This window comes from Streptomyces sp. NBC_00691, from assembly GCF_036226665.1.
Classification (GTDB): Bacteria; Actinomycetota; Actinomycetes; order Streptomycetales; family Streptomycetaceae; genus Streptomyces.
In genome coordinates, this window is sequence record NZ_CP109007.1 from 6,466,716 (window position 1) to 6,522,994 (window position 56,279).

At 72.6% G+C, this 56,279-nt stretch carries 52 protein-coding genes and 1 pseudogene (2 of these 53 cut by a window edge); 31 read left to right on the top strand and 22 right to left on the bottom strand.

Annotated elements, in window-relative coordinates; all coding sequences use genetic code 11:
* Both OG392_RS29185 and OG392_RS29190 read left to right on the top strand, forming a co-directional pair.
* A protein-coding gene (locus tag OG392_RS29185; protein WP_329284280.1) for a pyruvate dehydrogenase crosses the window boundary here: on the top strand, window positions 1-1,093 show its 3' portion. 650 nt of this gene lie to the left of the window's left edge; the window shows 1,093 of its 1,743 coding nt (coding positions 651-1,743); the start codon falls outside the window, past its left edge; the stop codon is at window positions 1,091-1,093.
* Window positions 1,094-1,164: 71 nt separating this feature from the next.
* Window positions 1,165-1,569 (top strand): ATP-binding protein, encoded by a 405-nt coding sequence (locus OG392_RS29190; RefSeq protein ID WP_329284283.1) that lies wholly within the window; start codon window positions 1,165-1,167, stop codon window positions 1,567-1,569.
* Between the two features lie 38 nt (window positions 1,570-1,607).
* On the opposite strand, the gene OG392_RS29195 is transcribed toward OG392_RS29190, so the two are convergent.
* Both OG392_RS29195 and OG392_RS29200 read right to left on the bottom strand, forming a co-directional pair.
* Window positions 1,608-2,732 carry a DUF2637 domain-containing protein gene (locus OG392_RS29195; protein WP_329284286.1) on the bottom strand — a complete coding sequence of 375 codons (1,125 nt, stop codon included), beginning with the start codon at window positions 2,730-2,732 and terminating at the stop codon, window positions 1,608-1,610.
* Between the two features lie 204 nt (window positions 2,733-2,936).
* Window positions 2,937-3,803, bottom strand: a complete 867-nt coding sequence (locus tag OG392_RS29200; protein WP_329284287.1) for a (2Fe-2S)-binding protein — start codon at window positions 3,801-3,803, stop codon at window positions 2,937-2,939.
* Window positions 3,804-3,997: 194 nt separating this feature from the next.
* On the opposite strand from OG392_RS29200, the gene OG392_RS29205 reads away from it, so the two are divergent.
* The 3 genes from OG392_RS29205 to OG392_RS29215 all read left to right on the top strand — a co-directional run bounded on the left by OG392_RS29205 (window position 3,998) and on the right by OG392_RS29215 (window position 7,477).
* Window positions 3,998-4,957, top strand: a complete 960-nt coding sequence (locus tag OG392_RS29205; protein ID WP_329284291.1) for a GntR family transcriptional regulator — start codon at window positions 3,998-4,000, stop codon at window positions 4,955-4,957.
* A gap of 59 nt (window positions 4,958-5,016) precedes the next feature.
* On the top strand, window positions 5,017-5,676 hold the full coding sequence (locus OG392_RS29210) for a hypothetical protein (RefSeq protein WP_329284294.1): 660 nt from the start codon (window positions 5,017-5,019) through the stop codon (window positions 5,674-5,676).
* A gap of 124 nt (window positions 5,677-5,800) precedes the next feature.
* Entirely contained in the window at window positions 5,801-7,477 is a 1,677-nt protein-coding gene (locus OG392_RS29215; RefSeq protein WP_329284296.1) for a hypothetical protein, read from the top strand.
* 33 nt (window positions 7,478-7,510) lie between these two features.
* On the opposite strand, the gene OG392_RS29220 is transcribed toward OG392_RS29215, so the two are convergent.
* Window positions 7,511-8,299 (bottom strand): hypothetical protein, encoded by a 789-nt coding sequence (locus tag OG392_RS29220; RefSeq protein WP_329284298.1) that lies wholly within the window; start codon window positions 8,297-8,299, stop codon window positions 7,511-7,513.
* A 306-nt stretch (window positions 8,300-8,605) separates the two neighbouring features.
* Window positions 8,606-10,303, bottom strand: a complete 1,698-nt coding sequence (locus OG392_RS29225; RefSeq protein WP_329284300.1) for a PucR family transcriptional regulator — start codon at window positions 10,301-10,303, stop codon at window positions 8,606-8,608.
* 308 nt (window positions 10,304-10,611) lie between these two features.
* Here OG392_RS29225 and OG392_RS29230 point away from each other — a divergent pair, with 308 nt between their 5' ends.
* The 5 genes from OG392_RS29230 to OG392_RS29250 all read left to right on the top strand — a co-directional run bounded on the left by OG392_RS29230 (window position 10,612) and on the right by OG392_RS29250 (window position 17,448).
* Window positions 10,612-11,502: an FAD binding domain-containing protein gene (locus OG392_RS29230; protein WP_329284302.1), complete on the top strand. Its 891-nt coding sequence runs from the start codon at window positions 10,612-10,614 to the stop codon at window positions 11,500-11,502.
* Window positions 11,503-11,504: 2 nt separating this feature from the next.
* Window positions 11,505-12,101, top strand: a complete 597-nt coding sequence (locus OG392_RS29235) for a (2Fe-2S)-binding protein (protein ID WP_329284305.1) — start codon at window positions 11,505-11,507, stop codon at window positions 12,099-12,101.
* 2 nt (window positions 12,102-12,103) lie between these two features.
* Entirely contained in the window at window positions 12,104-14,503 is a 2,400-nt protein-coding gene (locus OG392_RS29240) for a xanthine dehydrogenase family protein molybdopterin-binding subunit (RefSeq protein WP_329284308.1), read from the top strand.
* Window positions 14,504-14,801: 298 nt separating this feature from the next.
* The gene (locus tag OG392_RS29245) at window positions 14,802-16,268 is read left to right on the top strand and encodes an NCS2 family permease (RefSeq protein WP_329284310.1); all 1,467 of its coding nucleotides are present in this window, start codon (window positions 14,802-14,804) and stop codon (window positions 16,266-16,268) included.
* Window positions 16,269-16,311: 43 nt separating this feature from the next.
* Window positions 16,312-17,448 carry an XdhC/CoxI family protein gene (locus OG392_RS29250; protein ID WP_329284312.1) on the top strand — a complete coding sequence of 379 codons (1,137 nt, stop codon included), beginning with the start codon at window positions 16,312-16,314 and terminating at the stop codon, window positions 17,446-17,448.
* A gap of 79 nt (window positions 17,449-17,527) precedes the next feature.
* On the opposite strand, the gene OG392_RS29255 is transcribed toward OG392_RS29250, so the two are convergent.
* Entirely contained in the window at window positions 17,528-18,844 is a 1,317-nt protein-coding gene (locus tag OG392_RS29255; RefSeq protein WP_329284314.1) for an ROK family transcriptional regulator, read from the bottom strand.
* Window positions 18,845-18,983: 139 nt separating this feature from the next.
* Entirely contained in the window at window positions 18,984-19,589 is a 606-nt protein-coding gene (locus tag OG392_RS29260; protein WP_189806881.1) for a TetR/AcrR family transcriptional regulator, read from the bottom strand.
* A gap of 118 nt (window positions 19,590-19,707) precedes the next feature.
* Here OG392_RS29260 and OG392_RS29265 point away from each other — a divergent pair, with 118 nt between their 5' ends.
* On the top strand, window positions 19,708-20,856 hold the full coding sequence (locus OG392_RS29265) for an acyl-CoA dehydrogenase family protein (protein ID WP_329284316.1): 1,149 nt from the start codon (window positions 19,708-19,710) through the stop codon (window positions 20,854-20,856).
* A gap of 82 nt (window positions 20,857-20,938) precedes the next feature.
* On the opposite strand, the pseudogene OG392_RS29270 reads toward OG392_RS29265, so the two are convergent.
* Window positions 20,939-21,106: pseudogene (locus OG392_RS29270) on the bottom strand (ankyrin repeat domain-containing protein); the annotation flags it as partial.
* A gap of 35 nt (window positions 21,107-21,141) precedes the next feature.
* A complete protein-coding gene (locus OG392_RS29275; RefSeq protein WP_329287519.1) occupies window positions 21,142-21,705 on the bottom strand; it encodes a GlcG/HbpS family heme-binding protein in 564 nt (187 codons plus the stop codon).
* A gap of 442 nt (window positions 21,706-22,147) precedes the next feature.
* On the opposite strand from OG392_RS29275, the gene OG392_RS29280 reads away from it, so the two are divergent.
* The 3 genes from OG392_RS29280 (at window position 22,148) to OG392_RS29290 (ending at window position 24,249) form a co-directional block, all read left to right on the top strand.
* Complete coding sequence (locus tag OG392_RS29280) at window positions 22,148-22,909, top strand: SDR family NAD(P)-dependent oxidoreductase (protein WP_329284319.1); 762 nt, start codon at window positions 22,148-22,150, stop codon at window positions 22,907-22,909.
* Window positions 22,910-23,020: 111 nt separating this feature from the next.
* The gene (locus OG392_RS29285; RefSeq protein ID WP_030327028.1) at window positions 23,021-23,737 is read left to right on the top strand and encodes a TetR family transcriptional regulator; all 717 of its coding nucleotides are present in this window, start codon (window positions 23,021-23,023) and stop codon (window positions 23,735-23,737) included.
* A gap of 122 nt (window positions 23,738-23,859) precedes the next feature.
* On the top strand, window positions 23,860-24,249 hold the full coding sequence (locus OG392_RS29290) for a zinc ribbon domain-containing protein (protein WP_329284324.1): 390 nt from the start codon (window positions 23,860-23,862) through the stop codon (window positions 24,247-24,249).
* A 93-nt stretch (window positions 24,250-24,342) separates the two neighbouring features.
* Here the strand turns inward: OG392_RS29290 and OG392_RS29295 are convergent, their stop codons facing one another.
* The 4 genes from OG392_RS29295 to OG392_RS29310 form a co-directional block, all read right to left on the bottom strand.
* Window positions 24,343-25,299, bottom strand: coding sequence for an electron transfer flavoprotein subunit alpha/FixB family protein (locus OG392_RS29295; protein ID WP_329284327.1), 957 nt, complete (start codon window positions 25,297-25,299; stop codon window positions 24,343-24,345).
* 37 nt (window positions 25,300-25,336) lie between these two features.
* Window positions 25,337-26,122 (bottom strand): electron transfer flavoprotein subunit beta/FixA family protein, encoded by a 786-nt coding sequence (locus OG392_RS29300; protein WP_329284329.1) that lies wholly within the window; start codon window positions 26,120-26,122, stop codon window positions 25,337-25,339.
* A 28-nt stretch (window positions 26,123-26,150) separates the two neighbouring features.
* On the bottom strand, window positions 26,151-27,317 hold the full coding sequence (locus OG392_RS29305) for an acyl-CoA dehydrogenase family protein (RefSeq protein ID WP_329284331.1): 1,167 nt from the start codon (window positions 27,315-27,317) through the stop codon (window positions 26,151-26,153).
* A 127-nt stretch (window positions 27,318-27,444) separates the two neighbouring features.
* Entirely contained in the window at window positions 27,445-28,158 is a 714-nt protein-coding gene (locus tag OG392_RS29310) for a ScbR family autoregulator-binding transcription factor (protein ID WP_329284333.1), read from the bottom strand.
* 95 nt (window positions 28,159-28,253) lie between these two features.
* Here OG392_RS29310 and OG392_RS29315 point away from each other — a divergent pair, with 95 nt between their 5' ends.
* Together OG392_RS29315 and OG392_RS29320 are read left to right on the top strand one after the other, a co-directional pair.
* On the top strand, window positions 28,254-29,204 hold the full coding sequence (locus tag OG392_RS29315) for a ScbA/BarX family gamma-butyrolactone biosynthesis protein (RefSeq protein ID WP_329284335.1): 951 nt from the start codon (window positions 28,254-28,256) through the stop codon (window positions 29,202-29,204).
* A 23-nt stretch (window positions 29,205-29,227) separates the two neighbouring features.
* Window positions 29,228-30,190: an NAD-dependent epimerase/dehydratase family protein gene (locus OG392_RS29320; RefSeq protein WP_329284337.1), complete on the top strand. Its 963-nt coding sequence runs from the start codon at window positions 29,228-29,230 to the stop codon at window positions 30,188-30,190.
* An 84-nt stretch (window positions 30,191-30,274) separates the two neighbouring features.
* On the opposite strand, the gene OG392_RS29325 is transcribed toward OG392_RS29320, so the two are convergent.
* Window positions 30,275-30,922 carry a ScbR family autoregulator-binding transcription factor gene (locus tag OG392_RS29325; protein WP_329284338.1) on the bottom strand — a complete coding sequence of 216 codons (648 nt, stop codon included), beginning with the start codon at window positions 30,920-30,922 and terminating at the stop codon, window positions 30,275-30,277.
* Window positions 30,923-31,263: 341 nt separating this feature from the next.
* A complete protein-coding gene (locus OG392_RS29330) occupies window positions 31,264-31,767 on the bottom strand; it encodes a hypothetical protein (protein WP_329284340.1) in 504 nt (167 codons plus the stop codon).
* A 330-nt stretch (window positions 31,768-32,097) separates the two neighbouring features.
* Between OG392_RS29330 and OG392_RS29335 the strand changes: the two genes are divergently transcribed.
* The 7 genes from OG392_RS29335 to OG392_RS29365 all read left to right on the top strand — a co-directional run bounded on the left by OG392_RS29335 (window position 32,098) and on the right by OG392_RS29365 (window position 41,890).
* A complete protein-coding gene (locus OG392_RS29335; protein WP_329284342.1) occupies window positions 32,098-33,648 on the top strand; it encodes a vanadium-dependent haloperoxidase in 1,551 nt (516 codons plus the stop codon).
* Window positions 33,649-33,779: 131 nt separating this feature from the next.
* Window positions 33,780-34,319, top strand: coding sequence for an HPP family protein (locus OG392_RS29340; RefSeq protein WP_329284343.1), 540 nt, complete (start codon window positions 33,780-33,782; stop codon window positions 34,317-34,319).
* A 178-nt stretch (window positions 34,320-34,497) separates the two neighbouring features.
* Complete coding sequence (locus tag OG392_RS29345; RefSeq protein WP_329284346.1) at window positions 34,498-35,409, top strand: sulfurtransferase; 912 nt, start codon at window positions 34,498-34,500, stop codon at window positions 35,407-35,409.
* Window positions 35,402-35,827: a cupin domain-containing protein gene (locus tag OG392_RS29350; protein WP_329284348.1), complete on the top strand. Its 426-nt coding sequence runs from the start codon at window positions 35,402-35,404 to the stop codon at window positions 35,825-35,827. The genes OG392_RS29345 and OG392_RS29350 overlap by 8 nt, the downstream gene beginning before the upstream one ends.
* 584 nt (window positions 35,828-36,411) lie before the next feature.
* Window positions 36,412-36,888 (top strand): cobalamin B12-binding domain-containing protein, encoded by a 477-nt coding sequence (locus tag OG392_RS29355; RefSeq protein WP_329284350.1) that lies wholly within the window; start codon window positions 36,412-36,414, stop codon window positions 36,886-36,888.
* On the top strand, window positions 36,885-40,184 hold the full coding sequence (locus tag OG392_RS29360; RefSeq protein ID WP_329284352.1) for an FAD/NAD(P)-binding protein: 3,300 nt from the start codon (window positions 36,885-36,887) through the stop codon (window positions 40,182-40,184). Before OG392_RS29355 ends, OG392_RS29360 begins: the two co-directional genes overlap by 4 nt.
* Complete coding sequence (locus tag OG392_RS29365) at window positions 40,181-41,890, top strand: acyl-CoA synthetase (protein ID WP_329284355.1); 1,710 nt, start codon at window positions 40,181-40,183, stop codon at window positions 41,888-41,890. Before OG392_RS29360 ends, OG392_RS29365 begins: the two co-directional genes overlap by 4 nt.
* Window positions 41,891-42,032: 142 nt before the next feature.
* Here OG392_RS29365 and OG392_RS29370 read toward each other — a convergent pair whose 3' ends face one another.
* Window positions 42,033-42,611, bottom strand: a complete 579-nt coding sequence (locus OG392_RS29370) for a TetR/AcrR family transcriptional regulator (RefSeq protein ID WP_329284357.1) — start codon at window positions 42,609-42,611, stop codon at window positions 42,033-42,035.
* 144 nt (window positions 42,612-42,755) lie between these two features.
* Here OG392_RS29370 and OG392_RS29375 point away from each other — a divergent pair, with 144 nt between their 5' ends.
* Together OG392_RS29375 and OG392_RS29380 are read left to right on the top strand one after the other, a co-directional pair.
* Complete coding sequence (locus OG392_RS29375; protein WP_329284360.1) at window positions 42,756-43,304, top strand: carboxymuconolactone decarboxylase family protein; 549 nt, start codon at window positions 42,756-42,758, stop codon at window positions 43,302-43,304.
* A 151-nt stretch (window positions 43,305-43,455) separates the two neighbouring features.
* On the top strand, window positions 43,456-44,469 hold the full coding sequence (locus tag OG392_RS29380) for a LysR family transcriptional regulator (protein WP_329284363.1): 1,014 nt from the start codon (window positions 43,456-43,458) through the stop codon (window positions 44,467-44,469).
* Window positions 44,470-44,652: 183 nt separating this feature from the next.
* Here OG392_RS29380 and OG392_RS29385 read toward each other — a convergent pair whose 3' ends face one another.
* A complete protein-coding gene (locus OG392_RS29385) occupies window positions 44,653-46,161 on the bottom strand; it encodes a right-handed parallel beta-helix repeat-containing protein (protein ID WP_329284366.1) in 1,509 nt (502 codons plus the stop codon).
* Between the two features lie 307 nt (window positions 46,162-46,468).
* Between OG392_RS29385 and OG392_RS29390 the strand changes: the two genes are divergently transcribed.
* The 5 genes from OG392_RS29390 (at window position 46,469) to OG392_RS29410 (ending at window position 49,465) form a co-directional block, all read left to right on the top strand.
* Window positions 46,469-47,065 (top strand): TetR/AcrR family transcriptional regulator, encoded by a 597-nt coding sequence (locus tag OG392_RS29390; protein WP_329284369.1) that lies wholly within the window; start codon window positions 46,469-46,471, stop codon window positions 47,063-47,065.
* A gap of 112 nt (window positions 47,066-47,177) precedes the next feature.
* Window positions 47,178-47,375 (top strand): hypothetical protein, encoded by a 198-nt coding sequence (locus OG392_RS29395; protein WP_329284371.1) that lies wholly within the window; start codon window positions 47,178-47,180, stop codon window positions 47,373-47,375.
* A 69-nt stretch (window positions 47,376-47,444) separates the two neighbouring features.
* Window positions 47,445-47,651 carry a cold-shock protein gene (locus OG392_RS29400; RefSeq protein ID WP_329284373.1) on the top strand — a complete coding sequence of 69 codons (207 nt, stop codon included), beginning with the start codon at window positions 47,445-47,447 and terminating at the stop codon, window positions 47,649-47,651.
* 31 nt (window positions 47,652-47,682) lie between these two features.
* Complete coding sequence (locus tag OG392_RS29405; protein ID WP_329284375.1) at window positions 47,683-48,045, top strand: ArsR/SmtB family transcription factor; 363 nt, start codon at window positions 47,683-47,685, stop codon at window positions 48,043-48,045.
* 133 nt (window positions 48,046-48,178) lie between these two features.
* The gene (locus OG392_RS29410) at window positions 48,179-49,465 is read left to right on the top strand and encodes an MFS transporter (protein ID WP_329287521.1); all 1,287 of its coding nucleotides are present in this window, start codon (window positions 48,179-48,181) and stop codon (window positions 49,463-49,465) included.
* Here the strand turns inward: OG392_RS29410 and OG392_RS29415 are convergent.
* The 5 genes from OG392_RS29415 to OG392_RS29435 form a co-directional block, all read right to left on the bottom strand.
* Window positions 49,414-49,578, bottom strand: coding sequence for a hypothetical protein (locus OG392_RS29415; protein ID WP_329284378.1), 165 nt, complete (start codon window positions 49,576-49,578; stop codon window positions 49,414-49,416). The two genes, OG392_RS29410 and OG392_RS29415, sit on opposite strands and share 52 nt — an antisense overlap.
* Before the next feature lie 236 nt (window positions 49,579-49,814).
* Window positions 49,815-51,095, bottom strand: coding sequence for a radical SAM protein (locus OG392_RS29420; protein WP_329287523.1), 1,281 nt, complete (start codon window positions 51,093-51,095; stop codon window positions 49,815-49,817).
* Between the two features lie 176 nt (window positions 51,096-51,271).
* Window positions 51,272-52,609, bottom strand: a complete 1,338-nt coding sequence (locus OG392_RS29425; protein ID WP_329284380.1) for an ABC transporter substrate-binding protein — start codon at window positions 52,607-52,609, stop codon at window positions 51,272-51,274.
* Between the two features lie 129 nt (window positions 52,610-52,738).
* Window positions 52,739-53,746, bottom strand: a complete 1,008-nt coding sequence (locus OG392_RS29430) for a carbohydrate ABC transporter permease (protein ID WP_329284383.1) — start codon at window positions 53,744-53,746, stop codon at window positions 52,739-52,741.
* Between the two features lie 4 nt (window positions 53,747-53,750).
* Entirely contained in the window at window positions 53,751-54,677 is a 927-nt protein-coding gene (locus OG392_RS29435; protein WP_329284386.1) for a carbohydrate ABC transporter permease, read from the bottom strand.
* Window positions 54,678-54,970: 293 nt separating this feature from the next.
* Between OG392_RS29435 and OG392_RS29440 the strand changes: the two genes are divergently transcribed.
* A complete protein-coding gene (locus OG392_RS29440) occupies window positions 54,971-55,954 on the top strand; it encodes a LacI family DNA-binding transcriptional regulator (RefSeq protein ID WP_329287525.1) in 984 nt (327 codons plus the stop codon).
* 200 nt (window positions 55,955-56,154) lie between these two features.
* Here the strand turns inward: OG392_RS29440 and OG392_RS29445 are convergent, their stop codons facing one another.
* A protein-coding gene (locus OG392_RS29445; protein ID WP_329284387.1) for a DUF4097 family beta strand repeat-containing protein crosses the window boundary here: on the bottom strand, window positions 56,155-56,279 show its end. Its footprint extends 541 nt past the window's final position; only the last 125 of its 666 coding nucleotides appear in the window; its start codon lies off the right edge, out of view; it ends in the stop codon at window positions 56,155-56,157.

Genomic DNA, 56,279 nt, shown 5'->3' on the forward strand with positions numbered 1-56,279 from the left:
CCCCGAGGTGATGCAGTTCGCCGAGCGGATCAAGTCACCGGTCGGCCACGCCCTGCGGGGCAAGGAGTGGATCCAGTACGACAACCCGTACGACGTCGGGATGAGCGGACTGCTCGGCTACGGCGCCGCGTACGAGGCCACGCACGAGTGCGATCTGCTGATCCTGCTCGGCACCGACTTCCCGTACAACGCCTTCCTGCCCGACGACGTCAAGATCGTGCAGGTGGACGTCCGGCCCGAGCACCTCGGCCGCCGCTCCCGGCTCGACCTCGCCGTCTGGGGCGATGTCCGCGAGACCCTGCGCTGTGTGACCCCCCGGGTCAGGGCGAAGACCGACCGGCGCTTCCTCGACAAGATGCTCAAGAAGCACGCCGACGCGCTCGAAGGCGTGGTCAAGGCCTACACCCGCAAGGTCGAGAAGCACGTCCCGATCCACCCCGAGTACGTGGCCTCCGTGATCGACGAACTCGCCGACGACGACGCCGTGTTCACCGTGGACACCGGGATGTGCAACGTCTGGGCGGCCCGCTACCTCACTCCCAACGGGCGGCGCAGGATCATCGGTTCGTTCAGTCACGGATCGATGGCGAACGCGCTGCCGCAGGCCATCGGCGCCCAGTTCACCGACCGGAACCGGCAGGTCGTCTCGCTCTCCGGCGACGGCGGATTCTCCATGCTGATGGGCGACTTCCTCACCCTCGTGCAGTACGACCTGCCCGTGAAGGTGATCGTCTTCAACAACTCCGCCCTCGGCATGGTCGAGCTTGAGATGCTGGTCTCCGGGCTTCCCTCGTACGGAACGACGAACAAGAACCCGGATTTCGCGGCCATCGCCCGCGCCGCCGGGGCCTACGGCGTGCGGGTCGAGAAGCCCAAGCACCTGGCGAGCGCCCTCAAGGACGCCTTCAAGCACAAGGGCCCGGCCCTGGTGGACGTCGTCACCGACCCCAACGCGCTCTCCATTCCCCCGAAGATCAGCGCCGACATGGTGACCGGCTTCGCCCTCTCCGCCAGCAAGATCGTCCTGGACGGGGGTGTGGGCCGGATGGTCCAGATGGCCCGCTCCAACCTGCGCAATGTGCCCCGACTCTGAGGGAATGCGGGCGTTTTGGCGGGGCATGCATCCCCGTGAGCCTGTTCGACGCGATCTGTGGGTGGGGGGATATGGCCGGGGAGGCACGACAGCCGACTCAACTGCTCAGAAAGGTGGGATGCGCGGATCTCACCGCGGTGCCGGAGGTGCGGCACGCCTTGCGGGAAATGCTGCGGAGATGGGGCCGACCGGGCGACTCCGACGTGGCGGAACTCCTCACCAGCGAGCTGGTGACCAACGCCCTGATCCACACCGAGCACGGGGCCGTCGTGACCGCGACGGTCGTGCCCGAGCAGCTGAGGGTCGAGGTCCGCGACTTCGTCCCCGGGCTCGCGCCACCGCACGTACCGCCCGCCGACGACGGTACGCACGGCAGGGGGCTGATCCTGGTGGAGGCCCTGGCCGACTCCTGGGGAGTCGAGAACCACGGGGTGGGCAAGGTGGTGTGGTTCGAACTGAACGGCGGGGCCGCCTGAGGGGCGGCCCCGCCGGTGTGTGGTGGGTGGACCGGTGCTCAGCCGAACTGCTGCTCCAGGTCCTTGAGCTTGCGCTCCAGGGAGTCGAGCCGGGGCAGTGCCTGGGTGTCGTCCTCCGCGGTGAGGTCCACCGTCCGGGAGTCGCCCGTGTGGCCGTCACGGCCTCTTACGGCTTGCAGGGAGGGCCGGGGTCGAAGCGGCAGTTGTCCGGGATCCGCTATGGCCGGTTCCGCGACGGCGGCCTGCACGGACGCCGTCGCGGAACCGGAACCCGAGCCGCTGCCCGGCCCCGAACCCGGGCCCGCGCCGGAGCCCGAGGTGGCGTTGAGCGCCGCCATCTCCACCTGACGGCCGCCGCCCCTGCCGAGCCCGAAGGCGCGGTGCTGGCGGTTGATCGCCTTCAGCCGTGCCCGGTCGAGCTTGACCTGGTCGCGTCGGCGGATCCGGTTCTGCTCCTTCTCCCGCCGGTCCTCGCGCACCTCGTCGACGGCCTCGTCCAGGGTCCGTACGCCCTCCAGGAGCATCAGCGACCAGGCGGCGAACGTCTCCCGTGGTGCTCTCATCCACCGCACGATCCTGATCTGCGGCAGCGGGCGGGGCACCAGGCCCTGCTCGCGGAGCGCGGCCCTGCGGGTCTGCTTGAGCGCCCGGTCGAAGAGGACCGCTGCCGAGAGGGACATGCCCGCGAAGAACTGCGGCGCACCGTCGTGACCCAGGCCGCGCGGGGCGTGCACCCAGTTGAACCAGGCCGCGGCGCCCGCGAACAGCCAGACGAGCAGCCGCGAGCCGAGGGCCGCGTCACCATGGCTGGCCTCGCGGACCGCGAGCACCGAGCAGAACATGGCGGCGCCGTCGAGGCCGAAGGGGACGAGGTACTCCCAGCCCCCGGTGAGGTTGAGGTTCTGCCGGCCGAAGCCGACGAGTCCGTGGAAGGAGAGGGCCGCGGCCACCGCGGCACAGCAGAAGAGGAGGACGTAGGAAGCGGTGCCGTACACGGCTTCCTTGCGTCTGCGGCGCTCCTCGCTGCGTTCCCAGGAGTCCTCGGCCGCGGCCTGGTCACCGGCGCGCTTCCCGCGCGCGAGCACCGCCACCGCCGTCAGGACTCCGGCCACCATGACGCCGCCCGGAAGCAGCCAGTCCAGCGATATGTCGGTCAGTCTCATGCGGTGTCCCTTGCATCGCAGTAGGGCGTTTGGCGGCCCATACTGGCCGACCCCGCGGGGCGCTCAAGGGGTTTCCGGGCAAGAGCACGCCATCGGGGCGCCAGGGCATACGAATAGGGGCGATCTGATCGAACGGCCATGCGGGGAAAGGGGTATGAGTTCGAATGACGCCACCCTCGCGGGTGGCGTCATCACTCAGCATCCTCAGGCGGTCGCCGCCAGCCGACGGACCCGGTCGGCATCGCACGTGCGCGGACAGGTGATGCAGGTGTCCTCGGGGCGCAGCGTGTAGAAGAAGCAGCAGGTCGCCCGGTCGCGCGTGGCGCGCGGGGTGCCGTCCGGCCCCTCGGTGCCGGGCAGTTCACGGAAGCCCGCCGCGCCCGCGTAGGGCTTGTACGGCTTGGCGGTGCCCGGCATCAGGAGGTCGAGCTCGGCCATCGCCCGCGGCTCCTCGCCGAAGAGGGCGCCGACGTACCAGAGGCCCTCGACGATCTCGTCCGTGGCCATCCCCCACAGGGCGCGGCGGCCGCGCCGCATCCGGGAGCCGAAGCCGTCGAGGATCGCCTCGAAGTGCTCGGCGAGCGAGGCGCGGACCTCGGCCCGCAGCGCCTCCTCGTCGGCGACGACCCGGGCGCCGGGGAGCGATGCCGCGGGGTCGCCGGGCAGGCAGGCGAACTCCTCCACCCGGACGGCCATGCGCCCGAGCGCCCGCTGGAACGACACGTTCCGTGCGGGCAGCCGGGGCACCCTGCGGTCCAGGAACCAGGGGACGGTGACGAGCAGACAGGCGGGCCAGGCATACCGGTGCAGTCCGAAGCTGGCGACGACGTCGGGGCGGGCCTGGGTGCCGTAGTCGCGCAGCACCTGGGCGTTGTCCCAGGCGAGGAAGGCGTCGAGGTCGGGACCGCCGGCCGCGAGCTCGTCCGCGCCGACCCAGCCCGCGCCGCGCGGCAGGCGTTCGCCGCTGACGTGTTCCTCTATCCGGAGATGGGGGAAGACCTCGGCGAGCCGGGCGTACGAGGCCGCGACGGGCGAGGTCGGAGAGGCGGGCAACAGGGCGGGGACGGTCATGCGGACCACCGAATCGCGAGCGTTGGCAGGTTAGCCTTACCTTACCCGATTCGGGGTCGCCTCTCACCACCGGCCGCGGGCCCCTCACCAGCGAGGCAGTCCTCACACTCCTGATGCCGGTCCGTTCGCCTATGGTGCACAGGGGACCCGCGCGACGCGAGCCGGGCCCGGCACGAGGCCGCAGGAGGACCCGGGTGGAGCAGGGCGCAGCGCGCGAGCGGGCGACGGAGAGGCCGTCCCCGCCCCTCGGCGACGCCGCCCGGGAACCGGAGGAGGCCGTCCGGGTGCCGGAGCAGGCGCGCGGCGCCGACCGGCCTCCGGGGGACACCGAGCAGCCCCTCGGCGCCAGCCGGCCCGGCGGTTCCGAGGTCGTGCGCGTCGACGGCACCTCTGCCGGGCCCGCCCGCGCCCCGGCCGTGCCTGCCGCGTCCGCCCGGGGGGAGCACACCCACGGTGAGCCGGATCCTTCCCGCCCCGCCCCCGAGCCCGGCGTCGCCCCGGCCGCCAGGCCCGCTCCCGTCCCCGCCCCCCGCGTCGTACGGCACTCCGTCCGCGGCCAGATCCTCGACGCGCTCCGCACCGCCCTCGTCGGCGGCGAGCTCGTCCCCGGCGAGGTGTACTCCGCCCCCGCCCTCGGCGAGAGGTTCGGCGTCTCGGCCACCCCGGTCCGCGAGGCCATGCAGCGCCTCGCCGTCGAGGGCGCCGTCGAGGTCGTGCCGAACCGCGGCTTCCGCGTCACCGAGCGGACCCCGCGCGAACTCGCCGAACTCGCCGAGGTCCGTGCGCTCATCGAGGTCCCCGTCATGCTGCGGCTCGCCCGTACCGTCCCGGCCGGGCGCTGGGCCGATCTCCGCCCGCTCGCCGAGGCGACCTCGACCGCGGCGGCCCGGGGCGACCGGGCCCACTACGCCGAGGCCGACCGGGCCTTCCACCGGGCCGTCCTCTCCCTCGCGGGGAACGAGCAGCTGCTCGCCGTCGCCGACGACCTCCACCGCCGCTCCCAATGGCCCCTGATCAGCGCGCCGGTCGTCCGCCACGGTGTGCTCGTCGCCGACGCCGCCGAGCACACCGCCCTGCTCGACGCCCTGATCGCCCAGGACCTCACGGTCGTCGAGTCCCTCGTCCGCGAACACTTCACCGGCTCGAACGCCTGACCCCACCGCCCGCTAGGGTTGACGATCATGTCGATCGTCAGCGGTGCGGGGGAGTCAGGATGAGGGCAGGCGCACGGGGGATCGCCGTGGCCGCGGCCATGGTGGCCGCGCTCACGGGATGCGGGGGCGGCGACGGAACAGGCGCGGGCGCCGGGGCCGACACCATCCCCGGGGTCACGGACGGCAAGGAGAAGGTGCGGCCGGCCACGCTGGACGCGACCGGGCTGATCAGCGCCCTGCCGGTGCCCTCGGAGTTCAGTGACGGCACGTACACCGAAGGAGACGCCGAGCTGGTCCCGGCGGGCGAGGCCGCGAAGTTCTGCGCCGACCGGCTGGAGGACGTGGACTGCGCCGGAGTGACCGCCGCGAGCATCAAGGACCTGGTCCTCGCCAACTCTCCCTCGGACCAGGGCGCCACGTTCACGCTCTACACCTTCGCCACGGAGGAGCAGGCCACCGCCGTGCTCAAGGCGGTGGAGAAGAAGAGGACTTCGTCGAGCGGCACGTCCGGCACCTTCGAGCCGGTGAAGGCCGAGACCGGCGCCGACGAGACGTACGCCTTCCAGCGGGACGACTTCGTCGGCGTCTACATGCGCATCGGCACCGTGGTGTCCTACGTGAGCACCCTGGAGTTCGGCCCCGAGAACGCGGAGCGCGCCGCCCAGGTCCAGGTCGGCCGGTTCAAGGTCGTCGCCGGCGGCGGCAACCCCGACCTCTGACCCGCACCGAGAACCCCGCGGAAGCTCCCGAAGACCGTCCCCGCGACGGGCGGTCCCCAGGGGCCCGCGCCCACTAAGGTCAAGGGCGACAGCCGCCCGTACCGCGTCGCCCGTGAGGTGCCCCATGCCGTCCGCGACCCCGTCCCCGGCGGACGGAGGCCGACCCGTCACCGGTACGGAGACCGAGGCCACCGCCCTGCTCGGCTGGCTCACCGATCCCGAGGCGCCCCGGCTCTGCCTCGTCACCGGTGCCCCCGGCAGCGGGAAGACGGCTCTGCTCGGCTGGTTCGCCAAACACGGCCCGCGGGCCGGCCGGCCGCGCCGCCGCACGGCCCGGGTGCTCGTCCCGCTCGCCGGACAGAGCGCCCTCGGCGCGACCTGGACGATCGCCGACCGTCTCGGTGTGGTGGCGCGGTCGCCCGGCGACCTCGTGCACGCCCTCGCCACCAGCGAGGCCCGGCCCGCCGGCCGCGCCGTCCTCCTCCTCACCGATCTGCACGCCGCCGCCGAACCCGCCGCGCTCACCGACCTGATCGCCGAACTCGCGGGCGTCGGCCGGGTCCGCCTCGTGGTCGAGGCCCGCAGCGGCACCCCGGCCCCCGCCGCCCTGCGCACCGACCGGCGGGTCGCCGTCGTGGACCTCGACGGCGACGCCGACACCGCCGGCCCCGGCGCCCCCGAGCGGGACCGGCCGCTGCCGGACCTCTCCGACCCGGTCGCCGTCTGCACGGCCGACCCCCTGCTCGTCACCACGGCGTACGTCACGGGGGCGGCGGCCGCCGGTCTCCCGGGCACGCTCGACGGGCCCGAGGTGCCCGCCCGGCCCGGCGAGAACGCCGCCGAGGACCACGGCGGGCTCCGGGCCGCCTGGATGCGGGCCGGCCAGTCCCTCTGCCGCGAACAGGCACCGGCCGAAAGGGCGTTGGTACTGCTCTCTGCGCTCGGAGACGGTGCCGACCCCCGGCTGCGCCCGGCACTCGCCGAACTCGCGGAGGGCTCGCCCTGGAGGCTCCGCTGGGCCCGGCACCGCGGCGATCTGACCCCGCCCTGGCCGGGTCCCGTCACCGTCCTCGGCGCGGCCGGCGGGCCGTTGGAGGGGACGCTGCTCGTCGGCGACCGCACCGGCGCCGTACGGCTGCTCCACGAGGCCGACGCGAGCCCGGCGGGCCGCCTCGCCCACACCGTGCCCGGCCGGGTCACGGCCCTCGCGCCCGCGCCCGACGGCACGGTGCTGCTCCTGGACGACCGGGGCCGGCTGCACACCGTACGGGGAACGACGCCGCGGGCCCCGTATCTGGAGCGCCTCACGGAGGCCGTCTCGGCGACCCTGGCCCGTCACCCGGGAACGGCCCTCGCGGCGATCGCCGGTTCGGTCGTGGTGGGGGACCGGCTCGGCTCGGTGCACGCCTTCGGTCTGCGGGGCCTGCACCAGGCGGCGTCGCACAGCGGGCGGGTCACGGCGGTCGCGGCGGTGGAGTCCGAGACCCCGTTCGTCTGCTCCGGCGGCGCCGACGGGACCGTCCGGCTCTGGACCCCGGGCCGCGATCCGCGCCCCGAACCCCTCGTCGAACGGCCCTCGCCGGTGGTCTCCCTGCACGCCACGGAGACCCCGCACGGTCCGCTGATCGCCGTCGCCTGGGGCGACGGCCTCGTCGAACTCCACCACCCGGAGGGCGGCCCGACGTTCTCGTTCCGCCCGGGCCCCCCGGTCCGCGCGGTTGCCGTCACCGGCGCCGGCTCGCTGCTCATCGGCACCGACGAGAGCCTGGTGTGCGTCGCGCCGCGACGTCCGGTCGCCTGAGGGGATGCCAAAAGCCCCTCGGTCAAAGCGACTTCAGGTCGCCGGCTGGGGTGTCAGCTGGCTCGCGAGCCAGGTCGGCACGCCGCCCAGGAGGCGGAACAGACGGCGGGCCTCGGCGCGCAGCCGACCCGCCTCCGGTTCCGTCTCCGTGGTGGCGAGGGCGGTGAGGGCCGGAGCCGTACCGACCAGATAGCCCAACTCCTCGCGGATGCGCAGCGATTCGGCGAAGCCGTGCCGCGCCTCCGCCAACTCGCCCTCGCGCAGCGCGAGTCCGGCGAGATGCCGCCAAGTGGAGGACAGCAGCAGTGAGTCGCCCTGCGCGGTGGCTCCGGCGTGTGCCCTGCGGTACGCGGCGCGGGCCGCCTGCGGCGAGTCGCCGAGGTTCTGCGCGATGAGCCCGCGCCGCAGATCGAGCAGCGGCCTGCCCTCGGCGGACGGGGCGATCAGGGCGGCCGCCCTGCCCAGAGCCATCCGTGCCTCGTCGGCCCGGTCGCGTACGCCCAGAAGTGTCGACGCGTAGGCCAGATAGCCGCGTTCGCAGGCGGCGGCCCCGCGTTCCTCGTCGGTGCCGGCCACCGCCTCGGCCGCCCGGAGCGCATCCTCCGCGTCGGCCCAGCCCTGTTCCGTGTAGAGGCAGCGCTCGATCAGCAACGCGGCCCGTTCGAGTGCGGCAGCCGGTTCGGTCGCGTGGGGCGCGAGCAGCGCGGCCGCGTCCGTCCAGCAACCCCGGGAGCGGAGACGCCATATGGCGGTCTCCACGGGAGTCTCCTTGCCGTAGGCGAGGGACGGATCTTCGCCGCCCCTTGATTCGGAACCAGACATGGCGGTATCCGCCACATTGCCCTCCCCGAGCGCGCCATTGAGCTGTTGAGTGAGACCCGCATCTCAGCACGAAGGGGAGTACCTGGCCAAGGGGTCAGGTGAAAGAATTCACAAGAGTCCGGCGGATCGGTGTACCACCGTCCGGGCCGCGGCCGGAACGGCCTCGAAGCCCCGCCGGGCCCGTGATCAAGGCCCGGAGGGGCCCGTCGGCCGACCCGGTCGACGGGCCCCCACCGGCCCGGATGTCACTCCGTCGGACTCGCCCGAAAGGGTGAATCCACCGGGGAGATCCCCGGGATCATCCGATCAGCTCATCCGCAGGGCGAGGAAGAAGTCGAGCTTGTCCTCGAGCCGGGACAGATCGCGGCCCGTGAGCTGCTCGATCCGGCCCACCCGGTACCGCAGCGTGTTCACGTGCAGGTGGAGCCGGGTCGCACAGCGTGTCCAGGAGCCGTCGCAGTCCAGGAAGGCCTCCAGGGTCGGGATCAGCTCCGCGCGGTGCCGGCGGTCGTAGTCGCGCAGCGGGTCGAGCAGGCGGGCCGTGAACGCGCGCCGGACGTCGTCCGGGACGAACGGCAGCAGCAGCACGTGCGAGGCCAGCTCGTGGTGGCCCGCGGCGCAGACCCGGCCCGGACGGGCCGCGGCGACCCGGCGGGCGTGCCGGGCCTCCTCCAGGGCCCCGCGCAGGCCCTCCGCCGAGTGCACGGCGGCGCTGACCCCGAGGGTGAGCCGCCCGTCGTCGGCCAGGCCGGCCGACAGCGGAGTGCGTACGGCCGCGAGCAGCGCGTCCGCGTGCAGGCCCAGGGCGGTGGCCGGGCCGTCGTCCTCGCTGTCCGGCAGCGGACCGGCGGCCAGCGGGACCAGTGCGATGGCCTCGTCGCCGCTGTGCGCCACGGCGATGCGGTCGGCGGACTCGGCCCCCACGGTCGCCGGGTCGACGAGGATCTCCTCCAGGAGCGCCTGGGCGACGGGCCCGGCGTCCACGGGGGAGCCCTGACCGGCCTCCTGCTCCCACTCGACGCGGGCGACGACCACCTGCCAGTGCGGTGCCGTGCCGAGCCCGGGCAGCAGCACCGGGGCGGCCACCCGCAGCCTGGCCGCGATCTCGGCCGGCGCGGCGCCCGACTGCACCAGCTCCAGGACCTCCTGGGCGAGCCTGCGCCGTACCGTACGGGCCGCGTCGCGCCGGTCCCGCTCCACGGCGATCAGCTGCGTGACGCCCTGGAGGAGGTCCAGCCGGGCCGCCGGCCAGTCCCCGGCGTCCGCCTCGACGGCGAGCAGCCAGTCCGAGAGGACCGTCTCGCGCACGTCTCGGGAGGCCGGGGCGGCACCCCGGCCGGTGTTGCGGATCGGAAAGAGGGAGTACGCCGTTCCGCCCGTGCTCAGCCGGTGCGGGCCGCGCCGACCGGTCCGGGTGGCGGCCAGGTGCTCACCGGCGAGCGTGGCCGCGAGGGGGGCCGGGAGGGGCTCGCCCGCGCCCGCGATCTGGCGGCCGGTGGGGGAGAGGACCCACGCCCGCAGGTCGAGGTCGGAGCCGAGGAGGTCGAGGACCACCTCGGGGCCGCCGCCCGCCGGTCCCGAGGTCATGAGCCGCCGGTGCCGGTCGACGACGGCCGCCAGGTCGCCCGCCCGCTCGCCGGAGACCTGTCGAACAACGTGTTCGGTGATCGTCGCGAACGCAACGGTCTCGTTCACGGCGAAAAGCGGCAGACGATGGCGTGAACACGCCTCTACGAGATCGTCGGGGATGTCGCCCAGCTCCGCCTCGCCCGCCGCCAGCGCGGCCACCCCGGCCGAGGCCAGGATCCGGGCGAAGGGCTCGGCGTCGGCCGGCTCCCGCAGCCACGCGAGGCCGGTCAGCACCAGCTCGCCGCCGGACAGGTAACGGCTGGGGTCCTTGAGGTCCGTCGTCATCACGCCGCGGACGGTGCGGTCCAGCTCGTCCTCGCCGCCGAGCAGGCGCAGCCCGAGCGCGTCGTTCTCCAGCAGTGCGCGCAGCCGCATCGTGTCGCCGCCGTTCCTTCGTCAGTGGGTGGTGGGGTTGTCGCGTTGTCGACGGTGGCGTGGGGCCACCGTTTCCAGGGGAAAACGGCGAGGTAACCGTTCCCCGCCTTTCGTTCGAATCTACAAGACGACGACGGGACCCAGCCAACTCCTTCATGTTTTCGGTGACTGCACCCGGGCGATCGTGGGCTTGTGTACTAGGCCACACACCGCGTGAACAGCACATGAACGTGAAGTCGAGGACCGGCCGTCCCCCCGGAACCCTGCGCACGACCCCCGATCACCAGAATCACTAGAAGAGAGCCACCATGGACTTCCTTCGCCCCGCCAGCTGGGAGGAGGCGCTCGCCGCCAAGGCAGAGCACCCCACGGCCGTGCCCCTTTCGGGTGGCACGGACGTCATGGTCGAGATCAATTTCGACCACCGGCGGCCCGAGTACCTCCTGGACCTGAACCGCATCGAGCTGCTGCGTGAGTGGGAGGTCGGCGAGGAGAACGTCCGCCTCGGCGCCGCCGTTCCGTACACCCAGATCATGGAGAACCTGCGGGCCGAACTGCCCGGCCTGGCGCTCGCCTCGCACACGGTCGCCTCCCCGCAGATCCGTAACCGCGGCGGCGTCGGGGGCAACCTCGGCACCGCCTCGCCCGCCGGTGACGCCCACCCGGCCCTGCTCGCCGCGGGTGCCGAGGTCGAGGTCGAGTCGGTGCGCGGCAGCCGGTTCATCCCGATCGACGAGTTCTACACGGGCGTGAAGCGCAACGCGCTGCAGCCCGACGAGCTCATCAAGACCGTCCACGTCAAGAAGGCGGACGGCCCCCAGCAGTACTCCAAGGTCGGCACCCGCAACGCGATGGTCATCGCGGTCTGCGCCTTCGGCCTGGCCCTGCACCCGGAGACCCGGACGGTGCGCACCGGCATCGGCTCGGCCGCGCCGACCCCGATCCGCGCCAAGGAGGCCGAGGCCTTCCTGAACGCGGCCCTCGAGGAGGGCGGCTTCTGGGACAACGGAAAGATCATCACCCCGTCGATCGCGAAGCAGTTCGCCGACCTCTGCTCGGGCGCCGCCAACCCGATCGACGATGTCCGAGGCACCGCCAAGTACCGCCGCCACGCCGTCGGCATCATGGCCCGCCGCCAGCTCGGCTGGACCTGGGAGCAGTACCGCGGCAGCGGCCGCACGCTTGAGGGAGCTGCATAACCATGCGCGTCAATTTCACGGTCAACGGTCGTCCGCAGGAAGCCGACGACGTCTGGGAGGGCGAGTCCCTCCTCTACGTCCTGCGTGAGCGGATGGGCCTTCCCGGCTCCAAGAACGCCTGCGAGCAGGGCGAGTGCGGCTCCTGCACGGTCCGCCTCGACGGAGTGCCGGTCTGTTCCTGTCTCGTCGCGGCCGGTCAGGTCGAGGGCCGCGAGGTCGTCACCGTCGAGGGCCTCGCCGAGTTCGCCAAGGATCGTACGGAGCACGCCGGTTGCGCCTCCGGCACCTGCGGCACCTCGCTCGACGCCGCCAAGCGGTGGGAAGCGAAGCCCGGTCAGGACTCGCAGACCGGCGAGGGCGTCGAACTGTCCCCGATCCAGCAGGCGTTCATCGACGCCGGCGCCGTCCAGTGCGGTTTCTGCACCCCCGGTCTGCTGGTCGCGGCCGACGAGATGCTGGAGCGCAACCCGTCCCCGACGGACGCGGACATCCGCGAGGCGCTCTCCGGCAACCTCTGCCGCTGCACCGGTTACGAGAAGATCCTCGACGCGGTCCGCCTCGCGGCCGCTCGCCAGGAGCGTCAGGGAGAGGCGGTCTGACGATGGCTCAGAACACCCGCACGACTCCGGTGGGCACGCCCACCGACGTCACGCAGAACCACGTCAAGGGCGGCATCGGCGAGTCCACGCTGCGCCCCGACGGCACCCTCAAGGTCACCGGCGAGTTCGCGTACTCCTCGGACATGTGGCACGAGGACATGCTGTGGGGCCAGATCCTGCGGTCCACCGTCGCGCACGCCGAGATCGTGTCCATCGACACGACGGAGGCCCTCGTGATGGACGGCGTCTACGCCGTACTGACCCACGAGGACCTGCCCGCCGCGAAGAACTACGGCATGGAGTTCCAGGACACCCCGGTCCTGGCCTACGGCAAGGTCCGTCACCACGGTGAGCCGGTCGCCCTCGTGGCCGCCGACCACCCGGAGACCGCCCGCCGCGCCGCCGCGAAGATCAAGATCGAGTACCGGGAGCTCCCGGTCATCACGGACGAGGCCTCGGCCACCGCTCCGGACGCGATCCTGGTCCACGAGGGCCGCGACGACCACCACTCCGGTCACGTCCCGCACCCCAACATCGTGCACCGTCAGCCGATCATCCGCGGCGACGCGACCGAGGCCGCCAAGCGGGCCGACGTGATCGTCACCGGCGAGTACACCTTCGGCATGCAGGACCAGGCCTTCCTCGGCCCGGAGTCCGGCCTCGCCGTGCCGTCCGAGGACGGCGGCGTCGACCTGTACGTCGCCACCCAGTGGCTGCACTCGGACCTCAAGCAGATCGCCCCCTGCCTCGGCCTGCCCGAGGAGAAGGTCCGCATGACGATGGCCGGTGTCGGCGGCGCCTTCGGCGGCCGCGAGGACATCTCCATGCAGATCCTCGCCTCGATCCTCGCCCTGCGCACCGGCAAGCCGGTCAAGATGGTCTACAACCGGTACGAGTCCTTCTTCGGGCACGTCCACCGGCACCCGGCGAAGCTCTGGTACGAGCACGGCGCCACCAAGGACGGCAAGCTCACGCACATGAAGTGCAAGATCGTGCTCGACGGCGGGGCCTACGCCTCGTCCACGGCGTCGGTCGTCGGCAACGCCTCGTCCCTCTCGGTCGGCCCGTACGTCATCGAGGACGTCGAGATCGAGGCGATCGGCCTCTACACCAACAACCCGCCCTGCGGCGCGATGCGCGGCTTCGGCGCGGTCCAGGCCTGCTTCGCCTACGAGGCCCAGATGGACAAGCTCGCGGCGAAGCTGGGCATGGACCCGGTGGAACTGCGCCAGCTCAACGCCATGGAGCAGGGCACGATCATGCCGACCGGCCAGGTCGTGGACTCGCCGGCCCCGGTCGCCGAGCTCCTGCGGATCGTCAAGGCCCGCCCGATGCCGCCGGAGCAGCAGTGGCTCGCGGCCGGTGAGGACGCGGACGTCCGCGCTCTTCCGGGTGGCCTCTCCAACACCACGCACGGTGAAGGTGTCGTCCGGGGCGTCGGCTACGCCGTGGGCATCAAGAACGTCGGCTTCTCCGAGGGCTTCGACGACTACTCGACCGCCAAGATCCGCATGGAGGTCATCAACGGCGAGGCCGTGGCCACCGTCCACACCGCGATGGCGGAGGTCGGCCAGGGCGGCGTCACCATCCACGCGCAGATCGCCCGTACCGAGCTCGGTGTCCAGCAGGTCACCATCCACCCCGCCGACACCCAGGTGGGCTCGGCCGGTTCGACCTCCGCGGGCCGCCAGACGTACATGACCGGCGGCGCCATCAAGAACTCCTGCGGGATCGTCCGCGAGAAGGTGCTGGAGATCGGCCGGCAGAAGTTCGGCTCGTACCACCCGGCGTGGGCCAACGCCGAACTCCTCCTGGAGGGCGGCAAGGTCGTCACCGACGGCGGCGACGTCCTCGCCACCATCGCGGACGTCCTCGAGGGCCAGGCCGTGGAGGTGGAGGAGGAGTGGCGGCACCGCCCCACCCAGGCCTTCGACCTCGTCACCGGCCAGGGCGACGGACACGTCCAGTACGCCTTCGCCGCGCACCGCGCGGTGGTGGAGGTCGACACCGAGCTGGGCCTGGTCAAGGTCATCGAACTGGCCTGCGCCCAGGACGTCGGCAAGGCGCTCAACCCGCTCTCCGTGATCGGCCAGATCCAGGGTGGCACCACCCAGGGCCTGGGCGTCGCGGTGATGGAGGAGATCATCGTCGACCCGAAGACCGCGAAGGTGCGCAACCCCTCCTTCACGGACTACCTGATCCCGACGATCCTCGACACGCCGACCATCCCGGTCGACTACCTCGAACTGGCCGATCCCAACGCGCCGTACGGCGTACGGGGCATCGGCGAGGCTCCGACCCTGTCGTCCACCCCGGCCGTCCTCGCGGCGATCCGGGCGGCGACGGGCCTGGAGCTCAACAAGACGCCGGTCCGCCCCGAGGCGCTCACCGGCACCCTGTAGGACTCTCCGGGCGGTACGTGCCTCCCAGGGAACGTCACACCTTCCCCAGCCCGTACCGCCCGGAGTAACCCCCCGCAGTACCAGCAGCACCCCGTGGTAACCGCAGTACCAGCAGCACCCGTAGTAACGGCAGTTCCGCAGTACCGCTTCATCACGCAGTACCGCTTCACCCCGTTCGTCTCGGGCCGTCCCCCGGGTCGTGCAGCCCACGCACCATCCCAAATCCCGCAACTTCAGCAGATCAGAAGTCCTTCGAGGTCTGACGCGGGTGCCCCTTTGAACCTTGGGAGTAGGCCCCATGACCCAGTCGTCTGTGGAGCCCAAGACCGCTTCGGAGGACGCGGGCTCCGGCTCGAACGTCCCCGCCGGCCGCTCTTGGCTCGACCGGTACTTTCACATCTCGGAGAGAGGATCCACCGTCGCGACGGAGATCCGCGGCGGCGTCACCACCTTCATGGCGATGGCGTACATTCTCCTGCTCAACCCCCTGATCCTCGGCGGCAAGGATGTGGACGGCAACGTCCTCAGCCAGCCCGCCCTCATCACCGCGACCGCGCTCGCCGCCGCCGTGACCACCCTGCTCATGGGCTTCTGGGGCAAGGTCCCCCTCGCCCTCGCAGCCGGTCTCAGCGTCTCCGGCGTGCTGTCCTCGCAGGTCATCGCCGTCATGACCTGGCCGCAGGCCATGGCCATGTGTGTGGCCTACGGTGTGGTGATCTGTCTCCTGGTGGTCACCGGCCTCCGCGAGATGATCATGAACGCCATCCCGCTGGCGATCAAGCACGCGATCACCATCGGCATCGGTCTCTTCATCGCACTGATCGGCTTCGTCAAGGCGGGCTTCGTCCACGAGAACCCCTCTCCCGGCGGTGGCCCCGTGGTCCTCGGCCCGACCGGTGAGCTGGCCGGGTGGCCGGTCCTCATCTTCGCCTTCACCCTGCTGCTGATCTTCGCGCTCCAGGCCCGCAACGTGCCCGGCGCCATCCTGATCGGCATCGTGGCGGGCACGGTCATCGCCGCCATCGTCAACGCCGTCGGCGACCTGCCGGCCAAGGCCTGGTTCTCCGGCCCGCCGGAGCTCAACGGCAGTGCGGTCTCCACGCCGGACTTCTCGCTCATCGGCGATGTGTCCTTCAGCGGCTGGGGCGACGTCGGCTACATCACGATCACCATGATCATCTTCACCCTGGTGCTCGCCGGCTTCTTCGACGCCATGGCCACGATCATCGGCGTCGGCTCCGAGGCCAAGCTCGCCGACTCCCAGGGCCGGATGCCCGGCCTCTCCAAGGCGCTGTTCATCGACGGCGCGGGCGGCGTCATCGGCGGCGTCGGCGGCGGCTCCGGCCAGACCGTCTTCGTCGAGTCGGCCACCGGCGTCGGCGAGGGTGCCCGTACGGGTCTGTCCTCCGTCATCACCGGCGCGTTCTTCGCGGCCTGCCTCTTCTTCACCCCGATCACCGCGATCGTGCCGGCCGAGGTGGCCTCCGCGGCCCTGGTCGTCATCGGCGCGATGATGATGCAGAACGCCAAGCACGTCGACTGGAGCGACCGCTCCGTCGCGATCCCGGTGTTCCTCACCGTGGTCCTGATGCCCTTCACGTACACCATCACCACGGGTGTCGCGGCCGGCGTCATCTCCTACACCGTCATCAAGACGGCGCAGGGCAAGGCACGCGAAGTGGGCGCCTTCATGTGGGGCCTGACCGCGATCTTCATCGTGTTCTTCGCGATCCATCCGATCGAGAGCTGGCTGGGCGTCAGCTGACGCCTGAACCGTCACCCTCCACACACATATCGAGGAGTTCGAGATGCTGGACATCGCCGAAGAGCTGCACCGGTGGGTCGAGCAGGGACGCACGTTCGCCGTCGCCACGGTCGTGGCGGTCGGCGGCAGCGCGCCCCGGCAGCCGGGCGCCGCGCTCGCCGTCGACAGCGACGGCACGGCGATCGGCTCGGTCTCCGGCGGGTGTGTGGAGGGCGCGGTCTATGAGCTGTGCCGGCAGGCCCTCGAGGACGGGAAGACCGTCGTCGAGCGCTTCGGCTACAGCGACGAGGACGCCTTCGCGGTCGGTCTGACCTGCGGCGGCATCATCGACATCCTCGTCACCCCGGTCCGCGGCGGGGTCGTCCCCGCCGCGCTGGCCGCCGCCGTCACGGGGGAGGCGGCCGCCCTGGCCCGGATCGTCTCCGGCCCCGAGGACCTCATGGGCCGGGCACTCCTGGTCCGTCCCGACGGCTCCCACGAGGGAAAGCTCGGCGGTCACCCGGAGCTGGACCGCACGGCGGCGGGCGAGGCCCGCGCGATGCTCGACGCGGGCCGCACCGGCACGGTGGAGATCGGCGAGGACGGCAGCCGCTGCGGACAGCCGCTGACCCTCCTGGTCGAGTCCTCGGTCCCGGCCCCCCGCATGATCGTCTTCGGCGCCATCGACTTCGCCGCCGCCCTGGTCCGGGTCGGCAAGTTCCTCGGCTACCACGTCACCGTGTGCGACGCGCGGCCCGTCTTCGCGACCCCGGCCCGCTTCCCCGAGGCCGACGACATCGTCGTCGAATGGCCCCACCGCTATCTGGAGTCCACGGAGGTGGACGGCCGTACGGTGCTCTGCGTCCTGACCCACGACGCCAAGTTCGACGTGCCGCTGCTCGAGGCGGCCCTCAGGCTTCCCGTCGCCTACGTCGGCGCGATGGGCTCCCGCCGTACCCACGAGGACCGCAACAAGCGCCTCCGCGAGGTCGGCGTCACCGAGATCGAACTCGCCCGGCTGCGCTCCCCGATCGGCCTCGACCTCGGCGCCCGTACGCCCGAGGAGACGGCCCTGTCGATCGGCGCGGAGATCGTCGCCAACCGCCGGGGCGGCACGGGCGCCTCGCTCACCGGCGCCCACACCCCGATCCACCACGACGGCCCCCGCGCGCCGACGGGCCGCATAGGTTCCGTCGCGTAGGGCCTGTCGATCAGGCCGGGCTCGCGGGGTCTGGCACGCACGCTCGCCGCGTCGTTGTCGGTCGGCAGGCGGCGCACGCTCAGTGCGCCGCCCGGTCCCGGACGGTCGACGCCCAGGCCGGCTGCTCCTCGGCCGTCTCGGGCTCCGCCTCGGCCCGACGGCCGCCCCGGCCGAAGAAGTCCGCGAGCGGCAGGATCGCCGCCCCGACCGTGACCGCGTCCGGACCGAGGGTGCCCATGCCGATGCCGACCCGGGCCGCCGGGTACGCGAGGGCGTACTGGCTCGCGTACCCCTTGACCGTCTCCAGGAAGCGGGCGCCGAGCTGGAGTCCGGCCCAGCCGCCGACCAGGATGCGCTCGGGCTGGAAGAGGTTGATGAGGTCGGCGAATCCGGCGCCCAGGTACTCGGCGGTCTCCTCCAGGACGGCGAGCGCGGTGGCGTCGGGCTCCGTCCCCGGCTCCGCCGGGTAGGCCGCCGCGAGCATCGCCGTCAGCGCCGTCTCCTCGTCCGCATCAGCCGGGGGCAGGCCCCCGGCCTCGCGCCACCGCTCCAGGAGCGCCTCGGCCCCGGCGTACGCCTCCAGGCAGCCCCGCGCTCCGCACCGGCAGCGGCGCCCGCGGACCCGTACCGTCAGATGACCCCACTCGATCGCCCGGCCCGGCCCCATCGGATCGGTCACCACGCAGGCGCCGACGCCCGAACCGAAGAGCACCACCACCGCACTGCGCGCCCCCCGCCCGGCACCGAACCACATCTCGGCCTGGCCCAGGGTCTTGGCACCGTTGTCGATCCAGTACGGCACCGAGGCCGGGAGCTCCACGCTCTCCCGCAGCAGCCGTTCCAGGGGGACGGCGTCCCAGCCGATGGTCTGGCCGTGCACGACCGCGCCGTCCTCGGCGGTGCGGGCGACGATGCCGGGGACCCCGACGCCGACGCCGAGGAGTCCTTCCGGGGGGACGTCCGCGAGGCGCAGCACCTCGGCGATGCCCTCCCGGACGTGCGCGACGACGACCCCGACCTCGTACCGGTCGTGGGAGTTCGGGCTGCCGACGGCCAACGGGCGTTCGGTGCGGGCGAGTTCGGTGAGGGTGAGGTCGAACAGCTCGATCCTGACCCGGGTCTCGCCGACGTCGACGCCGATCATGTAGCCGCTGGCGGGGGAGACGCGGAGCAGTGTGCGGGGGCGTCCGCCGGCCGAGTCGACGCTGCCGGCCTCCTCGACGAGGCCCTCCGCCACGAGTTCCGCGACCACGTTGCTGATGGAGCCCGAGCTGAGACCGGTCGCGGGGCCGAGCGAGAAGCGGCTCATCGGCCCGTCGAAGTAGAGGCGTTGAAGGACGGCGGTGCGGTTCTCGCGTCGCAGGTCCCGCACGGTCCGGCCGTTCCGCATGGTCACTTGGGCCCCCAGGTGGATTGTCTTAGGCGCAACATACCGCCGGCAGGAGGCTGGGCGCGTCTTCTCTTGAGGTTTAACTCACATCCTGAAATAAGCCGCCGAGGCCTTCAGGACCTGAACGCGCGCCGCCGGCGAGTGCTCATGCCCGGCGGAGACCGCTGAGGAGCAGCTCGGCCAGCTGCTCGTACGCCTCGGCGTCGGCGAGGCCGGTCGCCGCGGCAACCTGGCGGCGCTGGATGCGGACCATCACCGAGGAGATGACGTCGGCCGCGAAGGTCACGTGGACCTCGCGGAAGACGCCGGCCCGGACGCCCTCCTCGATGAGCTGCTGGACCCGGCCGGCCGCCGCGCGGGTGTTCCGCTCGTACACCTCCGCCGCCGGCTCGAACGCCGCCACGTCGTCGAAGAACTGCGGCGAGACCGGCGCCAGCTCGGCCGAAACCGCCCGCAGATAGGCGGCCAGCCGCTCGGCGGGGTCGGTCGCGGCGGCCAGGACCGCCTCGACCCGGGCCGTGGCCCGCCGGAAGAAGTGCACGACCGCGGCGCGGACCAGCTGCTCCTTGCTGCCGGCCAGGCCGTACAGGGTCCGCTTCGAGCAGCGGAGGCGTGCGGCGAGATCGTCGAGCGTCAGCCGGGCGAAACCCTCGCCGACGAGGAGGGCGACGAGTTCCTCGAAGAGGGCGGAGCGGCGCGCCGCACCGCGGCCCGTCAGCTTCGGGGCGTCGGCGGCTGAGGTCTCGATCACCCGGCCAGTATTCCAGGCCGGCGTTCCCGGGGGGTTACGGGGACACTCGCCTGCGCTACTCTAAGCGGTACTGCAGTACCTTCCCCAGTACCACTTTGCGCGCCGCTGGAGTCGCCATATGGATGTCGACCGCCTGCTTCCCACCCCCGAGGCAGCGGACCTCATCGCCCTCACCCGGGAGATCGCCGACAAGGAGCTCTCTCCGCGGGTGGACGAGCACGAGGCCGCCGAGAGGTACCCCGAAGGACTGTTCGCCACCCTCGGCGAAGCGGGGCTGCTCGGTCTGCCCTACCCCGAGGAGTACGGCGGTGGAGGCCAGCCGTACGAGGTCTACCTGCAGGTTCTCGAGGAGCTCGCCGCTCGCTGGGCGGCCGTCGCCGTCGCCACCAGCGTGCACACCCTCGCCTGCCACCCGCTCCACACCTTCGGCACCACCGAGCAGAAGGAGCGGTGGCTGCCCGAGATGCTGGAAGGCCGCACCATAGGCGGATACAGCCTCTCCGAGCCGCAGGCAGGCTCCGACGCGGCCGCCCTCGCCTGCAAGGCCGAGCGTCAGGACGACGGCGGCGGGTACCGGATCACCGGCACCAAGGCGTGGATCACCCACGGCGGCAAGGCCGACTTCTACGCGCTCTTCGCCCGGACCGCCCCCGGCAGCCACGGCATCTCCTGCTTCCTCGCCCCCGGCGCCACCGACGGCCTCAGCTTCGGCGCCCCCGAACGCAAGATGGGCCTCCAGGCCGTCCCGACCACCTCGGCCTACTGGGACGGCGCGCTCCTCGACGCCGACCGGCTCGTCGGGGACGAGGGCCAGGGACTCCAGATCGCCTTCAGCGCACTCGACAGCGGCCGCCTCGGCATCGCCGCCTGCGCCACGGGCCTCGCCCAGGCCGCCCTCGACGCGGCCGTGGAGTACGCCAACGAGCGCACGACCTTCGGCCGCCGGATCATCGACCACCAGGGCCTCGGCTTCCTCCTCGCCGACATGGCCGCCGCCGTCGACGCGGCCCGCGCCACCTACCTGGACGCGGCCCGCCGCCGCGACCTCGGCCGCCCCTTCAGCCGCCAGGCCAGCGCGGCCAAGCTCATCGCCACCGACACGGCCATGAAGGTCACGACGGACGCGGTCCAGGTCCTCGGCGGCTACGGCTACACGCGCGACTTCCCGGTCGAGCGCTACATGCGCGAAGCCAAGATCACCCAGATCTTCGAGGGCACCAACCAGATCCAGCGCCTTGTGATCAGCCGGGGGCTCGTCCAGCCGTGACGCCGGACCGCCCGACCGCCCGGGGGGCGCTCCCGGATCGGCTCCCGTAGCCGCCTCCGGTCGCGCTTCCGGCCGCCCGCCCCGCCACGTGGCCCCGCTCGGCCGCCGGGATCAGCGCCGTACCGCCGTAGCGGTCGGTGAGCCCCAGGTCCGGTCCCGCGGGGAGCAGGGCCCGCATCATGGCGACGCCACCCGTGACGCCGGTGATCAGCCAGGGGCTGTCGCACCGGTCGTCCTGCGCGTTCGGGTCCGGGCGCCGTCGCGGTCCTTGGGCCGTTGGTGCGGTTACTTGCCGAGGGTGGCGACTCCGGCCTGGGCGAACTTCTCGTCGAGGTCGCCCGAGGGGGCGCCCGCGACGCCGATGCCCGCGATGGGGGCGCCCTTGGCGGTGACGGGGGCGCCGCCGGCGAGGAAGAGGGTGCCGGGGATGTCCTTGAGGTTGGGGGCCTGGGCGAGGCGGCCGGCGAGGACGGAGGTCGGGGCGTTCCAGGAGACGGCGGTGTAGGCCTTCTTCTCGGCCGACTCGTAGGACTGCGGGCCCGCGCCGTCGCCGCGGAGGGTGACGATGGTGTTGCCGTTGCGGTCGACGACGGCGACGGAGACGCGCTGGTTCTCCTTCTCGGCGGCGTCGAGCGTGGCCTGCGCGGCCTTCGTCGCGGCCTCGATCGTCAGGTGGGTCGACCGCGTGGTGTTCTTGTTCTCGGCGTCCGCCTTCGCGGCCGCGGCGGCGGGGGCGGCCGCGGTGTTCTCACCGGTCGCGCTGGCCGAGTAGGCACCGAAGCCCCCGAGGGCGAGCGCGGCGACGATCGCACCACCGGTGACGGCACGGGTGCGCGAGGTCTTCTTCACGTGCTTCATGGGGTCTGCTCCAGTGAACTCGGTGGACTGCGGGGGCCGTCGGTGCTCCGGGGCCCGCTTCTCCTTCATCCTGGGGCCGCCCCCCGTCGTCGCCGGTCGGCGTCCCGGCTGCCTCCGACGCCCGCAACGGTGGACCCCGGGGTCATCCGATCGGCTGATCCCCGGCACCGTCGGGCACCGACGGCGTCACCGGTGCCGAGTACGCCGTCACCGTCCTCGGAATGCGGGACGTCATCGTCCGAGGGCCCTCCGCCCGAGGTGCCATGGCCGCGCTCGCCGAGGGCCGCCACCTCCCCTTCCGGGGGCGCGGCCTGCGGTTCTATGGTGGGCGGCGCAGATCGCGCGGACCGCGCGGTCCTCCGCGGGCACGCGCCCGATCCGGCGGCCAACCCGGCGGCAGGGTCGCACCCGCACGACACGAACGAGGAGTTCCATGGACATCGCCGGCTCCGCCGCTCTCGTCACCGGTGCCGCTTCCGGTCTCGGCGCCGCCACCGCCGCGGCGCTCGCCGCCCGGGGCGCCACGGTCTACGGTCTCGACCTGGACAAGGCCGTGGCCGCCGCCGGGGAGCTGCCCGAGGGCGTCCGGCTGCTCGCCGCGGACGTCACCGACGAGCAGCAGGTCCGCGAGGCCCTCGCCGCGATCGACGCCGACGGCGCCGAGCTGCGGCTCGCCGTGAACTGCGCCGGCATCGCGCCTTCGGCCCGCATCCTGGGCCGCAAGGGACCCCACGACCTCGCCCTGTTCCGGGCCGTCGTCGACGTCAACCTGATCGGTACGTTCAACGTGATGCGGCTCGCCGCCGAGGCCATCGCCCGGCACGAGCCCGACGAGCACGGGCAGCGCGGTCTCGTCGTCAACACCGCCTCGATCGCCGCCTTCGAGGGCCAGGTCGGCCAGATCGCCTACGCCGCCTCCAAGGCGGGTGTCGCCGGCATGACGGTCACCGCCGCCCGCGACCTCGCGCAGTTCGGCATCCGGGTGGTCACCGTCGCCCCCGGCATCGTCGACACCCCGATGATGGCCGGGTTCGGGGAGGACGTCAGGGCCGGTCTCGCCGCGAGCGTCACCTTCCCGCAGCGCCTCGCGCGCCCGGAGGAGTACGCCCGCCTCGTGACGATGATCGCCGAGCACGACTACCTCAACGGCGAGACGATCCGGATGGACGGCGCGCTCCGGATGACGGCCCGCTGACCCCTGGCGCAGCCCGCCTCAGGGCCTCCGTACCCTCGCGAGAGCACTCGGTGCCGGATCCTTCCGGCACCTAGTGCCGCAACAAGGGGATGCGAGTGTTAGGTTCGGCCCATGGGAACAGCCGGATCAGCGTCGACGAACTCCACGAAGCCCGCGATGCGGGACTCCCTCATCGCCGCGGCCTTCCAGCTCTTTCTCGAGCGGGGCTACGAGCAGACCACGGTCGACGACATCGTCACCCTCGCGGGCGTGGGCCGCCGGTCCTTCTTCCGGTACTTCCCGTCGAAGGAGGACGTGGTCTTCCCCGACCACGAGCAGTGCCTCGCCGACATGACCCGCTTCCTCGCGGCGAGCGCCGACTCCGACGACCCCATGGTGCGGGTCTGCGGCGCCGCCCGGCTCGTCATGCGGATGTACGCCGAGAACCCGACCTTCTCCGTGCAGCGCTACCGGCTCACCCGTGAGGTGACCGGGCTGCGCACGTACGAGCTGTCGGTGGTCTGGCGGTACGAGAAGACCCTCGGCGACTATCTGCGCACCCGGTGGGCCGACCGCAGGGACGGCACCCTGCGCGCCAATGTGGCCGCGGCGGCCGTGGTCGCCGCCCACAACCACGCCCTGCGGCACTGGCTGCGCTCGGGCGGCGAGGGCGACCCGCTGGCGGAGGTGGACAGCGCCCTGGAGTTCGTCCGGGGCACCTGGAGCCCGGACGCGGTCGTCGCCGCGCCGGCCGAGGAGGCCGAGGACGTCGTCGTGGTGATCACCAAGCGGTCCACTCCCATGTGGCGCGTGGTGCGCGAGGTGGAATCGAGCCTCGGCGAGAGCTGAGATCCGACCTCGGGGTTCGCGGTATCTCTAATTAAGGGAACTCAGGTCTTTATTTGATGGCACTCAGTGCCATATCTTTACTCCATGCACGGTCGAGCCGCCGAGTGCGAGGAGAAGGCATCGTGTTCCACACGGGACTGAGGAGCGGGGCCGCCGTCCAGGCCGCCGAGGAGGCGGGCCCCGACGCCGAGCTCTACTTCCAGCGCTGCCGCTGGTGCCACACCACGACGTTCCAGCGACTGCTCTGTCCGACCTGCGGGTCGACCGATCTCAACCCCGAACTCAGCGAGGGCGAGGGCGTGATCTCCGTACGGCGCGGGGTCGCCGCCGCCGACGCCGACCTCTGGCCGGTGTACATGTCGGAGGGCTTCACCGTCCGCTGCCGGGTCGACGGACCGCTGCACGCGGTGCGCCCCGGCGTCCGGGTCAAGGTCTCCTCGGGGGTCGGCGTGACCGGTCGCAGGCCGGTCGTCCGGCTCTGCGAGGAGGTCCCCCTCGACGGGTGGATCTGATCCGCCGGTTCGGCGCGAAGGACATACGGAAAGGGGCGGTGGTGGCACAGAGTGCCACCACCGCCCCTTTCCGCGTCATCCGACGGGGACGGGTCAGCGGGCGCCGATCTCGTCCGTCAGCTGCGGCAGCACCTCGAAGAGGTCGCCGACCACGCCGTAGTCCACCAGGTCGAAGATCGGGGCCTCGGCGTCCTTGTTGACCGCGACGATCGTCTTCGACGTCTGCATGCCGGCCCGGTGCTGGATCGCGCCGGAGATGCCCGCCGCGACGTACAGCTGGGGCGAGACCTGCTTGCCGGTCTGGCCGACCTGGTTGGAGTGCGGGTACCAGCCCGCGTCCACGGCGGCACGCGAGGCGCCGACGGCCGCGCCGAGCGAGTCGGCCAGCTTCTCGACGACCGCGAAGCCCTCGGCCGCGCCGACACCGCGGCCGCCGGAGACCACGATCGCGGACTCGGTCAGCTCGGGACGGCCGGTGGAGACGCGCGGGGTGCGCGAGACGACCTTGGCGGCGTTGCCGGTGAAGGAGACGGTGACGTTCTCGACCGTACCGGCGGCCGCGGAGGCCTCCGGGGCGGCGGAGTTCGGCTTGACGGTGATGACCGGCGCGCCGTGCGTGACCGTCGAGCGCACCTGGTACGAGGCGGCGAAGACGGACTGGGTGGCGACCGGGCCGTTCTCGCCGGCCTCCAGCTCCACGGCGTCGGTGATCAGACCGGAGCCGAGGCGGAGCGCGACGCGGGCCGCGATCTCCTTGCCCTCGCCGGAGGAGGTCACCAGGACGGCGGCCGCCCCCTTCTCCTGGGCGAGCTGGGTGAGCGCGTCGACCTTCGGCACGACCAGCTGCTCGGTGAACTCGGCGGCGTCCGCGACGTACACGGTCGCCGCGCCGTACTCGCCGGCGGTGGCGGCGATCGAGGCCGCGGCCTCGCCGGCGCCGAGCACGACCGCCGAGGGCTCGCCGATGCGGCGGGCCAGGGTCAGCAGTTCGAGGGCCGGCTTGCGGACCGCACCGTCGGCGTGGTCCACGAGAACCAGGATCTCAGCCATGATTCGTTGCTCCTGTGGGTGTCAGGCTGGCGGTGGGTCAGATGAACTTCTGGGTGGCGAGGAAGGCGGCGAGCTGCTTGCCGCCGTCGCCCTCGTCCGTGACGATCGTGCCCTTGGTGCGAGCCGGGCGCGCGGCCACGGCGTCGACCAGGGTCCACGCCCCGGCGAGACCCACCTCGTCGGCGTCGATGTCCAGGTCGTCCAGGTCCAGTTCCTGGACCGGCTTCTTCTTGGCGGCCATGATCCCCTTGAAGGAGGGGTAACGGGCCTCGCCGGACTGGTCGGTGACCGAGACGACCGCCGGCAGCGGGGCCTCCAGCAGCTCGGTGGCGGCGTCGCCGTCACGGCGGCCCTTCACGAGACCGTCCTCGACGGAGAGCTCCGACAGCAGGGTGACCTGCGGCAGGCTCAGCCGCTCGGCGAGCAGCGCGGGCAGCACGCCCATGGTGCCGTCGGTGGAGGCCATGCCGCAGACGACCAGGTCGAAGCCGGTCTTCTCCAGGGCCTTGGCGAGGATCGCCGAGGTGCCGATGACGTCGGAGCCGTGGATGTCCTCGTCGTTGACGTGGACGGCCTTGTCGGCGCCCATCGACAGCGCCTTGCGCAGCGCGTCCTTGGCGTCGTCCGGGCCGACCGTGACGACGGTGACCTCGGCGTCGTCGGACTCCTCGGAGATCCGCAGCGCCTGCTCGACGGCGTACTCGTCGAGCTCCGACAGCAGGCCGTCGACCTCGTCGCGGTCGACCGTCAGGTCGTCGGCGAAACCGCGGTCGCCGGTCGCGTCGGGTACGTACTTCACACAGACAGCGATCCTCAGGGTCACGGCCTGGCTCCTTTCAAGTGACAGACGATTACGGGAGGTTGCGGGCCATGACGATGCGCTGGACCTGGTTGGTGCCTTCGTAGATCTGGGTGATCTTGGCGTCGCGCATCATGCGTTCGACGGGGTAGTCGCGGGTGTAGCCGTAGCCGCCGAGGAGCTGGACGGCGTCGGTGGTGACCTCCATGGCGACGTCGGAGGCGAAGCACTTGGCGGCGGCGCCGAAGAAGGTGAGGTCCTCCTTGTCGCCGCCGGCGGAGACGCGCTCGGACCTGGCGGCGGCGGCGTAGGTGAGCTGGCGGGCGGCTTCGAGCTTCATGGCCATGTCGGCGAGCATGAACTGGACGCCCTGGAAGTCGGCGATGGGCTTGCCGAACTGCTTGCGCTCCTTGACGTAGCCCTTGGCGTAGTCGAGGGCGCCCTGGGCGATGCCGATGGCCTGGGCGGCGATGGTGACGCGGGTGTGGTCGAGGGTCTTCATCGCGGTGGCGAAGCCGGTGCCCTCGGCGCCGATCATGCGGTCGGCGGGGATGCGGACGTTGTCGAGGTAGACCTCGCGGGTCGGGGAGCCCTTGATGCCGAGCTTCTTCTCCGGGGCGCCGAAGGAGACGCCCTCGTCGGACTTCTCCACGACGAAGGCGGAGATGCCCTTGGAGCGCTTGTCGGGGTCGGTGACGGCCATCACGGTGTAGTACTCGGAGACACCGGCGTTGGTGATCCACCGCTTGACGCCGTTGAGGACCCAGAAGTCCCCGTCGCGCACCGCGCGGGTCTTCATGCCGGCCGCGTCCGAGCCCGCGTCGGGCTCGGAGAGGGCGTAGGAGAACATCGCGTCGCCCTTGGCCAGCGGGCCGAGGTAGCGGTGCTTGAGCTCCTCCGAGCCGGACAGGATCACCGGCAGCGAGCCCAGCTTGTTGACCGCCGGGATCAGCGAGGAGCTGCCGCACGCCCGGGCGACCTCCTCGATCACGATCACCGTCGCCAGCGCGTCCGCGCCCGCGCCGCCGTAGGTCTCCGGGACGTGCACGGCGTGCAGGTCGTTGGCGACCAGCGCGTCCAGGGCCTCCTGCGGGAACCGGCCCTCCTCGTCCACCGCCGCGGCGAACGGCACGATCTTCGCCTCCGCGAGCGCACGCACCGACTCCCGGAGCATGTCGTGCTCCTCGGAGGGCCGATACAGGTCGAAGTCCTTGCCCATGATGTGGAGCTCCCCTAGACGCTTGTGGCACTGAGTACCCTCAGCAAAACACACTCAGTGCCATGATGCCAGAGCGCCCCGACGCTGATCTGCGTCGGGGCGCTCTGGGACCGGCCGGTCGGTTTTGTTAACCAGGGGTGTCCGCGAGATGGACCTCGTCCCTCCGGAGCCGACTGGCGTCGTACTCGGCACCGAGGAGCACGGCGCGGCCCTCGGTCATGTCGAGACGGGGCAGCAGGGCCGGGGTGCAGATGCTCGGCAGGAAGTGCTGGAGCAGGACCGAGACCCGGTGGGCCAGGTCATTGCGGTCGCACAGGATCTGGGACATCGCCTGAATCCCCGAGAAGGCGCCGGAGAACAGCTCGGCGGTGTCCGTCACGTCCACATGGACGAGCAGTTCCCCCCGCGCCTTCGCGACCATCAGGATCTCCGACACCTGGTCGATCCACGCCCGGAAGGGAGCGGCGCGGTCGACCCCGGTGGCGCCGCTGTCCAGCGCCAGGGCGACACTCGCCCGCACCAGCGCGTCCCGCTGCAGCCGGTGGGTCAGCAGGAAGGCCTGGTCCGCGAGTTCCTGGAGCTTGACCTCCTGCGGAGCCAGCGGCACGTCGAGCATCTGGGCGTCGAGCACGCCGACCGCAAGATCTTCCTTGGAAGCAAAGTGGAAATACAGAGCTCCCTTGGTCACCCCGGCGCGCACCAGGATCTCGCCGATGGTCGTCCGCTCGTAGCCGCGCTCCGCGAAGACGGTGGCGGCCGATTCGAGGATCACCCGTCGGGTTCGGATTGCACGCGCTTGCTGCGCCAAGGCGCCTCCTGCTGTCTCGCTGTCTGTGCTCAACGTGTGACGTGAAGCATTGAAAAGAAAACCGCGCTGTACGTATTCTAATTCGGGCGGACACACCGCCCAGGGGTGCGGGGCTGCAAGGGGGATCCATGGATCGGAACGGACGAGGAACGGCTGCACACGTCCCCGGGGAGTTCGTTCACCGGGCGGATCCCGCGGACATCATCCCCACGGGGTGGACTCAATTGCGGGAGAATCGGTTCTCCGTCTCTGCCCGCTGGCCTGCCTCACATCCCTTCTTCGCTCCTGTGGCAGGGGACCGTCACGACCCCGTATTGGTGGCCGAGACGATACGCCAGACCACCATGCTGATCGCTCACGCCGAGTTCGGGGTACCCGTGGACGACCAGTTCGTCATGTGGGGCCTCTCCTACCGGGCCGATCCCGAGGCGCTCACCGTCGACGGACTCTCCTCCGACGTGACCGTCGACGTCATCTGCTCCGACCTCAGCAGCCGTGGCGGCCGCCTCCGTGACCTGCGCACCACCCTCGTGCTCACCCGCGACGGCCGGTTCCTCGGCACCGGCACGGCCCAGGCGCGCTGCACCTCCGCCCTCGCGTACCGCAGGATCAGGGGCGAGCGGATGGCGGCGCTCGGCCGGCCCGTCCCGCTGATCCCCGAGGTCGCTCCGCACCTGGTGGGCCGCGAGGACGCCAAGGACGTCGTCCTGAGCCCGGGCAACCGCCCCGACCAGTGGCAGCTGCGGATCAACACCGCCCACGCCACCCTCTTCCGGCGCCCCAACGACCACGTGCCCGGCATGGTGCTCCTCGAAGCGGCCCGGCAGGCTGCGACGGCGACGATCGGCAGCGGGACCTTCCTGCCCACCGTGATGGACGTCTCCTTCTCCCGCTACGCCGAACTCGACAGCCCCTGCTGGATCGAGACGGAGACCGTGCCCGGCGCCGACCCGTCGACGACCACCGTCCGGATCGCCGGCCGGCAGGACGGCCACTCCGTCTTCCAGTGCACCCTCACCTCCCCGTTCCGCGAACTGGCGGTGGCCGGGGCCGGCGCCGGCAGCCGGCTGGCGGGCTGAACCGGATCGACACGATCGGCACGATGAGCACGATGGCACCCCACCTCCTGATCACCGGCGCGACCGGCTTCATCGGCAGCCGGGTCAGCGCGGCCGCGGCGTCGGCCGAGGACCCCCCGCGCGTGCGTCTGCTGGCCCGCCGCCCGCAAGGCGCCCCGGGAGAGCCGCCGGCGGGACCGGAACCCGAGACCGTCCTGGGCGACCTCCGCGACCCCGGCTCGCTGCGCCACGCCTGCGAAGGGATCGACGTACTGATCCACTGCGCCTCGGCGATCGGCGGAGACGCGGAACTGGCCCGCGCGGTCAACGACGAGGGCACCCGCGCACTGGTCGACGCCGCCCTGGCCGCCGGGGTGACCCGGATCGTCTCCCTGAGCACCGCGTCCGTCCACGGCCGCGGCCCCTTCCGGGCCGCCGCCCCCGGCAGTCTGCCGCTCGCCCCCGTCTCGGAGACCAGCCGCACCAGGGCCGCCGGCGAGCGGTACGTCCTGGACGCGGGCGGGACCGTGCTGCGCCCGCACCTCGTGTACGGCACCGGCGACCGGCAGCTGATCCCCGGCGTGGTCCGGCTCCTCGCCGCCCTGCCGGCGCCGCTCGACGGGGGAGCGTCCCTGCACTCCCTGATCGACGTGGACAGTCTGGCGGGCGTCCTGCTCGGGGCCGCGCTCTCCTCCGCGACACGACCGGGTCCGTACTACGTCCAGCACCCCGAGCCGGTGCCGGTCCGCACGCTGCTCGCCGCCGCCGAGGACCTGCTCACCCACCGGACGGGGAGGAGCCGGGGACCGGCGGTCGACATCGCCGAGGCCCGCGCGCTGCTCGCCGGCGTCCCGTTCGCGCAGCACCACCTGGACATGCTCGCGACCGACCACTGGTTCGCCGACGACCGCCCCTGGCGGGAGCTCGGCCGCGACCCCGGGCCGGGCTTCGCCGCGGGCTTCGCCGACCATCTGCCCTGGTACCGGAGTCTCCTGGACGGTTCCTGAACCGGGTCCGCCGTGTGAGCCACGTGACGGTCGGCCGTCGAAGGGTCCGCCGTGTGGGCCCCGCGACGGCCGGCCGTCGAGCCGTCAGACGACCGGAGTGCGGGCGGCGGGCACGGCCGGGCTGCCCGCCGGATCCAGGGCGTCGAGCGCCCCGGGAGCGGCCAGCATCGGCAGGAGCGTCCGCCACAAGCCGGTGACGGTGTCGGGCGACAGCCACTCGCCGTTGTCACGGCACAGCGCCTCGAGTCCGACGGTGGCGGCCACCACCGTGCGGACGAGGTCCTGCTGGCCGCCGTGGCCGGTGGCGAGCAGGCCCTCGTCGGCCGCCTCGGCGAGCCGCTGCTGGACGCAGCTCTGCCACTCCTGGCGCAGATTCAGGTCGGTGCGGCAGCCCCGGGAGCAACTGAGCCGGTAGCCCGCGCGGACGACGACGTCCTCACGGAGCAGCCGGGCCAGGGCGTGCGTGGTGTCGGTGAGGTTCTGCAGGGCGTCGGACCCCTGCCGGTGGACGACGCGGGCCGCCCTGCGCAGGGCGGTGGACGCCTCGTGCTCGACGGCGGCGGCCACCGCGGGCTTGTTCTCGAAGTGGAAGTGGAGCGCGCCGGGGCTCACTCCCGCGCCCGTGCTGATCGCCGACAGCTTGGCCAGGGTGTAGCCGTGCCGGTCGAACTCCTCGGCCGCCGACCTGATCAACGCCTCGCGGGTCCGTGCGGCCCGTTCCTGTTTGGTCACCCGTGGCTCCAAGTAGCACCGTGCGTCGCGGTGACACGGGCGTGCGCCCCGCCGCGCCGTACCGCTCGACGCCTCCAAACCGACTGCTTGGTATTGTACGAGGTTTTCGTGCGGCCTTGAGCGCTTCGGTGCGGATCGGGAGTCCGGGCTCCTCCTGGTCGTGAACGGGCTGCGTACGCGGGTGGTGAGGGGGGTGGCGGGCAGGGCGGCGGACATGCTCCGGCGGGGCGCGGAGAACCTCAACGGGCAAACCGAGCCACAGGTTTGTTGTCCGCCGGCACGAGTGTCCTTCTCACGCACACGAGACCCGCTGAGCCGCATCGCGCGGAGGGAGCACGGACTCAGGGGCGGGGGTGCGTCGTCACCACGACCACGCCCGCGAGCAGCACCACGTTCTTGACGACGAACTCGCCGACCAGCGTGAGCAGCAGCGGGTTGGAGTGGGCGAAGGCCATCGACGGCGTGAGGACGAGCACCGCGAAGGTGCCGCAGAGATGGGCGGTCAGCACCGGCAGGGCCAGCGCGCGGGCGCGCCCCGACACCAGCCAGAGGCCGAGCGCCACCTCGGCCCAGCCCAGCGTGGGCACGAACCAGTCGCCCGCCGGGAACGGCAGCACGGCGACGACGAGCGCGGCCGCCGGGCTCAGCCCGATGACCTTGAGGACCCCGAACCACACGAACACGCCGCCCAGACCGGCCCTGAGCATGCCCAGTCCGTACCGGTGCAGGCGTGGCGCGAGCCGGTCGAAGCGGCCGAGCGGAGAGGAGGAAGCGGCGGGCGGCGGGGTGGCGCTCCCCGGGGCGGAAGAGGTGGCGGCAGGGATCACCTGGGAGGAAACGGTCATGCGCGGGCATCTCCATCACGAGTCGACGCGGGGGCCGGGCGGGGCCGTGCGGGCGGATCGAGGCCGGGTGGGGCGGAGCCGGGGCGGCGGACCGTTCGGATCACGCCGAAATCCCGGCAGGAGGATCGGACGCCGTGGGCCACGCTAACCACGTCCCGAGCACCCCCGCGACGCCCATCGCTTCCTTGCATGCCCGCTATGGAAGAAGTCGATCGGCCGTTGCCGCACGCGATCAAATCTCGCCAGCCTGAGCACTGTTCGAGTTTGCGGGTGATCCCTGGACTCGGACCGCGTCCATCCGCTCCCGGCAGCATGCGAAGGAATTCACGGATGTCCCACCGACCCGCCGCTCCCGCCTCCACCACGACCCCCGCGGCCCGTACCGCCCTCACCCGGCGCCGGGTGCTCACCACGTCGGCCGCCGCGGCGGGGGCGCTCGCCCTGCCCGGCACCGCCGCGTGGGCCGTGCCCACCAGCTTCGAGGCGGAGACGCGCACCGGCCGCCGCCGGCCCGGTGCCGTGGCCGACCCCAGCGTCGTCGTCCGCTGGAACCAGGCCGCGATGGACGCGATCCTCGGCCGCTACCAGGCCGCCGGCAACCGCTTCGGCCCCGCCACCGTGAACGCCCGGGCCCTCGCGATCATCCACAACGCCATCTACGACGCCTGGGCCTGCTACGACCACTGTGCCGTCGGCACCCGCTTCGGCGGCGCCCTGCGCCGGCCCCGCTCCGAGCGCACCCTCGACAACAAGAACGAGGCCATCAGCTACGCGGCCCACCTCGCCCTGCTCGACCTGTACCCCGAGTACAAGGTCGCCATCGACAACATGCTCCGCAGCCTCGGCCACGACCCCGAGATCACCGACCCCCGCCGCAACAGCCCCGCCTGGATCGGCCGCCGCACCGCGCAGGCCGTCCTCGAGTACCGCCACGCCGACGGCGCCAACCAGCTCGGCACCCCGGCCTACTCGGACACCACCGGCTACCAGCCGCGCAACACCCCGCAGATCGCCGGGGCCTTCGACCCGTCCACGGTCACGGACCCGGCCCACTGGACCCCGCTGATCGTCGGCGGCAAGACGCAGCGCTACCTCACCCCGCAGTTCGCGGTGATGCAGCCCTTCGCCCTGTCCCGCCCCGACCAGTTCACGGTCCCCGCGCCGCCCGCGTACCCCACCGTCCGGATGACGGCCGCGATCGAGGAACTCCTCGACATCAGCGCCAACCTGACGGACGAGCAGAAGGCCATCGCCGAGTTCTGGCTCAACGACGACGTCACCCCGCCCGGCGCGCAGCAGATGTGGGGCCGCTACGTCTCCGCCCGCGACGGCTACGGCGTCGACGAGGACGCGCAGATATTCTTCGGCCTCAACATGGCCGAGTGCGACGCCGCCATCGGCTCCTGGGCCGTCAAGGCCCAGTACGACTTCGCGCGCCCCTCGACCCTCATCCCGTACGACCGGCGCGGTCAGCAGATCCGCTCCTGGGGCGGCCCCGGCCAGGGCAGCGTCACCATGGACGGCGTCGACTGGCAGGCGTACGTGGCCGTTCCGCCCTTCCCGGCCACCGTCTCCGGGCACAGCACCTTCTCCGGCGCCGCCGCCGAGTTCCTGCGCCGGTTCACCGGCTCCGACTCCTTCGGCGACTCGTACCGCTTCAAGGCGGGCGCCTCCACCGTCGAGCCCGGCCTGACCCCGCGCACGGACGTCGTCCTGCACTGGCCCACCTTCAGCGAGGCAGCCCGGCAGGCCGGCATCTCCCGGGTCTACGGCGGCATGCACTGGAGCTTCGACAACGAGCCCGGCATCGAGATGGGCCACCGCATCGGCAAGGTCGTCCACCGGCAGGCGATGCGCTACTTCGGCGGCACCCACCGCTGACCCCGGCAGGCCCGTCCCGCGGTGGAAGCGGCACCCGCGGGACGGGCCGCCCGCCCCTCCTTCCCGAGGCCCCGCCCGTCCGGCCTCACGCCCCGCCCCGCCTCCGCCCGCCCCGCCAAGGAGAGAACACCGTGAGCAACCAGACCCAGACCCCCACGGGTGCGGCGACCCCGCCCGCCCGCGGCCGCTGGGCGGGCGGCGCCCCGCCCTTCCCCGGCAGCCGGCCCGCCGTCCTCGGCACCCTCGCCACCATCGTGTCCCTCGTGGTCCTGGTCGCCCTCGGCGAGGCCACCGACCAGCTCCTGATGATCGCCCCGCTGGCCGCCACCGCCATGATCATCTGCAGCACCCCCGTGCTGCCCCCGGCCCAGCCCCGGGGCGTCATGCTCGGGCAGGTCGGCTCCGGTGTCCTCGGCCTCGTCGCCGTCGCCCTGTTCGGGCACTCCCTCTGGGTGGCCGCCGTCGCCGCCGGACTCAGTGTCGGTCTGATGCTGCTGCTGCGGGCCGTCCACGCGCCCGCCGCCGCCACCGCCGTGCTCGCCGTCCTCCAGGACCCCGCGCCCCTGCGCTTCCTCGTCCTGCTCGCCGTCGGCAGCGCCCTGCTCGTCCTGGTGGGCCTGCTCGCCTCGCGCCTCGGCGTGATCGGCAAGTACCCGGCGTACTGGTGGTGACCGGCTCCCGCCGGCGGTGACTCCCCGCCGGCGGTGACTCCCCGCCGGGGGTGACCCCCGGCGGGGGCGCCTCCGCCGGCGGGACCTCCTCCGGTGATGTCCCGCCGGCGCTCACCCCGATGGTGAAACCCCCTCTCCTCGCCCGCACTTCCGCGTACTCACCCTCAACGGAGCGCTCGTGAACCGAGACAGACTGCTCGTCAGCTGTGAGCAGATCATGGAACAGCTGCGCAACCCCGAGGCCGGGGAAGAGAACACGGTCCTCGTCGAGATCACCGACGGCGGCAGCCAGCTGGGCCGGATCCCCGGCTCGGTCCGTCTGGACTGGACCGGTGACCTCCAGGACCCGGTCCGCCGGGACGTCATCGGCCCCGAGGCCTTCGCCGACCTCCTCGGCCGGCACGGCATCTCCGCCGACCACACCGTCGTCCTCCTCAGCGGCAACAACAACTGGTGGGCGGCCGCCGGATACTGGCAGTTCACCCTGTACGGCCACCGGGAGCTGCGGATCCTCGACGGCGGCCGGCTCCGCTGGGAGGCGCTCGGCGCCCCCCTGACCCAGGACGCACCGGAGCGAGAGCCGGTCCCGTACCCCGTACCGGCCGTCGACGAGACGATCCGCGCCCGCCGCGAGGACATGCTCGACCACATCGGACGCCACCAGATCCTCGACGTCCGCTCCATCGAGGAGTACCTCGGGCAGAGCAACACCCCGCCCGGCGTGCCGGAGGACCTCGGCGTGCGCTGCGGCCACGCCCTCTCCGCCGAACACATCCCCTGGCACACCGCCGTCCGCCCCGACGGCACCTTCCGTGACGACGTGGAGCTGGCCGCCGCCTACGCCGGGGTCCGCACCGACGCCCCGACCGTCGTCTACTGCCGGGTCGGCTGGCGCTCCGCGCACAGCTGGTTCGTGCTCAGCGAGCTCCTCGGTCTGCCCGACATCCGCAACTACGACGGCGCCTGGCGCGAGTTCGGCTCGCTCATCGGCGCCCCCATCGTCAACGGGCCCAAGCCGTGGGGTCCCGACGGCATCCCGTCCATCGTCGCCCAGCGCGACGCCGCCTCGGAGGTCCGCGCCCATGCCTGACGTGACCGTCTTCCGCAATGTGCTCCGCAACGGCTTCGACCAGACCGACCTGCCCTGGGTGCCGTGGACCGAACCCGGCCGCGTCGGCGTCGAGTTCGTCGTCCTCTGGGGTCCCGACCCGGACGAGGACGAGGACTCCGCCTCGCTGCTGCTGCGCTTCCCGCCCGGTGCGCACGGCGACTTCCACGAGCACCTCGGCCATGAGCTGATGCTCGTCCTCGACGGCACCCTCGACCACAGCGACGGGCGCCGCTTCCACCGCGGCGACCTCGTCGTCGAGGAGCCGGGCACCCGGCACCAGATGTCCAGCGCCGAAGGCTGCACCGTCCTCGCCGTCCGCGCCCGGCCGGCCGCCGCCCGCACCCCCGGGGCCGGCGAGATCACCACGGGCGTCGGCGCCGCGGCCGGCGGCGCCTGAGTCACCACCAGGCACCCCCCGGGCGCGCACGAACGCCCGGGCCCCGCAGGGTCACGAGGTCACCGGGTCCGCCCCCACGAGGGCCCGGCGGCCTCGGCCCCGCGCCGGGCCGGCACGCGTCGCACGCCCCGTTCGGCCGCCCGCGCGCCCGAGGCCCGACGCGTACGCGCCCGGGCCCCGACCCGCACGCGCGGCCCGACCCGTACCGGGCAAGGGTCCGCCCGTGCGCGGCCGGAGCCGCACACCGCCCCACCCGCGCCGCGCCCGTACGCCGCACCGACCGCGTCCGTACGGACACACGCCCGCTCCGTCCGTACGACGTCCCGCTCGCGTCGGCACGGGCCAGGGGGCCACGCCCCACCGCACGCACCCCGCGGCCGCCCCGAGGCGCGCGGCGCACCGAAGCGCGTCCGGCCGAGCCGCACCGCGCCCGGCCCGAGCACGCCCCGGCGGTTCACGGCCGCCCGAGCGGCCCGAGCCGCCCCGCAGTCCGCGTCACCCACGTACTCCGCGCCGTCCGCGTCGCACCCGCACCACGCCCGAACACCCGCCCGTCCGCCCGCACCCTTCCGGAGAGAGACGCCATGACCCCGTCCGCACGGCCCCAGCCCCTGCGCAGCAGTCCCGAGCCCTCCCGCCGGGTCCTGCTCACCACCGGTTCCTCCGACGCCCACACCTGGAACCTCGTCCACCTCCAGCTCTTCCTGGAGGAGCACGGGCACTCCGTGCTCAACCTGGGCCCCTGCGTCCCCGAGCAACTTCTCGTCGACACCGCCCGGATGACCAGCCCCGACCTCGTCGTCCTCTCCTCCGTCAACGGTCACGGCCACCAGGACGGACTGCGGGCCGCGCGCGCCCTGCGCGCCGACCGAAAGACCCGCGCCCTGCCCATGGTCATCGGCGGACTCCTCGGCATCTCCCCGGAGGGAGCCGCCACCCGCACCGCCGAACTCCTCGACGCCGGATACGACGAGGTGTACGCGGACGGCACCCCGCCCACCGCTCTGCTGCGCCGGCTGGCCGACCTCGGCGGCGCGTGTACCGGGCGGGCCGCGGCTTGACGACCAACGCCCCGCCCCCGCTCGCCCCCGGCGATCTCGGCGCCTTCGTCCAGGAGTCGGCCGCGGCCGGTGAACTGGTCGTCCAGCCCCGGATGGGGATGGTCGCGCCGGAGGTGATGGCCGGCGGAGTCGCCGCCGTCGCCGCGCTCCCCGAAAGGACCGTCGCCACCCTCACCATCGACAGCTACACCCGCGTCGGCGACCACGCCGCCGCCACCGCCGCCCTGCGCGCCGGCCGGCCCCTCAACGGGTTCCCGCTGGTCAGCCACGGCCCCAAGACCACCGCACGGGTCGCCGCGGCGGCCGGACGCGCCACCCCGGTCCAGGTCCGGCACGGCTCCGCCGACCCGCTGGCCATCTTCCGCACCATGGCCGCGGCCGGGCTCGCCGCCTCCGAGGGCGGCCCCGTCTCGTACTGCCTGCCCTACGGGCGTACCCCGCTCGCCGAATCCGTCGCCGCCTGGCGCGACTCCGTCCAGTTCCTCACCGAGGAGAGCCGCGCGCACGGCCGCCGGGCCCACCTCGAATCCTTCGGCGGCTGCCTCCTCGGCCAGCTCTGCCCGCCGTCGCTGCTCGTCGCCGTCTCGCTCCTGGAGTGCCTGTTCTTCGCGGCCAACGGCGCCACCAGCGTCTCCCTCAGCTACGCCCAGCAGACCCATCCCGCCCAGGACACCGGTGCGCTCACCGCGCTGCGGCTGCTCGCCGACGAGTTCCTGCCACCGTCCGTCGACCGCCACATCGTGCTCTACACGTACATGGGCGTCTATCCGAGGACCGTGCCCGGCGCGAGGCTGCTGCTCCGCCGCAGCGCCGAACTCGCCGTCAGGGGCGGGGCGCAGCGCCTGATCGTCAAGACCGAGACCGAGGCGCACCGCATCCCGACGGTCGAGGAGAACCTGACCGCCCTGCGGATCGCCGCCGACGCCGCCCGCTCCGCGCCCCGGCGCGGCACGCACCACGCCGCCAGGTCCGCCGCCGAGGCCGACGCCGAGGAGACCCTCGTCGAGGCGCGCGCCCTGGTCACCACCGTCCTCGGGCTCTCGGACGACCTGGGCGTCGCCCTGCTCAAGGCCTTCGACCGCGGCCTGCTCGACGTGCCGTTCTGCCTGCACCCCGACAACCGGGGAGCCGTCCGGTCCACCGTCGCACCGGACGGACGCCTGCAGTGGACGGACCTGGGCGCGCTGCCGCTGCTCACCACCAGCAGGAGGACCATTCCGATGACCTCACGCCAGCTCTCCGGCATGCTCGGCCGGGTCGCCCGTGAGCACGACCAGGCCGCGGCCGCCCATCCGCCGCCGGACCCGGTGCCGCGGGACACCCCGGTGCCGTCCGCGAAGCCCCTGCGGATCGCGTTCGTCGGCATGGGCCCGCGCGGCCTCTCCGTACTGGAGCGGCTCGCGGCCCGCTGCGCCGAGACGCCGCCCGCCCGGCCGGTCGAGGTCTTCGCGGTGGATCCGTACGAGGCGGGGGCCGGGCGGATCTGGCGGACGGACCAGTCGCCGTGGTTCCTGATGAACACCCCGGCGCAGGAGGTCACCATGTTCTCGGGGCCGGCCGACGACGGGCCGCACCGGCCCGGCGCCGGACCCTCCCTCGGCGAGTGGTGGGCCGCGGACGACCCGGCGGGAGCGGAGCCCGAGGGCTACGCGCCCCGTGCCGTCTACGGCCGCTACCTCGCCCATGTCATGCGGCGGATCGAGGAGAACCTGCCGCCGTCCCTCACCGTCCACCGGGTCCCCGCTCGGGTGATCTGCGCGGACCGGGGCCGCGGCGACGGAGGCACCGACGGGGCCACCCACCGGCTCAGGCTCGACCGCGGTGACGTCCTCACCGTCGACCGGGTGGTCCTCGCCACCGGCCACCCCGTCAACGAGCTCGACGCGGGCCAGCGCGACTGGACGCGGTTCGCCCGCGAACACAGCACACCCGCCCGTCCCGTCCGCTACATCGCGGGCGGCTCGGCGAGCGAGATGCCGCTCGCCGCGATCCCCGCGGGCGCGAGCGTCGGCATCCTCGGCATGGGGCTCACCTTCTACGACATCCTCACCGAGCTCACCCTGGGGCGCGGCGGCACCTTCACCGAGGGCTGCGACGGGCTGCTCTACCTGCCCAGCGGCAAGGAGCCCCGGATCCTGGCGGGCTCGCGAGGAGGAGTGCCCCTGCTCACCCGGGGAGCCAATCAGAAGAGCCCCGAACACCGCTACCACGCACGGCTGTTCACCGCCGAACGGATGGCCGCGGTCCGGGCGGAGGAGGCCCCGCTCGACTTCGAGGAGTCGGTCCTGCCGTGGCTGCTCGCCGAGGTCAATCTGGTCCTCCTCGCCACCCGGATCCGCCAGGTCCACGGCCCCGAGGCCGCCGACGAGTTCACCGAGCGCGGCGCGCAGGCCCTCGCCGACCGGCCCGACCCCCGGCCCGACCTCAGGGTCCTGGAACGCCTCGCCGCGGGCTACCGCGTCGACGCCCGGCCGATCGCCGGACTCGACGCCCTCGCCCGGCCCTTCGGCAGCCGGCGCTTCGGCTCCCCGGCCGAGTACCACAAGGTGCTCACCGAGTGGCTGCGCGCCGACCTCTTCGAGGCGCGCCAGGGCAATGCCGAGGGGCCCCTGAAGGCGGCCGCCGACGTCCTCCGGGACGTCCGGCAGACGATCCGTACCGTCGTCGACTTCGGTGGGCTCACCCCGGCCTCGCACCGCTGGTTCCTCGCCGAGTTCGGTCCGGTCGCGGCGATGGTCTCGACCGGACCGCCGCCGCTGCGCTCGGAGCAGTTCCTCGCGCTGCTCGCGGCCGGTGTCCTCGAACCGGTCGGCCCGGGCGCCCGGTTCGGGGCGGATCCGGTCGAGGGGCGGTTCGTGGTGGAGTCGACGCAGGTGGAGAACTCCTGGGTGCCGCTGGACGTGGTCGTGGACGCCCGGGTGCCGGGCACGGACCTGGCCGCGGACCGGGACCCGCTGATCCGGTGCCTCATGGCGGACGGGGAGATCCGTACCTTCACCAACGCGGCCGACGGGGCGGAGGAGTTCGCCACCGGCGGCCTGGACTGCACCGACTCCCCGTTCCACCCGGTGCGGGTCGACGGCTCGGTGGACACCAGCACCCATGTCCTCGGCATCCCGAGCGAGTTCACCCGCTGGTTCACACAGGTGGGCAGCGGCCGGCCCGGGCGGTGGGGCTCGTTCACGCGGGACGCCGACGCCATCGCGGAGGCACTGGTGGGGGCCGCGGGGGTCGCGGAGGGCGACCGGTCGGGCCGCCCGGTGACCGGCTCCGCGGTGCTCGGGGGTATCGGGTGAACGGCGTCTCCGGAACAGCCGCCCACGAGGAGTACCGGGCGGCGCGGGATCTGCTGCTGCGGCTCCGCGGCGACCGGGAGGCGGCCTGTGCCGCCTTCCGGTGGCCGCGTGCCGAGTACTTCAACTGGGCCCTCGACTGGTTCGACGTCATCGCCGAGGGCAACGACCGGCCGGCGCTGGAACTCCTGGGCCGGCCGGGCCCGGACGGCGACGTCCCCGTCGTCGACCGGGTCTCGTTCGCCGAACTCCGTTCCCGTTCCGATGTGTTGGCGACGGCACTGCGCGCGCACGGGGTCCGGCGCGGCGACCGCGTCCTGATTCTCCTCGGCACCCGCGCCGAGCTGTGGGAGACCCTGCTCGGCTGCGTCAAACTCGGCGCCATCGTCGTCCCCGGCTACCAGGACCTCACCGCCGCCGAGGCGGCCGACCGGATCGACCGGGGCGGCATCAGGCATGTGGTGAGCGCACCCGAACTCGTGCCTCTGCTCGACGAGTTGTCCGGAGCGGGCTCGGTGCCGGGGGTCCGGGTGGCCGTCGGCGGCACGGACCGGGCCGGCTGGGTCCCGTACCCCGACACCCGTCGTCCCGGAGGGCCCCGCTTCGTCCCGGCCGGGCCGACCCGCGCCGCAGACCCGTCGTTCTGCTACTTCACCTCCGGGACGACCTCGTTGCCCAAACTCGTCGAGCACAGCCACGCGGGATACGGCGTCGGGCACCTCTCCAGCCTGTACTGGAGCGGTCTGCGCCCCGGCGACCGGCACCTCAACCTCTCCGCCCCCGGCTGGGCCAAGCACTCCTGGTCCAGCTTCTTCGTGCCCTGGGCCGCGGAGGCGACCGTGCTCGCGCCCCCGGACGGCGGCCTCCCGCCGGCCGCGCTGCCGGGCGCCCTCGCCGCACATCGCGTCACCAGCTTCTGCGCGCCGCCCAGCGCCTGGCGGTCCCTGCTCCCGTACGTGAGCGGGGGCACGGCGGCACCGCGGCTGCGCGAGGCGACGGCGGCCGGAGAACCCCTGACCGACGAGACGGTGAGACGGATCGAGGCGGCGTGGGGCGTACGGGTCCGCGACGGCTATGGGCAGACGGAGGCGACCGCGCTCATCGGCCGCGCCCCCGGCGGCACGGAACCCCTCGCCCCGCTCGGGCACCCGCTCCCCGGCTACCGGATCGTGCTGCGCGACCCCGAGACGGGGGAGCGGGGGGCGTCGGGGGAGGTCTGCGTCGATCTGACGGAGCGTCCACCCGGGCTGATGCGCGGGTACGCGGGGCTGCCCGAGCGCACGGCGGAGGCGTTCGCCGACGGTCTGTACCGCACGGGCGACCGGGGCGAGCGGTGCGCGGACGGCTCGATCCGGCTGCTGGGACGGATGGACGAGGTCTTCAAGTCCCACGGCCACCGGGTGTCCCCGATGGAGATCGAGGCGGTGCTCCGCACCCACCCGGAGGTGGCCGACGCGGCGGTGGTGCCGTGCGCGGACCCGGAGGGCGGCCTCGCTCCGTACGCGGTCGTGGAACTCCGCCCGCAGAGGAGAGAGTTGATCACCGATGTGCACGGGCGCATCGGGGCGGAGCTGCTCGCGCTCGCCGCCGAGCGGCTCGCGCCGGTCTTCGTGCCGCGCGGGGTCGAGGTGGTCGCGCGGCTCCCGCGCACCCGCTCCGGCAAGGTGCGCCGGAACGCACTGCGCCCGGTGGCACCCACCCCGCACTGACCTGGACACCCGCCCCGCACCGAGGGCGGAGGACCCGGACGCCGCCGCACGGCGGCGCCCGGGTCCTCCGCCGCCGGCACTAGGGCCTGTCGTCACACTCCCGTCGTCGCCCCGAGGGCGGACGGGAGTGTGACGACAGGCCCTAGACCCGCGCCGTCTCCCGCTCCGCCGTCCTCAGCAGGACCTCCGCCACGCTCCTGGCCCGTACCGCCGCCTCCGGTGTGCCTTCGCGGAGGGCCGTCACGATGGCTCCGTCGCCGAGCAGGGCCAGCTGGCGGGCCAGGGCCTCGTGGTCGTGGTAGCCGCCCTCGGTGAGCAGCCGGTCGAGGACCGCGATGACCTTCTCCTTGTGCTCGGCCGCCACATGGTGGGCCGGGCTGTCCGGATCGGCCGTCTCGACCATCGTGTTGATGAAGGCGCAGCCCCGGAACGAGGCCGCGGCGAAGCGTTCCGCGAGGCCGTCGAAGAGCGCCAGCGGCAGCTCCTCGGGGGAGCGCCCGCTCGCCGCGATCCTGCCGTCGAGCCAGGCGCGCCACATGCCGTCCCGGCGCCGCAGGACCTCGACGACGACATCGTCCTTGCTGGGGAAATGGCGGTAGAAGGAGGCGCGGCCTACTCCGGACTCGGACAGGATCCGCTCGATGCCGACGGCCCGGATCCCCTCTTCGTAGAACAGACGCTCCGCCGCGCTGAGGAGCCGCTCTTTCGCGTTCGTGGCCATACCAGACGGTACCACTCGGTGCCGTATAGGTGATCCCGCAATCAAAAGGGGAGTGCCTGCCTCCCGTTGCGCCAGATGGAACCGATCGGTACCGTCTCGATGGTACCGATCAGTTCCATCTTGGTCCGGCTCAAGGAGAGCTCCATGCCCCGCCTGCCCCAACTGACCGTAGAGACCGCCAACGAGGAGCAGCGTGAGCTGCTCGAAGGCACCCTCAAGCAGCTCGGCAAGCTGCCCAACCTGTATGCCGCGCTGGCCAACGGCCCCGCCGCCCTCCGCGGTTACCTCGCCATGCGCGAGGCCCTCGTCGGCGGCAGCTTCAGCGCCCGGCAGCGCGAGCAGCTCGCGCTCTTCATCGCGCAGCACAACGACTGCACCTACTGCGTCTCCGCGCACACCCTGCGCGGCGGCAAGGTCGGCCTGAGCGAGCAGGAGCTGCTCGACACCCGCCACGGCAGCGACGCCGGCGACCCGCACATGGACCAGGTGCTCCGCTTCGCCGGTGCCGTCATGGCCACCGGCGGCCGTGTCACCGACGCCTCCCTCGCCGACGCCCGCGCCGCCGGCGTGACCGACGCCGAGATCGCGGAGATCGTCGGCCACGTCGCGCTCAACGTGCTGTCGAACTTCTTCAATCACGTTGCGCAGCCGGACTTGGACTTTCCGTTGGTCCCGGCGCAGCTCGCCGAGTAGAGTCTTCGCGGCCGAGCAGGGGTGCCGGGCGCGAAGGGGCGTCCGGCACCCCTGCGGCTTGTGCGACAACCGACTGGGGCGATCGAAGCGGGTGGACGACCAACCACCTGATGCGAGGAACTGCCGCCTGCGCGGCAGGGGGGAATTTCACGTGGACATCGACGCAAGAACCCTTCGGACCTTCCGCGAGGTGACCCTGACCGGGTCCTTCACCCAGGCGGCGCGACGCCTCGGGTACTCGCAGTCCAGCGTCACGGCACAGATGCGTGCCCTGGAGAGGCAGGTCGGCGAGCCCGTCTTCGAACGGCTCCCCAACGGCGTCCGGCTCACCCACGCCGGCACCGTCCTGTGCGACTACGCGCGCCAGATCCTCACCCTCGTCGGTGAGATGGAGACCGCCCTGCGCCGGCCCGCGGCCAACCCGCCCCGGCTGACTGTGGGCATCGTCCCCGCCCTCGCGTACGGGCAACAGCTCGCCCGGGTCACCCACATCGGGCGACGGCTCCTCTCCGGCGTCCAACTCGCCTTGCGCGTCATGGGAACCGCCGAGGTCCACGACGCCTTCCGGGCCGGCGCGATCGACGGCGCCCTCGTCCTCACCGTCGTCGACGCCGAGGACCCCGTGGTCCAGCTCGCCGACCAGCTGCACACCGAGCGCTCCGACGAACTGACCGAAGTACGCCTCCAGGAAGTCGAGTTCATCCCCGTCACCAGCGTCGGCCACCGACGCGGCAACCTCGGCCGCCAGGTCGTCATCGCCGACCCCGACTGTCCCTCCCAGCGTTGGCTCCCCGAGTTCCTCCGGCTGCGCTGCGACAGCCCGCCCGAGATACACGAACTCGGATCCATGGCGGGCGTCCGCGCCGCCACCCAGTCCGGCCTCGGCTGCGCGATGCTCCCCATGGCCCTCGCCGCCTCGCACCAGGAGGCCGGGGGACTGAGACCGCTCCCCGGTGTGCCCCGGATGCGCTGGAACGCCTCCCTCGTCCTCGGCCGCTCCGACACCCGGCCCGCCCTCGACTGGCAGAACCTGACCGAGACCCTCCGCCAGGCCACCGCCCTCTCCTGTGCGGTCCACCCCGGCGAGCCCGGCCCCGCGAGCCCGGTCGACGTCCTCGGCGACGCGGCCCCGGCCCTCGACCCGGACCCGAGCATCGCCTCGTAACCCCCACCCCACAGACCGGTGCCACGGCGCACCGCCGTCTCCCCCCGGCCCCACCCCCGACCGGGTCCAAACGGGAGCGACGGCGCGCCGTGGCACCTCCGTCCCACCGCCCCCTCGGTGCCCGGGCGGCCGTACTGCGCACCCCCGGCGCCTGACACCGGCCCGCCGGGGGTGCGCCGCGGGCTACATGCCGGGGCCGTTGTAGGCACCGCGGTGCGGCTTGGTGGTCGCCGACACCGGGTTCCCCCAGTAGTCGAGGCCCCCGCTGCCGCCGATCACGGATCCGTTGTTCAGCGCGGGCGACGTGGCGCGCAGTTTGTACCCGTCGGCGGAGCCGAGCGAGTCTCCGCCCGTGCCCGGGTTCACGAAGTGCGGGTCGCCCACGATGCCGTTGGCCGTGGGCCTCGGCACGCCCTGGAAGACGTTCCAGAGCCAGGAGATGCCCGCGGCCGTCGGCAGCCGGGAGTCGGTGGTGCCCACCCAGATGTTGTTCTCGACGACGCTCTCGTCGGGGAGGGTGATGCTGAACTTCTTGTCGGTGCAGTAGAGGACGTTGTTGTACATGCGCAGCGCGGACCGGCCCGCGCTGACGCTGCTCATCCGGCAGTCGTTCTCCGAGATGTTGTAGCGGATGACCTGCTGGGCGCCGCCGATGGTGCCGCACCCGTCGCAGTCGAGGAAGAAGCCGCCGATGTTGTCGCGGCTGAAGTTGTACTGGATCAGGCAGGTGCCGGTGTTGCCCCAGTCGCAGTCGAAGGCCTGGCTGTCGGCCACGGACATCCTGGTGATCCCGTACACCGCGTTCTTCTGGATGGTCGGGTTGTGGTCGCCGAGCACCCAGATGCCGGCGAAGTTGCCGCCGGAGAAGGGGTACGCGCCGTTGCCGACGCCGGAGGCGTTGTTGTACTGGATCATCGGAGCGTCGGCGTAGCTGGCGATGATGCCGTCGCCGCCGACGTCCTTGATGACGTTGTGCTCGATCAGGACCCCGGAGCCCTTGACCGCCATGGCGCCGACACGGATCTTGACGCCGCCGCCGCCGGTGTTGCTGATGTGGTTGTCGTGGACGTGGACGTCGTGAAGGGTGGAGCCGGTGCCGCTCGCCCCCGTGACGATGCCGGCGGACTGGACGAAGTCATCGGTGGTCGGGCTGTTCTTGTTCGTCTGGCCGGCGACCCGGTCGACGACCAGACCGCCGATGTCGAAGCCCCGGTGCGCCTGTCCGTCGGTCGCGGAGATCCGCAGTCCGGTACGACGGGCGAGGGAGGCGGCGGGGTTGGTCAGCTTCAGGCCGCTGATCCGCCAGTGGTCCTGATTGATCAGGGAGACGGCGTCCGGGGCGCCCCCGCCGTCGATCACGGGCAGTGCGCCGCTGCCGTAACTGGTCAGCGTGATGGGGGCGTTGGCGGTTCCGCTGCCCTTGGGGGCGAGAGTGCCGGTGCAGGTGGTGCCGGACGCGAAGGCGAGGGTGTCCCCGGCCGCGTACGTCCGCCCGTTGGCCTGGGCGATGCTGTTCAGCGGCGAGGCCTGACCGCCGTCGCCGGCGGCCGGGCGTGAGCAGTCCACGTAGGTGGTGCTCCCGGCGGCCGAGGCGGGCGCGGTGGGGAGGGCGACGCCGCCGGCGAGGGCGAGCGCGACGGCGGCGAGCCCACCGACCACCGCACGCCGCCCCGGGAATGCCTCCATGGTCATGACGCGACACCTTTCTCGAGGTCTGGTGCCGCCAGAAGCTAGGTGTGGCCGATGAGCGAGTCAATGCAAAAGTGTCGAATGATCGAATATCGATCAGGATGCGGTTGATTGGTCGACTCCGGGCCGGAGCCACCGCGCCGCGTACGGGCCGGAGACGCCGTGCCGCGTACGGGCCGGAGACGCCGTGCCGCGTACGGGCCGGAGACGCCGTGCCGCGTACGGGCCGGAGACGCCGTGCCGTACCGGGCCGCGAGAGGGCTCCGAGCGACGGTTCCGGGCGGGGCCCGATGGATAAAGTGGGGCCACGATGACACGTTTCCGCGAGAGCGTCCGGTCCCTGCTGCGCGAGCAGGTGCTCGACGCCGCCTACCGCCTCGTCGCCGCCGACGGGTGGGGTGGGCTGCGCATGACCTCGATCGCGCGCGCCGCCGGTATCAGCCGTCAGACCCTCTACAACGAGTTCGGATCCAAGGAGGCCATCGGCAAGGCCCTCGTCCAGCGCGAGCTGGAGGGCTTCCTGCTCGGGATCCAGGGTGAACTCGACGCACACCGGGGCGCATTGGAGGCCGCGGCGGCGGCCGGGGTCGGCTACACGCTGCAGCAGGCCGTGGACAACCCCCTCGTCAAGGGTGTCCTGCTCGCGGACCGCGGTGGCGAGGACGACCTCCTCGCCTATCTCACGACCCGCCCGGAACCGGTCTTCGGCACGGCGATGACGATGCTCGACGCGTACGCCGCCGAGGCCTGGCCCGATGTGGACGAGGAGTCCCGCGGGCTCGCGGTGGAGACGATCGTGCGGCTCACCGTCAGTCACATCGTGCAGCCGGTGGCGTCCCCGGAGGAGTCGGCGCGGCGCATCGCGGCGATCACGGCAAGGGTCGCGTACCCGGGTGGCAGGGCCTGAGGAAGGGCCGGCGAGAGGCCGGGGCGGACGGCCCGCGGGAACCCGGCGGGCGTCGGAAGGGCAAGAAGAGGCCCGGTGTCGGACACGGGGGATCTCCGGCACCGGGCCTCTGTTGAATATTCTACGAGACTCGGGGCAGTGGTCTGCACCACCCGCCGCCGCCACCGAGGACGGCCTCTTCGACGCCCGGTACGCCGAGGTGATCAAGGGCGGCGGCGTCGCCCCACGCGCTCCCCGGCAGCGGTGCGCGACGGCCGCGGAGCGGCTCACCACGGGCGAACAGCGGGCGCAGGGGGTAGTACTCGTCTGAGACGCGGTGCGGCCGAGCGCGGCGCCCTCGCCCCTCGGTCGCGTCGCCCGTGACGACGAGGAGGCCGCCGTGGAAGGCAGAAGCAAGGGGTTCGTCCATTCCTTCAACCGCGCCGGCGGGTACGGATTCGTCGTCCCTGTGGGCTCCGAGGAGCAGGTCTGGTTCAGCGTCGAGGACATCGAGGGCGAGGGCCGCACGCTCTCCGAGGGCCAGCAGGTCTCCTTCGTCCTGGTGCTCGGAGAGGGCCGCTTCGAGGCCAAGGAGCTGCGCGTCTGAGGCCCGCCCGTCCGCTGCCTACGATGGGCGCATGTCTGAGCGCGTAGATCCCGCGGCCGCGGCCGCCCGGCCGCACGAGCGGACGCCGGGGGCGCTCGAACTCTCGGCGGCGGCGGAGGTCTTCGGCCTGCTCTCCGACCCCACCCGGCTGCACCTCGTCTGGCTGCTCACCCGTGGCGAGGCCGATGTGACCGCGCTGACGGCGGCCTGCGGGGCCGCACGCCCCGCCGTCAGCCAGCACCTGGCCAAACTGCGTCTCGCCGGTCTCGTCCAGTTCCGCAAGGACGGCCGCCGCGTCGTCTACGCCATGCCGGACGGGCATCTGAAACGGCTGGTGGTCGAGGCGATCAGCCGCGCCGACCACGAGGTGAGCGGCGAACCCTGGCACGACTGAGCGCCTCGACCGCGCCCTGACCGCGCGTCGACCGCGACCTCCTGGCGTCAACATGTGCGCAAGCATGCACATGTCCGCTACGTTGGTGCAGTCCGCAGTCCGCAGTCCGCCGTGGCCGACCGGGGGCGTCCTCATGCTGTCCGTGCTGCGCAATCCCACCTACCGCCGCCTGTTCGGGGCACAGGCCGTCGCCCTCGGCGGCACCGGGCTGGCGACCGTCGCCCTGAGCCTCCTCGCCTACGACCTGGCGGGCGCCAACGCCGCCGCCGTCCTCGGCACCGCCCTCGCGATCAAGATGGCCGCGTACGTCGTCCTCGCCCCGCTCGTCGGCGCCCTCGCCGACCGGGTGTCCCGGCGGGCGCTGCTCGTCTCCATGGACCTGGCGCGGGCGGCGGTCGTGCTCGCCCTGCCGTTCGTCGGCCGGATCTGGCAGGTGTACGTCCTGATCCTGCTGCTCCAGGCCGCCTCGGCCGCCTTCACGCCGGCGTTCCAGGCGACGATCCCGCAGGTGCTGCCCGACGAACGCGACTACACCGGCGCCCTGTCGCTCGCCCGGCTCGCCTACGACCTGGAGAGCCTGGCGAGCCCGGTGCTCGCCGCCGCGCTGCTGACCGTCGTCCCCTACGCCTGGCTCTTCGCCGGCACCGCCGCGGGGTTCGTCGCCTCCGCCGTCCTGGTCCGCACGACGTCCCTGCCCGACCGGGATCCGGAGCCGGGGCCGACGGGCGGCGCCGTTCCCCGCCCCCGTGCGTACGCCAGGGCGGTCGCCGGCATCCGGCTCGTCCTCGCCGCCCCGCGACTGCGCGCCCTCCTCGCCCTCGACCTGGCCGTCGCGGCCGCCGGGGCGGTCGTGCTCGTCGACACGGTCGTCCTCGTCCGCGACACCCTCGGCCGCCCCGCCGGGGACGTCCCCCTCGCCCTCGGCGCGTACGGCGCGGGCTCGATGGCGGTGGCCCTGCTGCTGCCGCGCGTCCTGGACCGGGGTGGCGACCGGGCCGTCATGGTGCGGGCCGCCTTCGTCCTGCCCGGGGCGCTGGGGCTGCTCGCCCTCGGCCTCGCGCTCCCGCCCGGAGCATGGTCCTGGCCCGGCCTGCTCCTGGTCTGGCTGGTCACGGGCGCGGCCGGCTCGGCGGTGCTCACCCCGGGCGGCCGGGTGGTGCGCGGCTCCGTCCGGAGCGGGGAGCTGCCCGCCGCCTTCGCGGCGCGCTTCTCCCTGTCGCACGCCTGCTGGCTGTTCACCTATCCGCTGGCAGGCTGGCTCGCCGCGACGGCCGGCCCGGCCGCCTCGGCGGCCGTGCTCACGGCCGTGGCGCTGGCGGGGGCCGCGGGCGCGGCGAGGCTGTGGCCGCCCCCGGACCCGAGCGCGGTTCAGCGCGGCAGTCGCATCTCCAGTCCGTCCAGAACCACCTCGAGTCCGTAGAAGAACTTCTCGTCCCGGGTGGCGACCGGGTCGGCCGGCGCGTACACCGCGGCGTCCGCGTAGGCCGCGGTCAGATGGTCGTGCCCGGCGGCCGCCTCCTGTGCGGCGGGCATCAGGTCGGCGATGAGGTCGCCCTCCGTCCGTCCGGGACGGCAAGCAGGCGCCGACAGGCACCACCGACGTCCCCGGCACCACAGACGGCGCCGGCACCACCGATGTCGCCGACGTCACCGACGCGAAGAAGAAGGCGGCGGAGACCGCCGCCTGACACGGCCGGGCCCGACCCCGCCTTCGCGAAGGAGCCGGTACCCCCGAGGGGGCACCGGCTCCTTCGCGTTCCCGCGCCCGGCTACTCGCCCGGCGCCGGCGGCAGCGCGTCCATGAACGAACTCACCGAGAACACCGCACGCCCCGGACCGGCCGGCCCGTAACCGGGCGGCGCCGTCAGCCCGTACTCCTCCAGCGTCGCCGTGTACGCCTCAAGCAGTCGCAGGTGGTACTCGAGCGGCGCCCCGTCCGGGTTCTCCCGGCCCAGCGGGGTCGTCGGCTCCGGGCACCAGGTGGTGAACCGGGGCGTGATCCCGCGCGACATGAAGAACCGCAGGCCCTCCCGGGTGGAGGCGATCGCCTCGTCGACCGTCAGGAAGCCGGAGGGCCGGGCCATCTCGACGCCCGCGACGAAGTTCGGGATGACATTGCGCGGCCCGAAGATCTCGGCGGAGTCCAGGATCCTGCGGTGCCACTCGTCCCGGCCGATGTAGCGTTCCTTGCCGGGGCAGTACAGCTCGAACAGCCGGCGGTCCCACACCTCGTAGTTCGGGTGGTAGATCCGGATGCCGTAGTCGTGGAACCTCCGCACGTCCTCCTTCGGCAGCGCCTGCGCGACGACCTTGCCGATCCAGCGGCCCGGGAACCGCTCCTCGATCGCGCGCGCGTACTGCCCGTAGAAGTCGGCCTCGTCCTTCCCGCCGACCTGCGACGTGACCGCCCCGCCGGTGAGGGTGTACGCGGTGGAGGTACGGGCCGTGTCGTGGCGGTCGATGATCTCGAGCGCCTCCAGGACCTCGTCGACCGGCTTCACTCCGGTGTACGGGCGGCCCGCCGCCTTGTGCTGGCGCCAGTTGTGGTTGATGTCGCAGTACTGGCACTCCTCCTTGGCGCCGAAGTACTGGCAGACCCGGAAGACCGTCAGATAGATCAGATAGCCCCACTGGATGGTCGGCGCGACCTCCATCACGGACTTGCCGTTGGCCAGCGGGTGCCGGTAGTACTCCGGCATCGGCGGCAGACCGACATCGGCGATCCTGACCCCGTCGAGGAACAGCGCGAGCGTCCCGTCGCCGTCCGGCGCCACCCGGTAGGGGGACGACGGGTTGACCCGTACCGACACCACCGTGCGGCGGAGCCCGTACGGCCCGCCCGTGAGCACGATCTCCTCCGGCGGACGGTTCAGCGCCGCCTCCCCGAGCTCCGGCAGCGTGCGGTGGTCGAAGGAGAAGATGAAGTACGACTTCGGCTTCACCTCACCCCCCTCGTTCCCGGACAGCGCGGACGGGTCGAAGGCGAGTCCGCCGCGCAGCAGGTCCTCCTTGAACACGGCCTCCGGAGGCACTCCGGGGAAGCGGTCCATGAGGGATTCGACGACAGCGGTACGGGTCGGGGCGGCGCTGGACACAGGCGGATCTCCAGATGAGAGACGACGGAGCCGACACACCTCACGCTACGCGCGCGTGCGTCGGTTCCGTCGACCGGGACCCGCCCGGCGGCCGGGGAGACGCGGCTCCGCGCTCCCGGCTCCGTCCCGGGCTACCGGTTCACCGTGAAGCCCTGGTCGTTGCCGTACGCCACGCCGGCCTCCTGCCACTTCTCCAGGCCGTCGGTGAGGGTGGTGGGGGAGACGTACGCCTTGCCCACGGTGTCGTTGAAGATCGAGTTCGCGTACACCTGGTACGGCAGGTAGGACCAGTCCTCCCCGACGTTACGGGCGGACTCGGCGAAGATCCGGTTGGCCTGCTGGCCGCCGAAGTACGGGAAGGCGGTCTCCAGGAACGCCTCCGACTCCAGGTCCGCGCGCGTCGCGGGGAAGGCGCCCGCGGCGACGCGGGCGCTGGCACCGGCCCCCGTCGTGGCGAACTCCGCGAAGGCGTAGGCGAGTTCCTTGTTCCTGGCGGCCTTCGGCACGGCGAGCGAGCTGCCGCCGTTCTCCGCGCTCGCCTTGTCGCCCTTGGTCCACTGCGGCAGCGGCGCGACCCGCCAGTCGCCGGAGGCGGACGCGACCCCGGACGTCAGGTTGGCCGGCATCCAGGCGCCGATGGAGAGGGTGGCGAGGGAGCCGTCGGCCAGACCCTTGTACCAGGCGTCGCTCCACGAGCTGATCGGCGCGACCAGCTTCTCGTCGAGGAGCTTCTGCCAGGTCGCGGTGTACTTCTTGGTGCCCTCGTCGCCGAAGTCGATCGTGACGTCCGTGCCCTGGCTCCGGTACGGACGGCCGCCCGCCTGCCAGATGAGGCTGGTGGTGGCGCCGGCGTCGCCGGTGTCGTTGGTGATGAAGATCTCGGGGTCGGCCTTGTGGAGGGCGCGGGCCGCCTCCACGTACTCGTCCCAGGTCGTCGGCACCTTGATGCCGTGCCGGTCGAAGACCTTCTTGTTGTAGAAGAGGGCCATGGGGCCCGAGTCCATGGGCAGCGCGTAGACGGCCTTGTCCCGGGTGACGGCGGTCCACGGGCCGGCGGTGAAGGTCGTGCCGTACTGCTGGGCGCCGTAGGAGGAGAGGTCCTCGACGGACTTGCCTATGGCGAACTGGCCGAGGGCGTAGTACTCGACCTGCGCCACGTCGGGGGCGCCGGAGCCGGCCGCCATCGCGTTCTGCAGGGCGGTGTACTGCTTGTCGCCGGTGCCCGCGTTGACCAGCTCGATGTCGACCCCGGGGTACTTCTTCTCGAAGTCCTCCGCCACCTTCTTGAGCGTGGGCTCCCAGGCCCACACGGTCACCTTCCCGCCCTTCTCCAGCGCGGCCGCGACGTCCTTCGGTCCGCTGCCGCCACCGCCGTCCGTGGCGTCGGAGCCGCAGGCCGTGGCGGTCAGCGCGAGCGTGGAGACGACGGCGAGGGTGCCGAGGAGTCGGCGGGTGATCTGCGTTCTCATGGGCTGTGCTCCTGGTCGAGGGTACGGCGGAGAGGAGGGAGATGAGGAGGACGAGGAGAGGCGGGGGAGGTGGGAAAGAGGGCAGGAAGAGGGCCGGAAGGTGTGCGCGGTGACGGGCGCGCGGGGCGCCTATTCCTTGACGCTGCCCGCGGCCAGGCCGGACTGCCAGTACCGCTGGAGCAGCAGGAAGACGGCCACGATCGGCACGATCGTCAGCAGGGAGCCGGTGATGATGAGGTCGAACACGGCCTCGCCGCCCGCCGTCTGGGCCTGCGCGCTCCAGGCGTTGAGGCCGAGGGTCAGCGGGTACCAGTCGGGGTCCTTGATCATGATCAGCGGCAGGAAGTAGTTGTTCCAGGTCGCGACCATCGAGAACAGCAGCACCGTGACGGTCCCCGGCGTCAGCAGCGGAAGCGCGATGGTGACGAAGGTGCGCAGCTCGCCGGAGCCGTCGATGCGTGCGGCCTCCAGGAGTTCCCTGGGGACGGACTCGGCGGCGAAGACCCACATCAGGTAGAGGCCGAAGGGTGAGACCAGCGACGGGATGATCACGGCCCACGGGGTGTTCGTGAGGCCCATGGTGCTGAACATCAGGAAGGTGGGGACGGCGAGGGCGGTGCCGGGCACGGCCACGGCCCCGAGGACCACCGCGAACACCGCCCGGCGGCCCGGGAAGTCGTACGTGGCGAGGGCGTACCCGCCGAGGACGGCGAGGACGGTGGCGCCGCCCGCGCCGGCGACGACGTACAGCAGGGTGTTGAGCAGCCACCGGACGAAGACGCCGTCGTCGTACGAGAGGGTCCGGCCGATGTTGTCCCAGAAGTGGCTGTCGTCGGCGAACCAGAGTCCGAAGGAGTCGAGCAGTCCGTTCTGGTCCTTGGTGGCGTTGATGACCAGCCAGGCGAGGGGCAGCAGGGTGTAGACGAGGACCAGGCCGGTGACGAGGGTCAGCGGCACGCTGGGGCGGGGGGCGAGCGGGGTGTGCGGGGGGCGCCTGCGACGCTTGCCGCTTCGGGTGCCGGTGCCCGTCCCCGTGCGGACGTCCGCGCGGGGACGGGTCTCCGGGTCGGTACCGGGCGCACGGGGGGCGGTCGGCGTACCGGATCCTGAGGACCCGCCGGTGAGGGAGGTGGTCATCGGCTCAGCCCTTCCGCATGCCGCGCAGCTGGACCGCGTAGGCGATGATCGCGGTGAGGACGCCCATCACGATCGCCACGGTCGCCGCGTAGTTGTGCTGCCGGCCCGAGAAGGACAGCGAGTAGGTGTAGACGTTGGGGGTGAAGTCGCTGGTGATCGCGTTGGGGGCGAGCCTCTGCAGGATGCTCGGCTCGTTGAAGAGCTGGAAGCTGCCGATGATCGAGAAGATGGTGGCGATGACGAGCGCGCCGCGGATGGCGGGCAGCTTGATCGAGGTGACGACCCGCCACTCGCCGGCGCCGTCGATCGCCGCGGCCTCGTAGAGCGACCGGGGGACGACCTTGAGCGCGGCGTAGAGGATCAGCATGTTGTAGCCGACGAACTCCCAGGTCACGATGTTGCCGATGGAGGCCAGGACCAGGGACGGTGAGAGGGGGTCCGGCAGGGAGATCCCGAACGCGTCCTCGATGTTCCCGACGAGGCCGAACCGCGTGCCGTACATGAAGCCCCAGATCAGGCCGGCGACGACGGCGGGCACGGCGTAGGGGAGGAAGATCGCGACGCGGAAGAAGGTCCTGCCGTAGAGGCGGCCGCTGTCGATCGCGAGAGCGACGAGCAGCGCGATGCCCAGCATGACGGGCACCTGGACCAGGAGGAAGAGGCCGACCCGGGTCAGCCCCTCCCAGAAGCGGGGGTCGGTGAGTGCCTTGCCGTAGTTGTCGAGGCCGACGAAGGAGGTGCCGCCGATGAGACGGTCCTGGAAGAGGCTCAGGTACAGCGCGTATCCGACCGGCGCGAGGAAGACGAGGCCGAAGACCGCGACGAACGGGCCGGCGAATCCCCAGCCCACGAGGGCCTCCTCGCGGAGACGGAAGCGGGCTCGTGGGCGGGGCGGTGGTGGTGCCGCAGCGCGCGTCGACAGGAGCGTCATGGCGGGGTTCCTTGCGTCGGTGACCGTGCGGGTCCGGAGACGGGGAGCGGGGGCGGGGCGGGAGAGATGAGAGGGCCTGGCGGCCGTGAATCGGTCCCGCGTGGGCTGGCCGACGAGAAATGTTTACGTAATCATCGGTAGCGTGATGGTGACACTCCCACTGGGGGGCGTCAAGCGTGAAGCAGCGGTGAACGAGAGGGACTCGGGTGGCGGAGAAGAACACGGCAGGCGGCTCGGCGAGGGCCGGCGGCGACGGCCCGCGAGGAGCGCGCGGCAGGCCGCGACGGGTCTCCATGGCGGACGTCGCCCAGCTCGCGGGGGTCTCCTCGCAGACGGTCTCCCGCGTCTCTAACGGCGACGCGGCCGTCGTCGAGAGCACCCGCGCGAAGGTCCTCGACGCCATGAAGGAGCTGGGCTACCGGCCCAACAGCGCGGCCCGTGCCCTCAAGCGCGGCGAGTTCCGGGCCATCGGCGTCATCACCATGGGCCTCTCCAGCACGGGCAACGTCCGCACCCTGGAGGCCATCGCCGGATCGGCCTCCCGTGCGGGGTACGCGGTCACCCTCATCCCGCTCGACGCGCCGACCCAGGACAACGTCCGGGGCGCGTTCACCCGGTTCGACGAACTGGCCGTCGACGCCGTCGTGCTCATCATGGAGGTCCACCTCCTCGACACCGCCTCGCTGACCCTTCCGCCGCACGTCAAGGTGGTCGTCGTGGACTCCGACGCCACCGGCCGCTTCCCGGTCGTGGACACGGACCAACGGCAGGGCGCCCGCACGGCGGTGCGGCACCTGCTCGACCTCGGACACGGCACGGTCTGGCACGTCGCCGGCCCCGAGGAGTCCTTCGCGGCCGGCCGTCGCGCGGAGGCCTGGGAGGCGGCCCTCCGTGAGGAGGGGCGGCAGGTGCCGCCCGTCCTGCGCGGGGACTGGACGCCCGAGTCCGGCTACGAGGCGGGGCTCCGGCTCGCCGACGAGCCCGGCTGCGGCGCGGTGTTCGTGGCCAACGACCAGATGGCCCTCGGCGTGCTCAGGGCGTTCCACGAGCGGGGCAGACGGGTGCCGCAGGACGTGAGCGTCGTCGGCTTCGACGACATCGCGGAGGCCGCCTCCTTCATCCCGCCGCTGACCACGGTGCGACAGGACTTCGCGAGGGTGGGGGAGTTGTGCGTGGACGCGGTGCTGCGGGAGCTCCGGGGCGAGACGGTCACGGGGGTGCGCCTGGTTCCCACGACCCTGACGGAGCGGGCGAGCACGGGGGCGCCGGGGAGGTGAGCGGGGGCGGTACGGCGGGCCGGGCCGGGTGGTGGCGGCGCGTGTCCTCCGGCGAGGGTGATGTCGGGGCCGGGCCGCCTGCCCCGGTGACGCGAACCAGCGGCCGCGGTTCGGCTGCCCGGACGCTGCCCGGCCGCGAACGCCGACGGGCGGCGTCCTCCGACATCCGGTCGGAGGGCGCCGCCCTCGGGCGGTCCGCATCAGAGGCTGCGGGCGGTGATGTCGCCGTAGGAGGTGGTGGCGTGGAGGGTCAGGCCGACGGTGCCGCTGTTGGCGAGGGCGTTGTGGACGCGGCCGTAGGCGGTGCCGGCGTCGAGGGCGGCGG

Coding starts and splice junctions, on each gene's coding strand:
- OG392_RS29190 (WP_329284283.1), top strand. CDS start 1,165: ATGGCCGGGGAGGCACGACAGCCGACTCAACTGCTCAGAAAGGTGGGA.
- OG392_RS29195 (WP_329284286.1), bottom strand. CDS start 2,732: ATGAGACTGACCGACATATCGCTGGACTGGCTGCTTCCGGGCGGCGTC.
- OG392_RS29200 (WP_329284287.1), bottom strand. CDS start 3,803: ATGACCGTCCCCGCCCTGTTGCCCGCCTCTCCGACCTCGCCCGTCGCG.
- OG392_RS29210 (WP_329284294.1), top strand. CDS start 5,017: ATGAGGGCAGGCGCACGGGGGATCGCCGTGGCCGCGGCCATGGTGGCC.
- OG392_RS29215 (WP_329284296.1), top strand. CDS start 5,801: ATGCCGTCCGCGACCCCGTCCCCGGCGGACGGAGGCCGACCCGTCACC.
- OG392_RS29220 (WP_329284298.1), bottom strand. CDS start 8,299: ATGTCTGGTTCCGAATCAAGGGGCGGCGAAGATCCGTCCCTCGCCTAC.
- OG392_RS29225 (WP_329284300.1), bottom strand. CDS start 10,303: ATGCGGCTGCGCGCACTGCTGGAGAACGACGCGCTCGGGCTGCGCCTG.
- OG392_RS29230 (WP_329284302.1), top strand. CDS start 10,612: ATGGACTTCCTTCGCCCCGCCAGCTGGGAGGAGGCGCTCGCCGCCAAG.
- OG392_RS29235 (WP_329284305.1), top strand. CDS start 11,505: ATGCGCGTCAATTTCACGGTCAACGGTCGTCCGCAGGAAGCCGACGAC.
- OG392_RS29240 (WP_329284308.1), top strand. CDS start 12,104: ATGGCTCAGAACACCCGCACGACTCCGGTGGGCACGCCCACCGACGTC.
- OG392_RS29245 (WP_329284310.1), top strand. CDS start 14,802: ATGACCCAGTCGTCTGTGGAGCCCAAGACCGCTTCGGAGGACGCGGGC.
- OG392_RS29250 (WP_329284312.1), top strand. CDS start 16,312: ATGCTGGACATCGCCGAAGAGCTGCACCGGTGGGTCGAGCAGGGACGC.
- OG392_RS29265 (WP_329284316.1), top strand. CDS start 19,708: ATGGATGTCGACCGCCTGCTTCCCACCCCCGAGGCAGCGGACCTCATC.
- OG392_RS29280 (WP_329284319.1), top strand. CDS start 22,148: ATGGACATCGCCGGCTCCGCCGCTCTCGTCACCGGTGCCGCTTCCGGT.
- OG392_RS29285 (WP_030327028.1), top strand. CDS start 23,021: ATGGGAACAGCCGGATCAGCGTCGACGAACTCCACGAAGCCCGCGATG.
- OG392_RS29295 (WP_329284327.1), bottom strand. CDS start 25,299: ATGGCTGAGATCCTGGTTCTCGTGGACCACGCCGACGGTGCGGTCCGC.
- OG392_RS29305 (WP_329284331.1), bottom strand. CDS start 27,317: ATGGGCAAGGACTTCGACCTGTATCGGCCCTCCGAGGAGCACGACATG.
- OG392_RS29315 (WP_329284335.1), top strand. CDS start 28,254: ATGGATCGGAACGGACGAGGAACGGCTGCACACGTCCCCGGGGAGTTC.
- OG392_RS29320 (WP_329284337.1), top strand. CDS start 29,228: ATGAGCACGATGGCACCCCACCTCCTGATCACCGGCGCGACCGGCTTC.
- OG392_RS29330 (WP_329284340.1), bottom strand. CDS start 31,767: ATGACCGTTTCCTCCCAGGTGATCCCTGCCGCCACCTCTTCCGCCCCG.
- OG392_RS29335 (WP_329284342.1), top strand. CDS start 32,098: ATGTCCCACCGACCCGCCGCTCCCGCCTCCACCACGACCCCCGCGGCC.
- OG392_RS29350 (WP_329284348.1), top strand. CDS start 35,402: ATGCCTGACGTGACCGTCTTCCGCAATGTGCTCCGCAACGGCTTCGAC.
- OG392_RS29355 (WP_329284350.1), top strand. CDS start 36,412: ATGACCCCGTCCGCACGGCCCCAGCCCCTGCGCAGCAGTCCCGAGCCC.
- OG392_RS29370 (WP_329284357.1), bottom strand. CDS start 42,611: ATGGCCACGAACGCGAAAGAGCGGCTCCTCAGCGCGGCGGAGCGTCTG.
- OG392_RS29375 (WP_329284360.1), top strand. CDS start 42,756: ATGCCCCGCCTGCCCCAACTGACCGTAGAGACCGCCAACGAGGAGCAG.
- OG392_RS29385 (WP_329284366.1), bottom strand. CDS start 46,161: ATGACCATGGAGGCATTCCCGGGGCGGCGTGCGGTGGTCGGTGGGCTC.
- OG392_RS29390 (WP_329284369.1), top strand. CDS start 46,469: ATGACACGTTTCCGCGAGAGCGTCCGGTCCCTGCTGCGCGAGCAGGTG.
- OG392_RS29405 (WP_329284375.1), top strand. CDS start 47,683: ATGTCTGAGCGCGTAGATCCCGCGGCCGCGGCCGCCCGGCCGCACGAG.
- OG392_RS29410 (WP_329287521.1), top strand. CDS start 48,179: ATGCTGTCCGTGCTGCGCAATCCCACCTACCGCCGCCTGTTCGGGGCA.
- OG392_RS29415 (WP_329284378.1), bottom strand. CDS start 49,578: ATGCCCGCCGCACAGGAGGCGGCCGCCGGGCACGACCATCTGACCGCG.
- OG392_RS29420 (WP_329287523.1), bottom strand. CDS start 51,095: ATGGACCGCTTCCCCGGAGTGCCTCCGGAGGCCGTGTTCAAGGAGGAC.
- OG392_RS29425 (WP_329284380.1), bottom strand. CDS start 52,609: ATGAGAACGCAGATCACCCGCCGACTCCTCGGCACCCTCGCCGTCGTC.
- OG392_RS29430 (WP_329284383.1), bottom strand. CDS start 53,746: ATGACCACCTCCCTCACCGGCGGGTCCTCAGGATCCGGTACGCCGACC.
- OG392_RS29435 (WP_329284386.1), bottom strand. CDS start 54,677: ATGACGCTCCTGTCGACGCGCGCTGCGGCACCACCACCGCCCCGCCCA.
- OG392_RS29440 (WP_329287525.1), top strand. CDS start 54,971: ATGGCGGACGTCGCCCAGCTCGCGGGGGTCTCCTCGCAGACGGTCTCC.